Below are 57,671 nucleotides of genomic sequence, written 5' to 3' on the forward strand. Positions count from 1 at the left end.
GTTTTCGGTAACAACGTCCTCAAAGAGCTTTGAGCCTTCAACGTTACCGCCAGTGGAAACTGCCATATCTACAACAACTGCGCCCTTCTTCATGCGGTCAAGAACGTCCTTGCCGATAAGGCGGGGAGCCTTTCTACCGAATACCTTAGCGGTAGTGATGACGATATCTGAACGTTCGCAAACCTTAGCCTGAGCTTCCTGCTGTTTAGCTATCTGCTCGGGTGTGAGCTCCTTAGCGTAACCCTGATCGGTCTGTCCCATCTCACCCAGGTCTATCTTAACGAAAGATGCGCCCAGGGACTTTACCTGTTCTTCAACAACGGGACGTGTATCGAAAGCATCAACACGAGCACCGAGACGCTTTGCAGTAGCTATTGCCTGAAGACCTGCAACTCCGACACCGATGATGAACACTCTTGCGGGCTGGATAGTACCGGAAGGAGTAACCATCATGGGCAGGATCTTAGGCAGTTTTGCAGCTGCATTTACTACAGCAGTATAGCCTGCCAGTGAGGTCTGGGAGGACTGAACGTCCATTTTCTGTGCCAGGGTAGTTCTGGGGATCATTTCCAGAGAAACTGCCTGGATACCCGATTTTGCGAAATCGTTCAGCAATTCTTTCTCATTGAACGGATCGAGGTAACTGAGGTGGAGAGCACCTGAGGGTATACCCTGTATGCTTTCGGGCTTCATTATCCTCAAAATAATTTCGCTGCCCTCGTATCCTGCTTCGTTAGAGGATACAAGAACAGCGCCTGCCTTCTCGTAAGCCTCGTCATTGAAGCCGCTTTTTTCGCCCGCTCCGCGGGTAACTTTTACTTCGTAGCCCATGCTTATGAGCCGCTTGATGTCATCGGGGATCAGCGCCACGCGGGTTTCACGCGGGTCGGTCTCCCGGCAGACCAGTATTTTCTTCATGATAAAAACTCCTTTCGATAAAAAATCAAACTATTTTCAATATACCATATTTCCCCCGAAATGTAAAGATATCAGATACAGAATTTTTTCTGAAAAAACTATGTCGGGCGGTTCGGGAAAATCTGCCGTAAGTATATGCGGCTGAGGGTGACGAAAACAGAGTATTAATAATGTGTATTTTCGGGTGCTGTTTTGGCTAAATTCACAAAAATATTGTGCGCCTATTGTAAAATATGCGGGAGTGTGATATACTATTAAAGTGTATGTGTATGCCTTTGGCAACAGATAAACGGAGGATAGAAAATGAGTTTAAAACATAGATCTTTATGTTTGTTGCTTGCCGCTGTGATGTGTATCTCATTGGGCGGCTGCGGTGATAAAAGCGTCGGTGAGGGCAAGACGAAGATCAGCACTTCTACGACAGATAAAAAGTCCAATAAATCGGACATTGACGTTCCCGATGAGCCCGACCCCGATGCACTTGGCGAACAGCTTCAGAACATCGGCGTGGAGCTCGATTATTCGGAACAACTGGAACAGATAAGTCAGCAGACAGACGCTTTTCTCGAGGCGGTGAAAGCGGGCGATATCAATACATTGTGCGATTTTCTGGAACCGTCCAGCGCTTACTACAAGTTCTTTGACCGCCACAGAAAGTCAGAACAGCTTAGCAAGATAATGCAAACGGTTTTCGCCGATATGGTGTGGACACACTGGGCGGAGACAGATATGAACAATAAAAACTGGCTCCAGAGCACTTATTCCGAGCACGGTATGTATACCAGAAGCTACGTTTGTGCAGGCATCAAGGAGATGCTTTTCTATGATGAGTATTTTCTGCTGAATTTCAGCAAGGGCGATTCTGTCAATGCGAAATTCCGCATTGAAAACGAAGATGACTGCTATTCCTGGCTCACAAAAACTCTTGATATGATGCCGCTTTTGAAGAATAACTGGTCGTTTAAATGTACACCTCCCAGCGATGATGGCAAGGTGCTTTTCAATATCGACGAAGATTTTATATTTGATTACACAGCTCTGACTTCCCTGGATGAAGTCAAGGATGCAAATATGCCACAGACCTACGTGAACAATATCGTCACGGCGAGGGGGACTATCGAGGACGAGAATGCCACATTCGATAACAGCCCCGAGCTTCGTGAGAGCGTTGCGCAGATGATAAAGGAAAAGCGTTTTGAGGACGCATGGAAAGCTCTTAAAGACCTTGACGATGACGGTTTTTTCGCTGACAAGAAAACTTACAGCGATCTTGATAAGGACGCCAAAAAGCGTGTAAAGAAGTTCCTTGATGAACACACTTATTCAGTGGTATGTGACCATTCAACACAGGTCTATGATGCTTCAAGGCGCAGACATATCTTCACCCAGATATACTACGACGCTATCCCCGCAGAAAACGAGGAAGAGATAGCTGACTGGCTGGAGAAGAACAAAATCAAAGAGGGCGGAGAGGCTGTATTTTTCGACATAACCAACGATAACAGGCTGGCTACCGCTCTGGGCGGATATTTCGATATAATAGCTAAACTGGGATAATTTTCGGACAGGAGGTCATTGGTATGAAGCTTATAAAAATAAGCAAGGTAAACAGTCTTGTGGTAAATCTTCTGCACAGCGCTTCATATGCGATGGTCTGCAGTTATATAATTATGGTAGCGGTATGGCTGATAAATGACATGAGTATCTCGCTGATGAAGTGCTTCAACGTATGGGTTGTTGTGATGGTTGCGCTTTTCTGCCTGTTTGGGACTTTTTCGGCGTGGATTGATGTGATAAAGCATATCGAACTTGATGAACTGGCGAATCACAGGCTGACCAAAGGGTATGACGACGAATATTTCAGGAAGCTTTCGGATTTTACCCGTGCATCAAATTACGGCAGCGGAAAGCTTTTCATGGCTTCGATGTACCTTGAGGGCGGACGTTTCTCTGATTGCCGGGCAATGCTGAAAGAACTTGATTTTGCTAAGCTCAACGGCAAAGAGCAGGAAGAATACTTCAATATCTGCCTGTATTCCGCGGTGCTTGAGGGAAATACCGAGCTTGCTAATGATATCTACTTCAAGGCGCGACACTATTTTGACCGTGCGGTGATGGGAAAGCGAAGCGGGTTCATACTTCATACGCTTGGTATGCTCTGCCTTCTGAACGGCAGAACTGAGAATGCTTACAGGCTGTTCCAGTCGGCGATGCGGCAGAATGACGAAAGTCTGCAGTGCGAGTGCTGTATTGGACTTGGAAAAGTCTATCTGCAAAGCGGCGACAGGGCTTCTGCAAAGGATATGTGCTTTGCAGCGGCAGAACTTGTGGAAACAAGGGCGCAGGCGGTTCGCCTGAAAGAACTGATGATAGAGGTCGAGGAAGCTTACGGCAAGCGTCACACGGCTGATGATACTTTTAAGGAGACTACATAATGCTTACTAAATACGGTCATTTTATAACATTTCTTATTTCAATGGTGCCTATAGTCGAGCTGAGGGGCGCGATACCCTTCGGCGTGATGAAATGCGGTGTGCCATGGCAGCAGGCTGTTATCATCTCGATGATAGGCAATATGCTGCCTGTTCCCATAATATTCTTTTTTGCGAGAAAGGTGCTGGAATGGGGCAAGGATAAGCCTGTTATAGGCAAGTTTTTCTCATGGTGCCTTGAAAAAGGTCATCACGGCGGAGAAAAGCTGAAGGCAAAGGCAGGCAAGGGAATGTTCTGGGCGCTGCTGCTTTTCGTGGGGATACCACTTCCCGGTACGGGCGCATGGACAGGAACTCTCGCGGCAAGTATGCTTGACCTTGATTTCAAGAAAAGCGTTATCGCTGTGATCTGCGGTGTCCTGCTGGCGGCGACAATCATTACGTTGCTGACAGTAATGGGCTTTAATATGTTTATCACAAAATAACAGGGAGAATTTATGGACAGCAGACCAAAGGATATATCGCCGGAAGTCAGGGAGCATTTAAAGCTGATGAAAGCAAGACCGGGTATGTATATCGGCTGTGAGAGCTTAACAAGGCTGTGGCACTTTATCGATGGTATGAAGTTTTACAGTCAGGTGTTCGATATGGATACCGGGCGCGTTATCATCCCCGAGGGCTTTAACGATTTTGCGGCAGAGAGATACGGTGAAAACCTGAATGCTCATAATTCTTTCAGCATGGTGCTTAAAGAGGAAAAGGACGAAAGAGCGGCGCTTTTCAAGTGGTTCGGTCTGCTGGACGAATATCTTGTATCGCTGGGGTATGAGCCCCTGGGCGAACGTGAGAAAATATTTGAAGAATTTCGGAACAGGTGTCAGCAAGATACGGTTCCGTAAAAATATACAGAAGATCAGAGGGTGGAAGATATGGTTTACAAAGACAGGGACATCTCTCCTGAGGCAAGAAAGTTTTACAGGATGCTCAGAGAAAAACCTGCGCTGTTCCTTGGCTGCGAGTGCATAACTTTCCTGCGTACATATATGGACGGTATGCTCACAGCCGACAGGCTTTTCAACGGCACGAAGAACATAATAATACCCTACGGGTTCACGGATTTCGTAGAGTGGTATTACGGCGATAATACCTGTCAGGACTGCTTTGAATGTGTGCTGAAAGCCGAGGGGGACGAAAAAGCCGCTTTAGATAAGTGGTTCAGCCTGCTGGACGAGTACCTGAAAGGGCTTGGCTACGAGCCTATCGGTGTCACGAAAAAGGGGTAACAGCATCAGCAGTGCGCCGTGAAGTTTTATTTTATCGAAAAGTTAAAGGGGAAGTTTCTATGGAAATACCAAACGACATCGAACTCTCGCTGGTGAAGAAATTCAGGCAGGGCATATGGTCGAGATTTCTTAAAGGCATAAAGGATTATCAGCTGATACAGGAGGGCGACAAGATAGCTGTCTGTATCTCGGGCGGCAAGGATTCCATGATGATGGCGGTGTGTATGAAGCGCCTGCAAAGGTATTCAAAGGTGCCTTTCGATGTGGAGTATCTGGTTATGGATCCTGGATATGCTCCCGCAAACAGGCAGAAGATAATCGACAACGCCGCAAAGCTGGATATACCCATAAAGATATTTGAGACCAAGATATTCGATTCGGTGGTAAATGTCAAGCAGAACCCCTGCTATCTATGTGCGAGGATGAGGCGCGGATACCTTTATAAAAATGCTAAGGAACTGGGCTGCAACAAGATAGCCCTGGGTCATCATTTCGATGATGTTATCGAAACGATACTGATGGGTATGCTCTACGGTTCACAGGTGCAGACCATGATGCCCAAGATACACAGCGAAAATTTCGAGGGTATGCAGCTTATACGCCCTTTATATATGGTACGTGAAGAAGATATAATCAAGTGGAGCAAGTATAACGGCCTTGAATTCATCCAGTGCGCCTGCAGATTCACCGAGGAAAGGGAAGTCTACGAGGACGGCAGCAGCAATTCCAAGCGACAGGAAGTCAAGGAACTGCTGAAAAGACTTCGCGAGGTGAGCCCCGCCATAGATAAGAACATTTTCAGGAGCGTTGAGAATGTCAATCTGCAGACTATAATCAGCTATCACATAGGTGATGAATATCACCATTTTCTTGATGATTATGACAAGGGAAGAAGCGTCCGCGGAACTATCGCGGGCAGCGATGAATAATAAGCTATGGATAAGTCCGAAAGTTTAAGTTACTTTCGGACTTAATTTTTTTTGATGAAAATAAGGTTAAACAATTTTAATTAGCTGATGAAATTCAACAAATTTAAGAGATAATTAGCTTGAAAAATAAATTTCTCTTTACATCTCAATTTTAATGTGATATAATGATTAAAAGTAAATGGAAGAACAGCGAGTAAGTCATACAACTTATATAATTTAAGGGAGGGATTATTGTGTTATTTTTTAGGAAGAAGAATAAAAATGAACATTCGCCCCAGTATTATGTAGTAAACGACTGGTGCAAAGAACACGAGAGTGAGATAAATGAGATAAGGAATTATATCGCCATGGAGATCGCGCAGGGAAAAAGGCTCTCTTCGGCGCTTCTGGTAGAGGCCTGCGTGGAAAGGTCTATATCAATGCCTTTCCCATACAGAGATCTGCTGAAATACGGCAGGGTAAGACTGTTCTGAATAGGATAACAATGAAAACGGGAGGTCATACAGAATGACCTCCCGTCTTTTTATTGCATAGTATTTTAAGTGTGCAAGCGTTTATACTTACATTTTTTACCGATTTTGCCAAGCGCAAGCTGCTTATTGCGCCCGCAGATTTGCAGCCTTCGGGCTGCCGCGAAGTCATATAGCATACACCTCTTTTCGTAATGGGCTGCGGCGGCAGTGGTATCGGCTGCCCCGCGCAAGCTGTGGGATCACGGTATTTTATGCCGTATACCGTAAACACAGCTCAAGGATATAATGTGCGGTGAGAACGGTGTAGGATCATTCTGCGTCGGGTGATCGGTCCGACGGCAGCCGCCGTTTTCAGCCGCTTGGTTTCCTTTCAACGACAGTATAGCACGTATCCCGCGGTAATGCAAGGGATAAAGCTATATTTTAACCGCTTGTTGTCAAACTGGAAGACCTTGTTTTCATTTCGCAAGACTTTTATTATATTATTATCACAAATTTTCACAAACTCATTAGATTTCTGTTGAAAGAGGATAATTTTCAAGCTGAATGGATAAAATTGGATACATATTAATATAATACTGCTTTTTTGATATCGTAATCAGTCATATAAGTTAATTAATTGGTAATATATCGAACACAAAATTTTCATGCGAGAATAGTATAATAGGCTATGGAATTTTGACAGATGTATAAAAATTCGATTAATGTAAAAAATATGTATATTTGTAGGAATTTTGGATAGATGTAATATTTGAAGGATATTGGCAGGTTTATCGTATGAAAAAGCTATATATTTTCGATCTGGACGGCACGCTGGCGGATTCGCTGTGCGATCTGGCAGATTCGGTGAATATCGTGCTGGAAAAACATGGATTTTCTACACATGACACCGAAAAATACAAATACTTCGTCGGTAACGGTGCACTGAAACTGATAGAGCGCAGTCTGCCCGAAGATCAGCGGACACCCGAGGTCATAAAGGCGGTTCACGGTGAATATTCAAAGGTATATGCCGAGAGGATGCTGTGCAAGACTAAGCCCTATGACGGAATAAAGGAAGTTTTGGCAGAACTGAAAGCGCGGGGCTGTAAGCTGGCTGTAGCTTCAAACAAGCCCGATGACTGCACCGTCAGGGTGGTGGAAGCGCTCTTCGGCAAGGACGTTTTCGACAGCATACACGGCAAGCGCGAGGGCGTACCAACCAAGCCTTCACCGGATATCATGTATCAGATAATGGAAGAACTTGATGTTTCTGCCGATGAATGTATCCATTCGGGAGATTCAAACGTAGATGTAGCTACCGCACACAACGCAGGGATAGAGTGTATAGGCTGTATATGGGGGTTCCGTACTGAGGAAGAGCTTGTTTCCGCAGGGGCTGACCACATAGCCCGCGTCCCCGAAGATATACCTAAATATTAAAAAGACAATGGAGGCAATCGTATGTCCGATATGAACGATTTTTATAAACAGTTCGTCAATGAAGAGGTTGACGAGAAAGGCACGCTGAAAAAGTTCGAGCTGGTGCTGAAAGACGATTTCAACTTCGGTTATGACGTTATAGACGAGCTGGCAAGGCGTTATCCCGATAAAAAGATGCTGCACTGGGTAAATGACCACGGCGGTGAAAAGGAATTCACCTATGCGGAAATGAGCAAACTCTCCAACCAGTGCGCTAACATGATGCTGGCTCACGGCGTTAAAAAGGGCGATATGCTGCTGGCAGTGCTGAAAAGGCATTACGAGTTCTGGATACTGGCTTACGGTCTTATAAAGATAGGCTGTGTGCTTATCCCCGCAACCAGCCAGCTGATGCCCAAGGACTACATCTACCGCTTCAATGCGGCTGGTGTGAAGTACGTCTGCGCCACTTATTTTGATGAAGTTGCAGACCGTATCGACGAAGCCTGCAAGAAGTACGACGGCATAAAAGAGAGATTTATATGCCGCGGACAGAAAGAGGGCTGGACTGATTTCCTGGAGGAACTGTCCAAATATCCCGACACACTTGAAAAGCAGGACATCTCCAAGAACGACTATATGCTGGCATATTTCAGCTCAGGTACAACAGGTCAGCCCAAAATGGCTATCCATGCCAACGCTTATGCGGCAGGTTCAATAACTACTGCAAAGTACTGGCATCACGTTGATGAAACTTCGGTACACCTGACAGTTTCCGAATCGGGCTGGGCTAAATGTGCATGGGGCAAGATGTTCGGTCAGCTGATTTGCGGCGCTGAGGAATTTATCTACGATATGGACAGATTCCATCCCGACAAGATGCTGAAAGTTCTTCAGGACTACAATATAACTTCATTCTGCGCACCGCCTACCATGTACAGGTTCTTTATAAAGGAAGGTCTGGGCAACTACGACCTTTCGGGCATAAAGTACAGCTGTATCGCTGGTGAGGCTCTTAATGCGGAAGTTTTCAACCGCTGGAAGGAGTTCACGGGTCTGGAGCTGATGGAAGGTTTCGGACAGACCGAGAGCGTTGTTATAATTGCGAATTTCTACGGCATGAAGCCCAAGCCCGGCTCCATGGGCAAGCCTTCACCGCTGTACGATGTTGATATAATCCGCAAGGACGGCACAAGCTGTGATGTTGGCGAAACAGGTGAGATAATCATCAGGGCTGAAAGAGGCAAGCACCCCGCACTCTTCAAGGAGTACTATCACAATCCCGAGCTTACCGACAACGCATGGCGCGGCGGAATCTACCACACAGGCGACACCGCCTACCGCGACGAGGACGGATATTTCTGGTATGTGGGCAGAACTGACGACCTTATCAAGGCTTCTGGCTACCGCATAGGACCTTTCGAGATAGAGAGCATACTGATGGAACACCCCTCGGTAATGGAAGTTGCTGTAACAGCGGCTGACGACGAGATCCGCGGAAAGGTAGTTAAGGCGACTATCGTGCTTGCAAAGGGTTATACTGGCTCTCCCGAACTTGTCAAGGAACTTCAGACTTATGTAAAGAAGTCCACAGCGCCCTATAAGTACCCACGTATCATCGAATTCGTGGATGAACTCCCCAAGACCGACAGCGGTAAGATTCGCCGTGTCGAGATCAGGGACAACGACCACAGAAAATACGAGGAAGCTCACAATAACTGATAAACATAACGGACAGTGCCAAACGCGCTGTCCGTTTTTGCATTACTGCAAACAATGATTTATCCTACGGACTGCGGTGCCGATTGGGGGATAACCTTTCTTCAGAAAGGTTTCCCTCAGTAGCCACTGCAGTCCGTAGGATAAATTATTATCTACAGTCATGCAGAGCGGAATTTTGATTTGTGTAAAATGACGTGAAAATATTGAAAAAGTTCTTGCATTTTGTTGATAAATGTGTTATTATATTATTGTGTTATGTGCGGAGCGTTCCGCAGAAAGAATACATAAAGAGGGGCACATTATGAAACTCATTTCGGTAATATTCATGAACCTTTGGGGTTATGATATACTTATATTTATAGCGGCGCTGTTTACGGCGGTGGTTTATCGCCGTTTGAAGTATTCGGCTGATAAACTGTACAAAAAAATGCACTTGACAGTCTTTGTTCCCGATGGTGGAGCATCGCGGCGGGAGGCTGACAGGGACATATCAGGGCTTAGAGAGCAGGATATCGTGGCGATGAGGAACAACACAGGCAAGCTGTATTCGCTGTTTGTGAACCTTACGGGAATATTCCCGCTGCTGGGTATCCTGGGTACGGTAATATCACTGCTGAGCCTTGTGTCGGACAGCACTAATGTCACGGGCAATTTCTACGGTGCACTTACTTCGACTTTCTGGGGGCTGGTCTTCGCCATAATATTCAAGTTTCTTGACGGCATAGTTTCAGCTAAGATAGAGGACAACGAAAAGAGCGTTGAGTTATATCTCACCAGAAATTTCAGGACAGTGCAGGAAGATATCCCTGCCGAGCCAAAGCCTGCACCGCGGAAAGTCAGCACCATAAAGGAAAAGTCCGCGGTCATGGAGGAATACCATAGTAAAACTTCACCGAAAAAGGTTCTGAAATCTATGGGCGACCTTTTCGGGGTGACAGATGATGACGATGATATACCCGAGTATAAGGAAGAAACTGTGAAGAGCGGTTCGCCTAAAAAGGGCGTGGCTCTGCTGAGAGAGCTTTTCGATATTTCCGAGGGTGATGACTATGAGGAAAAATAAAGGCATCATCATCGAGCTGACCGCCTTGCTGGATGTTATCTTCATCATGCTTTTCTGGATGATGATAAATGTTCAGGAGGGAAGCACGAAAGTCCGCGAGGACGCTGACAGCCGTATCGCACAGGCGCAGGCTGAGGTTGCACAGGTCAGGGCGGAGACCGAGGATAAGCTGGAAAGCATGAGAGAACAGGCTGACAGCGAGATCAAAAAAGCGCAGGAGCGTGCGGAGCATCTTAACAGGGATGCCGCCGCAAATCAGCAGGCGCTGGAGAATTTCGGCAAGGGGCTGATGCTGACCATAAATCTCAGGTATTCCCCCGGAGGCGAGCTTATCGTCACCAACGGCGATAATGAGCTTGCCAGAACAGCTGTGACTTCGGAGAACGATGTGTATTCGGCGATAAGTCAGGCAATTACAAAAGCTGGTATCGCAAGTGAGGATGTTGTGCTCTGTGCTTTCGTATACGACGGAAGCCGTGCGCTTTTCCGTGATGTTTCGGAGATAAGTGATGCAGTGAACAGGCTTGGCAAAAGCTATAAGAATTTCTACTGCACCTTTATAAATACTGCCAGATAACAGGAGGTAATCAATATGAGCATAGAGAAAGAGGTTGAGAAGATGTACAGAGAAGACGCTGAAAAGCAAAAGAAGAATCAGAAGAAGAAAAAGAGCGGCAGGGCTGCCACATTTGTGGTGCTGATACTTATATTGATACTGGCTCTTCTGCTGGCAAAGCTGCTGGGTCTGTTTGACGGCAGCGGATTCGGTTTCGGCGGAAAGGGCAAGGAGACCGAGGACGGCAGCGGCACTCCCGACAGAGCTGTTGTGGTATCGGCTGATGAAGATGAAAGCTCAGTAGCTGAGATGAAGAAGGTCTATGAAAACATAAAGGTATCGGGCAGCACATACCTCTACAAGGGCAGCGAAGTAAGCCTTGATGACCTTAAAGACACATTCTCAATGGATAAGATGAACAAGGATGTTGTTGCACTCATCGAGGATGACAATGCTACCCAGAACACTATGGAAGATCTTACAAATGCCCTTACTGAAATGGGCAGAGAGTTCACCATTGAAACTCCTTCTGCTGGTGAATCTGCACCCGAATCTGCGGCAAAGTAATATATGCTCGGACTTACTCTTGAGGGTGGTGCCAGCAGGACGGTCTATTCCTGTGGAATACTGGATGCACTTCTGGAAAATGATATAATGGCTGACAGGATATTCGGCGTATCGGCAGGCTCGGCTTTCGGCGTGAGCTATGCTTCGCGTCAGCATGGCAGAAATTACAGGCTGGCTTCGGAATTCATGCCCACCCCTGAATATATGGGTGTGAAGCACCTCATAGATCCCCGCAACAAAAGCTATTATAATCTGGATTACGACTATGATACTATCCCGAACAAGCTACTGCCTTACGATTATGAAGCATTGGGCAGATACAAGGGTGAATTCTACGCTGTGGCGACCAATGTTGAAACGGGCAAGGCTGAATATCTTCGGGTGGACGAAAAGGACAGGAAATGGTACAAGCTTCGTGCAAGCTGTGCCATGCCCATGCTTTTCCCTGAGATAGAGATAGACGGCAAAAGGTATCTTGACGGAGGAGTTGCCGACTCCATACCCTATAAAAAGGCGATGGAGATGGGCTGTGATAAGAACATAGTGATACTCACCCGCCCGAGAGATTACCGCAAACATTCCGACAGTATGACAAAACTCTGCGCATTGAGATTTGCAAAATATTCCGCATTTGCCAAAGCTTTGACTACAAGGGCAGAGCGTTATAACAAATGCGTCGATGAGATAATGGAACTCTCAAAACAGGGCAAGATATTCGTATTCACGCCAAAGACCACCTTCGGCGTTGACCGTATCGAGGGTGACCCGCGCAAGCTGAAAAAGCTTTACGACCACGGCTACAAGCACGCAGTGTGGGCTATGGATAAGCTGAAAGCCTATCTCGAAAAGTGATGTGAAAGAAGGATAGCATTTTGTTTGAAAGCTTTGATCTTTCCGGTTTCTGGCGTGACAGTAAGTACGCCTTGTCGAAATACGTGGGTGAGATACCGACGGACGAATATGTAAAGTCGGTGGAAGATGAACTGGGCTACAAGCTGCCCGAGTCCTATAAATACCTTATAAAGCAGCACAACGGCGGTATTCCGAATAATACTGCTTTTCGCACGGATATCCCCACCTCATGGTCGAAAGACCACATCGCCATAGAGGGTATTTATGGCGTTGACAGAAAGCTTGAAAATTCAGTCTGCGGTGAGCTTGGCACAGAGTTCTGGATAGACGAATGGGATTATCCTGCCATAGGTGTAGTCATCTGCGATACCCCCACGGCAGGGCATGAGATGGTATTCCTTGATTACCGCGAATGCGGAAGTCAGGGTGAACCTAAGGTGGTCTATGTTGAACAGGAAAACGACTACAGGATAGTCCCGCTGTCAGACAGCTTTGAAGAATTTATAAAAGGTCTGGTCAGCGCGGATGATTTTGATCTTGAATAGAGATACTGTCCCGAAAACAGGACAGACCGAAAGAGGTAAAAAATGAAATGGAAAACTGCTCTGCTCGCGGCAGGATCAATGTTTGCGGGCATTAACGCTTTTCTTGGCAACAGACAGCTTGTTCTTGACAAGGAAGTTGTGTACAGCCGAAAGCTCCCCGAGTCCTTTGAGGGCTTGAAAGTCATGCTTTTAGCCGATCTTCATCATAAGAAGTTCGGTAAGGATCAGTGTTTTCTGCTGGATTCGGTTAAGGCGGCTTCCCCCGATATAATCATATTCGCGGGGGATCTTTACAGCAAGGACGAAAAGGAGCTTGGCGGTAAAGTAAAGTTCATCAAAGCGCTTAACGAGATAGCGACTGTATACTACGCTCCGGGAAATCACGAGATGCACCGTCCCGAGCTTTGCGACGCTATGTTCCACAAGCTGAAAAGCATGGGCATAAACGCCCTGAGAAACGAGATGGCGGTCATCTGCCGCGGACGTGACAGGATAAATATCTACGGGCTTCAGATGCCGCTGAAATACTTCATAAACAAGGACGGTTCCTACAAAGATCTGCCCGTGCCCGACGGCAATACCATAGCGAGATACCTGGGTCTTAGCGACCCCGATCACTGTGATCTGCTGATAGGGCATAATCCTCTGTTTTTTGAAGCCTACGAACAGTGGGGCGCTGATATCGTGTTCTCGGGACACGTTCACGGGGGCGTGATACGTCTGCCGATAATAGGCGGTCTGCTTTCACCTGAGCGCAGATTTCTGCCAAAGTATACCAAAGGTTTGTACAGGCTGGGAAAAGCTGTCATGGCGGTAACGGCGGGTCTTGGAAAATTCAGGATAAATGACCCCTCACAGATCATGCTTCTCACGCTGACGGGCAAAAAACAGCCCACCAAGCATATGAAAGGTCATGCCTGGGAGATTTGAACTGACAAAAATTAAGGGAAAGGCGAATGATGATGGATAAAACACAGCTTTCCGCAGCTTTTGCGGAATATTTCGACAAGCACACAGATGAGATACTTGCCGACCTAGCGGAGATAATAGGTATAGAGAGCATAGCTGACGAAAATGCCGATATCAAGCCATTTGGAGCGGGTTCTGCAAAGGCGCTGGCATGGGGCGAGGATAAGATGAAGTCACTGGGCATGGTGACTAAGAATTTTGATAACTATGCAGTCAGGGGCGATTATTCAGCAGATGAAGAGCCTGTGCTGGGAATACTGGCGCATCTCGATACTGTGCCTGTCAGCAGTAACTGGAGCTTTCCTCCTTTTGAACTCACACAGAAAGACGGTGTGCTTTATGGCAGAGGCACCATAGACGATAAAGGTCCTGCTACCGCGGTACTGTGGGCAGTAAAGGCGATACGTGAGATGGGTCTGCCCATGAAGAATTTCCGAGTAATATTCGGCGGAAACGAGGAAAACGGCTGCACCGATATGGAGTATTACGAAAACTGCGAGAAGTTCCCGCCAATGGTGTTTACTCCAGATGGTTCTTTCCCTGTGCTGAACTGTGAAAAGGGCATGGTGCATATGACTTTCTCTGCGCCCTTTGAGGACAGCGAGATAGTTTCGATAGATGCGGGCATGGCGATAAATGCTATCCCCGACAGATGTGCTGTAATATATGCTGACGGCAGAGATTCTCTTACTGTAGGACTTTCCGCACACGGTTCACGTCCCGAAAACGGCGATAATGCGGTGACTAAGTTCCTTGCGGGATATGAGGGTACAAATGCGCTGCTGCTTTGTCTGAAAAAGCTGTTCCCCCACGGTGAGTTTGACGGAAAGACCTGCGGACTGGGTTTTGAGGACAAGATATCGGGCAGGATGACCTGCGCCCTGACCGTGCTGAAAACTAAGGACGGCAGACTTTGCGGCGGTATCGATATCCGTTTCCCAATAGACCGCACTTATGCCGAGATAAGCGGCATAATCAAGGATGCTGTATGCGGCATCGGTTTCAAGATAGATACCTGCGAGGGCATGGAACCCCATTATGTTGATGAAAACAGCGATTTCGTTCAGGCACTGCTGAGGGTCTACGAAAGGGTCAAGGGTGAAAAGGGCAGCTGCATCGCTGAGGGCGGCATAACTTATGTACACAATACTCCCGGTGCTGTGGCTTTCGGCGCTGAATTCCCCTGGGAGAACAACAATATGCATGGCGATGATGAGCATATCTCCATGGAAACTTTCAAGCTGAACCTGAATATGTATGCCAATGCTATTGCAGAGATATGCATGAAAGACTAAAATAACCCGCCGCAGAGGATTCTCCCTCTGCGGCATTTTTGTTGTTATATCCACCAAAAGCAGATGTCATTCATTGTGCAGACAACTGTTTTTTTATTTAACTCGGACATATTTCTGCAAGAGTTGTACAAAAACGTACAACTTTTTCGCATTTTTACCTGATAGTGAAAAGTGTTTTTCGCATATTGCAGTTTTGATAAAATATCAGGAGGTAACATTATGACAGAACTTTATGAGATACTTAAAGCAGGAAAAGGTATGCCCGTAAAAAACCTGTACGTTGTGCTGATGGCTCTTGCATTGATCGGCGGGATAGTTATCGAAGAAAAGGCATTACAGCCTTCAAACTCGGGAAAGCGGATGAACGCCAATAAAAAAACGCCCGAAGTCATATCAGCTTCGGGCAGTGATCATTGTTCCGATAATGCCAGGCTCCTGCCCAGCTCCATGGCGATGAACTCGCCGTTTTCGCATATATCGTCGGTCAGCTCGCACATAAGCAGACCGAACAGCCTTCTGCCGCATATTACGGGGAATGACACAAAGCCATTGCATTTCATCGTCAGCTTGTTGCAGCCGAAGATATCCTCCACCCTGAATTTCTGCCTTTCCTCGGGCATAAGGTACAGGTCGCCCATGTGCATCATGCATTTGAGCAGTATATTCTTCGGGAGTAGGGTCTCTTCACCGAGGTCGTGGACTATAGGCTTTTCAAAGATGAAAAGCAGAGCATTGTCAAGACCCAGCTTGTCGAAATTGCGGTACATACTGCAGCCTGTTTTATCCATACACGATACGATGAATTCCTTTATCTGCTGTCGGACACGGTTCGTCTTTCGCTCGTGGCTGATGAGCTCTTTCGACTGATTCACGATAGCCCTGTCTTTCATGCGGGCGAACAGCCTGTTTATAAACACCGTAGCAGCAAGAGAACGGGCATTTTTGTTCATGATGTTCTGTATCTTCTCGATGCTGGTGGTAAGCTTCGTGGAATCGGTGTACCGCATGGCACCTTTTTCAAAGAACTTGTCTATCATCATGTTAAGTTTGCCAAAAGTTTCCACGTCCATGTATGAATGTTTGCAGGCTGTCAGCATTTTTGACATGAACTCAAAGAACAGTCTTTTGAGATCCACATTTTCTCTGTCGATGGATTCCAGCTTGTACCTGTAAAAGCAGTCGTTGAACATCTTATATATGAAAGCAGGTTCTGCTTTTGAAAGCTCGATAGGGTTGTATTCATAGGTCTCATATGGCATGGAAGCTCTGCCGTAAAGCCTTGTGGGTACAGTATCGGATCTCGCTTCTTCGCCGTTTATAATCGAAAGCAGAAGTTCTAACGCCCTGCCCCCAAGTGATGAACTGTCAGCGCCAACAGAGGATAGCGGCGGGTCAAGGTCGCTGGACATACGGGTATTGTCAAAGCCGAATACCATGATATCTCTGCCTATTATCTTGCCACGGGCTTTCAGCGTGGTGTACAGTCCCTTTGCGACAGCATCGTTGATACAGAATATCGCCTGCACATTGGGATTGCGATCCAGCAGTCTTTCGGCAGCCGCGAATGAATCCTCGCTCATATCCGTATTCTCGAACTGATCTTCGCTGTATTCCAGCCTGTAATCATGCAGGCATTTTATGAATATCTCTTTTCTGTCGCGGGCATCTTTGTTGTCATCTCTGCCCCCAAGCATACATATTTTGGTAAGACCTTCGATGTTCGCGATGAACTCGATGGCTTCACGTATGCCGTTTTCGTTGTTGTAATTCACCGTTACAGCATCTTTCAGGTCTGAAGCCACCAGAACTTTCGGGATATCTGCCAGCCTTTCAAGAAGTTCATCAACTATCCCGTGGGAATCCTTGTCGCGCTCGCTGACGCTGCCGAGATGGATTATCAGACCGTCTATGCTGCATATCTCGCTGAACCGCAGTATGTTGTTGTAGATCTCTCGGTACTTGTGCAGAGAGTTGTCTTCAATGCCGTAGTCGTACTTTACAGGCAGTACCACCAGCCTTATCTGCTTCTTTTCAGAAATGGCGTTCGCGACGCTTTTTACCAGTTCTTTTGAAAAATCGCTGTTGATATCTTCAAGTATCATACAGATGACTTTTTCAGTTTTTCTGATATTTTCCATCAGCTCACCCCTGTCATATCTCGGGACAAGGCTTTGAGAACAGATATCCCTGAGAATAATCTATGTTGTACTCCATAAGAAGATCCTGTATCTCCTGATTTTCCACAAACTCCGCGATAATGCGCATTTTGTGTTTGCTGAGTCTTTTCCAGCCCGCTATCAGTTCTATCAGATTTGCACACTGTTCGTCCTTTGTACAGTTTCTCACGATAGAACCGTCTATTTTAAGATAATCGCAGTGTATGCTGGCTATATGCTTCAGGTTCGAGAAACCGCTGCCGAAATCGTCGATGGATATCTGTCCACCAAGGTCGTGAATCTTGTCAACAAAAGCCACAAGGGTGTCGTAATCGTCGATATCCTCATTTTCAAGTATCTCAAAGACGAAGTTTTCGGGGTGCTTGACCGTGGTAAGAAAATCGTATATGTAATCGACTATCTCGCGGTTCTTGATATCCCTCATGCCGATGTTTATGCTTACGCACTTGTCTGTGACGTCCTTGAATCTGTCAAAGACCTTGGTTATCATCGTCTTTGAAAGGGAATCGTAAAGCAGACCGTATGACCTTGCAACGTCGAGAAAACTGCCGGGGTAGTATATCTTTCCGTTTTCGTCTTCAAGTCTCATCAGCGATTCGTAGTGGTGTACAGTATGGGTCTTGTTATCATGTATCCCCTGGAAATATGGTATTACCTTATCATGATTTATGGCATAGTTTATCACGTTTACCATGTGATAGCGCTCGCGTATGCTTTCCTCGTCAAGCATATCCGAACTTGCGTCCCTTACGCAGAACTGCATATTCTTGCTGGACATGGTAAGCCTTGCTGAATGGACAGCCTGCTCTATATTCTCGATGGTACAGCCGTCAAGAACGCTGAAAAGAGGCACTATGGCTATATAGTCCTCAGATGTTTCAAACAGATCCCGCTGCAGCTTTTCCATATCCCTTACAAAGTCCGGAAGGGCGTACATATATGAGGGCGCACCTATGGCAAGGTTCCAGTCCTTGATGTGGTATACCTTATATCCTCTTTGTTTAGCATAGCTCATGCATTTGGTTATGTAGTTCTTGTAGGTCAGGTCTATGATCGCCTTCGGGAACACACTGCTCATGGCATAGGTTTCAAATACGTTAATCATGCATATGCGGTCGTAGCCATTCAGCTTTATATCCATACTCATGGCTGCGGCGTTGGGCAGTTCTTCTGTATCCGAATACAGCATCTTCAGCTCGCAGTCCCGCACGAATGCTTTAAGGCTGTCCGCCGCTGAGAAAGCTTCGTTTGCATTCAGCTTGTTTTCGATATCGTATAGATAGTTCAGCATCTCTCTGTTATCAGCGATAAGCGAATCCGTATGTGAGAAAGCATAGGGGTTATACTCCTGAGTAGCAGGGGATTCGCCTATTACCGATACGACGAATGAGCAGTTAGCAAAAGTGTTCCTGCCGTTGACATGGGCTATCTCACCCTCGGTGATACAGCCGCACATATTTGAATTCTCATATGCCGAAAGCTCCCACTTTACGCAGTTTGAGTATATCATCGAACGGGCTATGCAGGAGTATCCGAACAAGGTCTCAGCTTTTTCAAAATTCTCTATCCTTCTGTAAAGCGAGCGGTTATCCGCGATAACTTTGCGGTCGTAAATAAATGCACGCCTCAGCTTTTTGCCCACAGTTACATTGTGGTTCGCGCATATCCGCTCCCGCTTTATGTTATAATCCTTTTCGGGATACATTTTCTGAAGCTTGCTTATGATAGGCTCACTGCTGTCGAAAATATCGTTCAGCGACTGATTCTCCGAAAAACGCACGAATATTGGTATATCGCTGACATCTGAATAAACATAGGGGAAAAGATTTGTAAGCTCCGGTCTGTCGGTAAGTTCGTCGCCTATGCCCAGACGGTACTCTCTTGCGGCGTCCTTGCCGTCCAGAGAAAGTATACAGGAGCAGAAAGTATCGGTTATCTCCCTTTCCTCGCCCAGCGCCTGAACGCCAGTGGCGTAGGAGCTGAAACTTTCTACTTCGGCACCGCTTATAGCCGCAACGATTATCGCCCTGTTCGACCAGCCCTTCTCATTGAAAACAAAGCCGGAATCAAGGAACTTTTTCAGGCTGACCTCGGAAGTGTTTGCAAGTCCGCCTATCATCTGCACTCCGGGGAAGTACTTGTTGCTCTTTTCCACAAAGTTATACACGCCCAGATACTTTCTTGTAAGGAAAGTCAGCATGAGCTTGGTATCATCACTTATTACAGCGTCCCTTACAGCCATGCACAGATCATCAGAAGTCACGGGCAGACCGTTCTCCTCAAATGTGGGAAGCATGGCTGTCCTTATGGTGCCTTTCGACATCTGTGTTACAGAGATTATACACTGGTTCTGTATCAGCTTGCCCCAGCATATGGTGGCAGAGGTACTTGTCCCGAAGATATGGGCTTCGGGTATCAGCTGGGATATGTACCTGGCAAGCTCCACCGCCTCATCTTCAAGATGTATAGCAGTGTGGATCCTTATGAGTATATCTCCGTTTTTAGGGTCCAGCATAAGCTGCTGGAATGTATCTGCAAGACGCGCTTTTGAAGCATACCTGAAATTCCATGTAAACATAAAAGTTCCCCTTGTTATTTATTCGCTATGATTTTATCATAAAGTATGTGTCTTGTCATGATGGTATCTTTCATGGGATGATCGCGGTATAATCGGTTCAGTCGCTGCTGTTGGCACGCTGTATCTCCTTGCCGTTCACGATGAATCTGCCGCTGCCGTTTATTATCCTGAAATTCTCCTCCTCCGCAAAGCAGTCGGTATCAAGATTGTTCCTTACGTCCCACTTTGCATCGCATCTGTTCATTCTTATGTAAGTATCATCGGAATACCCGCCAACTGCAAGAGAATCAGCGCCCGAAAGCATGAACTTCGTGATCGTGGATGACATCTCACACTTTGTGGTGCCCCGAAGTGCGCCTATTCCTGTCAGCGATATTCCGCCTATCTCCATGTTCAGGCTGGAGATATCCACCGATACCTGCGCATTTTCACCCCTTACCGAGCCCAGCCCCACTATCTCGGAGCCGTCGCCCTGCAGTTTCATGGTGCATTTTGATATGGATATCTTTGAACTGCCCGTCACAGAACCTATGGCTGCGCCGTCCTGTGTGGTGAAATCAACGATGATATTGCTGCTGTCTATCAGCACATTTGCATCCCCTGCAAGAGAACCTATGCAGACTGTTCTGCTGCCGTTGGTGCTGAGTATGTACTGTCCGCTGAACATACGTATCTTTCCGCCTTTGCCGCTGCCGATACATATGCCGGAATTTCCGTGCCCCTTTATCTCGATAGTGCCGCTCTGGGCGAATATCAGCTCACCCGCCGAACTGTCGGGGAGATTTCCTATGCCGCAGAATTCAGGGGAATTCAGGACTATTACCATATTGCCGTCACCCTCGATGGTGAGCTTTGATGTCATTGGCACTATTATGCCCGAATTCATCAACACGTTGTCGCCCGAAAGCACCAGTGTAACATCTGAGTTTTCGCCTACCTCCACCGCAGGACACTTCCTGTCGTTGGTCAGGGAGATATTTTCCAGTGTTATCCTGCCCTTGTAGCCGTTCTCGATATTTATATGCAGATTTGAATTCGCACCGGGAGAGCCGTATAATGTGATATCCTTGTATATCATCGCACCCTTGCCCACGACTATCTCGGCTATGCTCTCCTTGGTAAGTGCAGAAAGTGATACACGGTTGGTCTTGCCTGCGATATATCTTTGAATATTGCTGCCTGCAAGGAATTCGCTGCGGTAAGCCGCTATCTCTTTGCGTACGCTTTCGCTTACCTCCTCCATGAAATCAGGAGCGGGTTTGCCTGTGTAGAAGCCCTGAATAAGGTCAGCACCCAGTATTATCGCGACACGCAGTTCCTCGGAGGTCTCAACACCCTCAGCCAGCGCCAGTATGTCGTTATCGTGGCAGAAGTTGATTATCTCTTTAACGAAGTGCTGTTTCTGGGGTTTTATCTGTATCTCGCTGATGAGGGCTCTGTCTATCTTGACGAAGTTAGGCATATACCTCAGCAGATTGTTTACATTTGAATAGCCTGATCCGTAGTCGTCAACGGCTATCTTTATATTGTGACGCTGAAGGATGCTTTTCAGTCTTTCCAGCTCGTCATCTGCCAGCTGGGATTCCTCTGTCAGTTCTACAACAACGTTGTCCGAAAGCTTTTCCAGATAACCTTCAACTGTCCTTAGGTCCTCATCTTCGAGCATTATGCCCGGTATGCTGTTTATGAATATCTTTGCGCCGCCCAGCTTTTCAAGGTTATTTTCGACTATGTTCAGCACATTCATAAATGTGGCTCTCTCTATGTCTACCAGCCTGTGCTGCATATCGGCGTATCTGACTATCGTCAGCGGCGGCAGGTTTCTATCTGTGTTCGAGCGCATCAGTGCCTCATATGAGAATATTGAGCTGTCCTTTGTATCTACTATCGGCTGGAATTTGTAGGTGAAAAGATTGTTGTCCAGTATCTTTGTGACCAGCTTGTAATCAGCTTTTTCCTCGCTGTCGAGATTTTCATAAGCCGCATTGATCGCCGCAAATTTGGAGCTTTTGAGATTATTCAGCTGTTCCTGTATGCGGTTTGCTTCAAGATATCTTCTCAGTGCCTCTAGTCCGCGGGATACCAGCAGTATCCACTTGCGGTAGGTCTCATCGTAGCTTCTCGCTTTGTCGCCGTATTCCACTGCCGCGTAGCCGAAACAGGTGTTTTCCGAGAAAACAGGCGTGAAGAACACAGCCCTTGGCTTTTCACGCTCTTCAAAAAGGTCGGGGAGAAGCTTGCTGCTGTCAAAGGAAATATCAAGTCCTGCAATGCCGTCCTTGAAGCTTTTATTGAACCTGACTGCGTATATCATATTATCTGGGTAGCCGTCGTTGCCGAAATGCACATCGCTGCTCTTGCCCATATACCGCCACAGATCGCCAAGACAGAGGTGAAAATTCTCTGCGCCTATCTTGAAAGCGTGGGAGTATACCGTACCCGCAAAGCCTGCAAGGTCGGTCTGGGATATGAGGTCGTCAGCCATTGTGTTGTTTACCGAATCAAAGCCCTCCTGAGATATAACAGTGCCCCATTCGATTCTGCGGTTGCTGATCTTGGGGATATCGGAATGTGAGCAGCCGCAGCTTTCGCCCATGAAAAGATTTTTAGGCGCATAGAACGGGGGAGTCTCTCTGCCTGCGAATCTGTCCGCCATATACCCTGCCGAATACTCGCCGAGCTCCTCAGCGGGTATTACCGCCGATGTTATTGGCTTAGGAGAAGTCTGACCCTCGAAAATGGAATCGTAGCTGACTACTGCTATCTCTTCGGGTACAGCTATATCCCTTTCTTCAAATGCTTGACAAAGACCTATCGCCATGCAGTCGTTGGCGCATATCACTGCGTCTGGCAGCTTTTTGCCGCAATTTAGCAGACGGTCAGCGCAAAGCTCACCGCTGAGATACCAGAAGTCGCCGTATATTATCCTGTCCTCGGGCAGGGAAAGGCCGTGCTTTTTCAGAGAGTTTTGCACAGCATGCAGACGCTGCTGAGAGTGTTTGTGCCATTGTTTGCCGCACAGAAAAGCGATATCCTCAGCACCGTGTACTGTTACAAGATGGTCGATGAGAGCTTCGATGGATTCGCGGCAGTCGGTGTAAACGCTGGGAAAGTGTCTGCTTTGTGATTCTATCATCAGCACGGGCTTGTGGAAATTCTCGTACAGCCATTCATCAAGGTCTTCGGCTGCCCCCGCGGTCTGTATAGTATCTGCCAGCACCACTGCGCCGTCGAAAAGCTCGGGGCGCATCAGCGTGAATATATTTGTCTCGCCCTTTTCACGTATAGCTGTATCCTGATATTTATGGTACATCGAAAACACGCACACGTCCATATCAAGAGCAAAAGCATTTCTCAGGAAGCCTGTTATGAATCTGCTCTGGTAGCTTTCGTCTGCCTGTCCGACAAATAAAGCGATATGTTTCCTGTTGTTTGTCATTATAAAAACCTCTGTTCGGGCTTATTGTATGTATTTGATATAAATTATAGCACAAATCTCAAAACTTTTCAATATTATTTAAGAAAAAATCTCAGAAAATAGTTTTCTTTACCGAAATAACAAATCAGAAACAATTATAACGGCGTATATAGGCGCAAAAACTCTTCCGCCCTGAATGAACGAAAGAGTTTTGTATACATACTATAATAATGGAATATGGAGCATACGAGGATCGAACTCGTGACCTCCACACTGCCAGTGTGGCGCGCTCCCGGCTGCGCCAATGCCCCTTATCTTTAACTATAATGGACCTGAGGAGGGTCGAACTCCCGACCTCTGCGTTGCGAACGCAGCGCTCTCCCAATTGAGCTACAGGCCCATGACACTGATATTATAGCACAACGAATTTGCGATGTCAATAGGGTTTTCCACGATATGACAGCCTTTTCAGCCATTTGGCACAGTCAGGTATAATTTGGCGGATGATATGGAAAAAACAGGTAAAACAAAGCCGATATGCAAGTTGCGGATGCGAAACTTTCATTTTCTGCATTTTGCATAAAAATAGGGGCTTTCAGGGGTGATGAGGGAGACGTATGATACGAATACACCCTTGATAAAGGCGTTTTGCTTATGTAAGATGTGCTTTAAAACTCGGAAAATATCTGAAAAATCGGGTAGAAAATCTGTTTAAAAAGGTATCCTCGTGAAATTTTGCTATTGACGTTTGCGCAAAATTGTGATAAAATATTTAGCGTAAGATTTTTATCTGAAAGGACATGATATCAATGAGCAATATTCGTATAGGTATAGTCGGCTACGGCAATCTTGGCAGAGGCGTTGAGCTTGCCATAAGACAGAACCCCGATACCGAGCTTGCAGCAGTTTTCACCAGAAGAGATCCCTCTACCCTGAAGATACTCACAGCAGGCGTTGGTGTATATTCTGTAAATGATGTAGCTGATTTCAAGGAAAAGATAGATGTACTTATCCTCTGCGGCGGCAGTGCTACCGATCTGCCCGAGCAGACACCCAAGTTCGCTGAGCTGTTCAACACTATCGACAGCTTCGATACCCACGCTCGTATCCCCGAGCACTTCGCAAATGTTGACGCAGCTTCCAAGAAGGGCGGCAATATCAGCGTTATCTCCGTGGGCTGGGATCCCGGTATGTTCTCCGTACAGAGACTTTACGGCAGCTGCATACTCCCCGAAGGCAAGGACTACACATTCTGGGGCAAGGGCGTTTCTCAGGGACATTCCGACGCTATCAGACGTGTTGAGGGCGTAGCTGACGGCAAGCAGTACACCGTTCCCGTACAGGCTGCTATGGACGCTGTAAGAAACGGCGAAGATCCTGACCTGACCACAAGACAGAAGCACACAAGAGAGTGCTTCGTAGTTGCAAAGGAAGGCGCTGACAAGGCAAAGATCGAGAACGATATCAAGACTATGCCTAACTACTTCTCCGACTACGACACCACCGTAAACTTCATCTCTCAGGAAGAGCTGAACGCTAACCACAGCGGTATCCCCCACGGCGGTTTCGTATTCCGCAGCGGCAAGACAGGCGTTAACGGCGAGACCCGCCACATCATCGAGTACAGCCTGAAGCTGGGCTCCAACCCCGAGTTCACTTCCAGCATACTTGTAGCATATGCAAGAGCTGCTGTAAGAATGAAGAACGAGGGCATGACAGGCTGCAAGACCGTATTCGATATTGCTCCCGCATACCTCTCGCCCAAGAGCGGCGACGAGCTGAGAGCTTCGATGCTTTAATATCATATCGTTTTTTCAAGAGATCGCTTCGGCGGTCTCTTTTTTTTATTATCCATTTACCACACCACTTAAAATGCAGGATCGACAGGGATATAATATGCTGACGTTTTCTCATTATATTCCTTTAAGTGCAGTTAAATAAGCTGTGTCAGCGGGATAACCATGTTCTTTTTTTCTGCTGCCATGAAAATCGATTTTGATAAACGCGCTGTTATTTTGTACTTGCATACCGCGAGAGTATGTGCTATAATAAAAATTGTCTGACTATACTTTGACCACATTGTTAATATATAGGATCGAAAAGGATATATCACGGTGCCGTTTTTGACGGCGGCGTTTAAAAAGAAAACCGCCGAGTCCTTGTTATATTCCTTGAAATGCCGATAAGTGTGTCGGGATCGGTTGGATGATCTCCAAAATATACTTTACGGGAGGAGAAAAAATGGTAAAAAAATTATTGAAAGGAACAGTAACTGTGCTGTATGTTTATGTACTGCTGTTCGTAATAATAAACGGCACGCTGAAAACAGTCCCCGATACGGTGGGAACGCTGATGACCATTGTATCTGTCGGGTGGGGGATAGCTTTTCTGCTGTGGGCGAAGAAAAAGTTCTCGCAGCATGAGCAAAAGCTGGAAAAGTGCTTTGACTATGTATTTTTGCTATATCTTACTGCGATGTTCATTATACAGCTTATACCCGCGGGCACACTGAAATACACCCCTAAATGGGATCTGGATGCTGTGTTTGGCGGAGCACTGAGCTGGCTGAACAACGGAGATATGAAAGAATACTCTGATTACTTCCTGTGGTTCCCGAACAATTTTGGACTGCTGACGATATATAAGACCGTATTTACCGCGGTTAACGCGATATGGGGGGATAATGCCGACTATTATCTTGTAGCTGTGATAATGGGTAGTATCTCGCTGACGGTAATGAGATTCTCGGTAGTGAAAATATGTAAGAAACTGCTGGGTACGCCTGCGGCATACACGGCTATGCTGCTGATGACAATGAGTCCTGTGCTGTATTTTATGAGTGAGGCGTTTTATACGGATGTGCTGTCGATGTGGGCGGCCCCCCTGGCGATATCACTGTTCATATATGCACGTGAGGCGGAAAAGCCACTGAAGAAAGCACTGCTGTATTTTTCAGCAGCCGTATCGGCGGCAATGGGGGCAGAGATAAAATTCACGGTGCTGATAATCGTGATAGCTCTGGGACTTAGTCTGCTGATAAGGGGAGAATTTAAAGAACTTGGTATGTTTGCAGTTACGCAGCTGGCAGTATTTACTGTGGTGTTTGCGGGCTTTAATGCTTTGTATGATGCTAATTTCGACAAAGAGCTGGCAAATCAGATGAACACGCCGCTTACCCACTGGATGATGATGGGTGTATACGGTGACGGTAGGTACAACGCTGTCGACTATAAGTTTACGCGCTCTTTCAGCGATACAGATGAACGCGACCGTGAGATAAAGAAAGAGCTTATCAGAAGATACAAAGAGAGAGGCTTAGGCGGTTCACATGAGCTTCGCAGGAAAAAGACGGCGATAGATTTCGGTGACGGAACACTGGCGATATCGGATTTTCTTGATGATAATATAGAAAAACGCTCGGAGATACATGAGTTGATAACCTATGACGGCAAATACTACAGCAACTGGTTTGCAGCGTGCGGGATATTTCTGCTGATACTGCTGATATCCATGCTGGCGGCGGTCTCTTCGGAAAAAGAGCAGAGCCCTGAGCGCGAATGTGTAGGAACGGCGCTTAATATGTGTTTCATAGGGCTGTGGATATTCCTGATGATATGGGAAGCCAGTGGACGGTATTTTTCAAATTACTACGGGATACTGCTTTTGAGCGCGGTGTGGGGGATAGATTCATTTGATGTCTCACGATTTATCGGTAATAAAATTGCTGATGCTGAAAAGCAGGTGAATGTCGAAACTTAAATATCAGGTATAAAGCGAACGGCGCGTATTTTGTGCTGTTCGCTTTTTGGCTGCGATATGTTAGCATCATCGCGTTTTTTATATGTTACCCCCTTGTCTGTTTGAACTTTTTATTTTATTGAAATTGATCTACGTGTTATTGGTTTACGGTATCTTTACTTTTTGCAGGAAATATGTTATAATAATTAATGTATTTTTTGCCCGAAGCTATCGGGCTTCGGAAAGGGAGTGGGTATGTGCCGATAAACCGTAAACACCGTATAGAGCTCATATTCGGAATGTCAGCTGTTCTGGTGGCGGGCATGGCCAGTGCGGTGCTGGACAAGACTAATATCTCATACCACTGTCCTCTTTCGCTGCTTCTGCTTATGGTATACCTGATGTGGCTTTTTGCATCGCGGAGAAGATTCCCGCAGAAGGATATGAGGCGAATACTCACTGTCTCTGCGGTACTTATGATGCTCTGGAACATAGTTGATACCATTAACACCGAATTTATAACAGCGGGCTCGGATCTGAGCAGGCAGATCTGGTACTGGTATTATCTGCCTATGGTGATGCTGCCGATGCTGCTTATGATGGCGGCGTTCTATATAGGCAGGACAGACAGCTACGAGCTGCCTCGAAAATGGTTTATAACCTTTATCCCGGTGTTGGGGCTGGCGGTCGGTATTGGTACTAACGACCTGCATCAGCTGGCTTTTGAATTTGAAAACAGTTCTATGAAAAGATACCGATACGGCCCTCTTTACTACTGCGCGATAGGTATACTCGTGTTCTCCGTTGTAGGAATACTTTTCAAGACCCTGAGAAGCTGCTCCAAAAGGCAGTTCTCACGGAGCTTCATGCTGCCGGCTGCAATAACTGCACTTGGGGGAATTTATTTCATCAGTTACAGGAATACTGACGATCCGCTGCTTTTTCAGCGTATGTATGATTTCCCCGATTTCACATGCCTGTTCTTCGTGTGTTTCTGGGAGAGCCTTGTTATCACACATATGCTGCCCTCAAATGCCGATCATAAAGAGTTTTTCCGCGCTTCATCCATAAGTGCAGGGCTTGTGGATGATGATCTGGAGATATATCTGCGGGGCGAGAACAGCCCGATGCCAACAAAAGAACAGCTCATCGAAGCCTGCGAGCAGGAAGTGCTGAGCGGCAGCAAGGTGCTGAAAGCTCAGCCTGTTATGGGTGGATATTTCTACTGGTTTGAGGATATAAGCGAGCTGCAGAAGCTGAATATGCGCCTTGAAGAGACCCGAAGCTATCTGGAAGAGGAACATGTTATGCTGGATACGGCAAATAAGCTTGAAGAGAGCCGCCGTCGTACTGCGGAGCAGAACAAGCTATACGACAGCATATCAAAACGGCTCAATCCCGAATTTGAGAGCCTTTCAAAGCTGCTGAACGAACTTCCCGCAGATGAAGATGGCTTTCGTGCAGTAATGAAGCGGGCGGCGATAGACGGCGTTTTCATCAAGAGATGTTCAAATCTCCTGCTGCTTGCAGGCAGCGGCGACTATATAGACAGCGGTGAGCTGGGACTCTCGGTTGGAGAATCTCTGGGATATCTGGAGCTTTCCGATATCTGGGGACAGGCTGATATACCAAAAGGCAGGGAACTTCCCGCGGAAACGGTACTGTTCATGTACGAGCTTTTCATCGGGGCAGCAAAGAGTGCCATTGATGATATGCATGCGGTGATGGTGACCCTGAGTCTGGATGATGGAATCGATTTCCGCATTGAGCTTGACTGCGAATGTCAGCCTGTGAAGGCTGATGCTTTCAGCCGTGCACAAGAGTTGGGCGGAAGCATTGAAATAGTACACGAGGACGGCAGTACCTATGTGATCTTTAAGGCAAAGGAGGCGGCTGTTTCGTGACACTTGGAGATTCTAAAACGATTTCTCTGCTGGTTCTTGGTGTGGCAGCTTATATTCTGTGTATTCTTTTTCTTGCGGGAATGATAAGAGGACGCGTAGCCGGCCGCAGGCATAGGGGCATCATATTTTTACCTCCGCTGGCGGTATGTCTTCTGCTTTTGTTGAGCATAACAGAGGTCTACCGATTTGTGACAGGCGACATTGATCCTTCGGTACTTGAAGAGATCGCGGAGAACATCGGCACGCCGATATGTATTGTCGCCGAGCTCGTTATGACGATGTTATGGGGAGTGCTGTGGCTCAAGCAGGAGTTGAATATCATTGGCAGGCTCACACCGCAGTCGCTGGAAGACGGACTTAACAGTATGCCTGACGGAGTAGCATTTGCGACCTCAAAGGGTGTGCCGCTGCTGGTCAATAGTACAATGCAGAGAGTCTACCGCGAAGCAATGGGTTCACCCTATTTTGATATACGCGATTTTGAATACAGTATGCAAAACCAGACTCTCATCGTGGGCTGTTCTGCCGATACACATGGCAAGGGATACTATCTTCACCTTATTGACGGCAGTGTGTGGGATATACAGAAAAGGCTGATGATGATAGAAGGCAGAAAGGTCTGGGAGCTGCTGGCTTACGATGTCACCGAGAGATACCGCAAGAGCCTTGAGCTTGAAGAGCGCAATGAACATCTTGCAGAAGTCAACCGCAGCATAAGAAACTACACCCGCGAGATGAACGCTATCATACGCGAGGAAGAAGTTCTGGCAGCTAAGATACGCATACATGATGATGTGGGCAGAGCTCTGCTTGCGCTGAAAAGCTATCTGATACGCGGCGGAGACAGGGAAGCACTCATAGAGATGTGGCAGTTCACAGCGGGTCTGCTGAGGGGCGAGAACACCCCCGACGACAGCTCCGACCCCATAGGTGCATTAAAAGAAGCCGCAGATGCGGTGGGTGTCAAACTGATACTTAACGGCGAGATACCCAAGAAACTCCGCAAGCTTATAGCGATAGCGATACACGAATGTCTTACGAATACCGTAAAGCACGCTGACGGAAGTGAACTGACGGTGGATATAACAAATGAAGACGGCAAAGTGACAGCCGTCTTCACCAACGACGGCAAGCCTCCTGAGGGCGAGATAAGCGAGAGCGGAGGTCTGAAAAGCCTGCGCAGCGCGGTTGAACAGGAAAGGGGCGAGATGGAGATAGCATCAGATCCCGGGTTCATGCTGACCATAAGGGTCAGCGGAAAGGAATAAACTATGGAAAAGTATAGGGTAATGATAGTTGACGACCAGTCCATATCACGGCATCTTTTTGAGATGTACGTCAACAATTCACCGAAGTATGAGCTGGTATTCTCACTGAGCTCGGCATCGGCGGCAGATGTGTATATACTGCGGCATCAGGTTGACCTGATACTCATGGATATCCTTATGAATGACGGTTCTAACGGCCTTGAAGCCGCCGAGAAGATAAAAAAGCTCCGCCCCGATATAAAGATAATCGCTGTGACCTCCATGCCCGAGTATTCATGGCTTGAAAAGGCGAAGTCCATAGGCATCGAGAGCTTCTGGTACAAGGAAGCTGACGAGCAGACCATACTGGAAGTGATGGACAGGACGGTGGCAGGGGAGAGTGTCTACCCCGACAGCAGTCCCAGAGTGAAGCTGGGGCTGGCGGACAGTTCGGAGCTTACCGACAGGGAACTGGAGATACTGCGTATCGTCACCACAGGTGCCACAAATCAGCAGGTGGCGGAACAGCTGGGGATATCCGAGAATACGGTGAAGTCCCATGTGCGTTCGATGCTGGATAAGACGGGCTTCCGCAGCCGCACAGAGCTTGCCATAAAGGCAAGGGTGCTGGGAATAGCTATCAGCAGTGATGATGTGTGAGTAAAAAAAGCAAACCTGCGGAGAACTGCCATTAGAGAGCTTTTGGTCAAACCGAGCTCGGCACAAAATCCGCGTTCAAAACAAACTAAGCCGCGAAATAAAGCGCGCGGTCAAGCCTCGCGCCAGCAGGCTTGCGGGAAGCCACAGTCAGCAAAGCTGACTGTTAGAGGCAGAGCCCTTCGGTCAAGGCACAAAAGCGACGCGGCAACAAAGCCATAAATAGCACAGCAAACTAACGCCCCAAAAAGGCGCGGCAATAACAAAATCAAGAGCGTGGACAAATCTTGTGTTCACGCTCAAACTATCTGCGTAAATTATTGCCGCGCCCGAAATCAACGGCGGTACGCCACAGCCGACGCAGTCGCTGTTAGTTGATTTCTCGACCCGAGGAACGAGGGGCGAAAAATTGCAAACTAGCGCACACAGCAAACTCTCGACTATGCTTGTAAAGTCCTGATTTTTTGGACTGATAGCACTATCGGACAGATATCCATATCTGAATCCAACAGAGTGCGGCACTCTTATCCAATGTACTGCGGTGGACAAGGTCGCCCCTTGCGGGTCGAGCCATCGGATTCGCTTACGCTGTCCGATGGCAGGCGCGGCAATAACTTACGGACGTAAAAAGAGCGTGGAAAGTTGTTTTGTTCACGCTCTGTAATTTTGTTATTGCCGCGCATATTTGACAGGGCGGGGAGTTCGCTTTTCTCTTATAGTTCATTATGCATTTTGGCTTTCTGCCTTGGTGATTGAGGGCTCTGCCCTCAAACTCCCGCAAGCCTGCTGGCGCGAGGCTTGACCGCGCGCTTTGATTCTTTGGCAGTTTTACGCTTGTTTGCTATTGCGAAAAGCTTGACCAAAAGCTCACTATTGGTGGTTCTACGCCGGTTTACTGTTTGATTGCGTGCTTGTTTATCGCTTTTTGGTTTGTTTGTTAATCTCCGTTTGCAGCAATATGACCGAATTGCGCCGATAAAGTCGATACCAGTATTGACAAAACTCAAATGATGTGATATACTAAGGCTTGGTGGCTGCCTCGGCAGCCGTTTTGTGCGTTAATAATTACAGGTGATTGCGGCAGCGGAAAATTCTGCGCCGCGGGAAGGAAGGATATTGTGATGGAGCTTAAAAAAGTGATAACTGCTGTTCTCAGCATGGCAGTGATGACCGCTGCGCTTGCAGGCTGCGGTACAAAGGATAGCAGCAGCGGTGACAAGAAGAGCGGCAAAAGCGGTAATAAGACTTTCACCGTCGGTTTTGACGCTGAGTTCCCCCCTTACGGATATAAGGACGATAACGGCGAGTATGTAGGATTTGACCTTTCTCTCGCTGAGGAAGTATGTTCAAGAAACGGCTGGGAGCTGGTAAAGCAGCCCATCGACTGGGATTCAAAGGATATGGAGCTTTCTTCGGGCTCTATCGACTGCATATGGAACGGCTTCACCATCAACGGCAGAGAGGACGCTTACACCTGGACTACTCCTTACGTTGACAACTCTCAGGTAGTTGTTGTTAAGAATGATTCGGGCATTGACAAGCTTTCCGATCTTTCGGGCAAGGTAGTTATCGTTCAGGCTGACAGCTCTGCGCTGCACGCACTTACAGGCGATGATGCTACTGACGATAACAAGGCTTTGGCTGCTTCATTCGCTGATCTTCAGCAGGTAGGCGATTACAACTCCGCTTTCCTGAACCTTGATTCGGGCGCTGCCGAGGCTGTATGCCTTGACTACGGCGTTGCTGTATACGAGGTAGCTAACAGAGGAAGCAATTTCAAGATACTGGATGAAAAGATCTCCACCGAGCAGTACGGCGTTGGCTTCCTTAAGGGCAATACCGAGCTGAGAGATACCGTTCAGAATACTCTTGCAGAGATGTCAAAGGACGGCACACTGGATAAGATCGCCGATGAATGGGCAGACAAGGGCATCGACAAGCAGAGCCTCTGCTTTGACCCCGACGCAAAGGCTGAATGATGATATTTGCAGATGATACTTTGACGTTTGAAAAGCTGGCGGATATCGTTCAGCAGGTAATGACAGGCGTGGGAGCATCCCTTGGGATATTTTTCCTGACACTGCTGTTTTCACTGCCGCTGGGTATGCTGATAGCATTCGGCAGAATGTCCAGATTCAAGCCCCTCAGCCTGATAGTAAAGCTGTATATCTCCATAGTCAGGGGCACACCGCTTATGTTGCAATTGCTGGTGGTATTCTTTGGACCTTACTACCTGTTCCGTATACCGACCACGCCGGATTATCGATTTTACGCGGTAATAATAGGATTCTCGCTGAACTACGCGGCTTACTTCGCTGAGATATACCGTGCAGGCATACAGGCTGTGCCAAAGGGTCAGCACGAAGCTTGCGAGATACTGGGATATTCAAGGGCGCAGAAATTCTTCAAGGTGGTATTTCCACAGATGATGAAGAATATTCTTCCTGCAATTACCAACGAGGTCATCACCCTTGTAAAGGATACCTCACTTGCCTTTGCCATAGCTTACACCGAGATGTTCACTGTTGCAAAGCAGGTTGCTGCGGCTAAATCTACCATCATGCCCCTGTTTGTGGCAGGTCTGTTCTACTATGTGTTCAATTTCGTGGTGGCTTTCATAATGGAGCGCATCGAGAAGAAAATGAACTATTTCAGATAGGAGGAGCCCGATATGAAATTGCTTGAGATAAAAAATCTCCGCAAGAGCTTCGATGACCTTGAGGTGCTGAAAGATATCAGCCTTGATGTCAGCGAGGGTCAGGCAGTATCTATACTGGGTCCTTCGGGTTCCGGAAAATCCACGCTTTTAAGATGTATGTCGATGCTGGAGACCGTTGACGGCGGAAGCATGGCATACTGCGGCAAGCCCGCTGTTACGGACGGCAAGTACGTTTCAAAGGCTGAACTTAAAGAGATAAAGAGCTATTTTTCGCTGGTGTTCCAGAGCTTCAATCTGTTTCCGCACTATACGGTGATGAAGAACATCTGCGATGCGCCGATACACGTTATGAAGCGCGATAAAAAGGAAGTGACCGAGAACGCGCTGGCACTGCTTGAAAAGATGGGTCTGTCCGATAAAGCGGACTATTATCCCTATCAGCTCTCAGGCGGACAGCAGCAGCGTGTGGCGATAGCAAGGGCACTGAACATGAAGCCGAAAATGCTGTTCTTCGATGAACCCACCTCGGCACTTGACCCCGAGCTTACTGCTGAGATACTGAAAGTACTGAAAGAACTGGCAGAGGAGAAGATGACTATGGTGATAGTCACCCACGAGATAGCCTTTGCAAGGAGCATTTCCGACCATGTTATATTCATGGACGGCGGCGTTATCGTGGAGCAGGGCAAGCCTGCTGACGTTATCGATAACCCCTCAAACGAGAGGACACAGGCTTTCCTTAAAAAGCTTGAACAATGATGATCTACGGACTGTTTGCATGACAGTCCGTTTTTTTTGGTTCTGTTTATCTTATAGATAACAATATCAATATGCAGTATATGTGTGTATCTACAACAGAGTAACGAAAATCCTTTTCGCACACGCAAAAAGCCTGCGGGTGCGTTTTCATATATTTTGAATAAGTTCAAATGTTAATAAATCTGAGACGATAGGCTATCCTGCACTAAAAATATTACGAAATTTTTGTAAAAATCTTGCAGAAAGATTTAAAAAATCCTGCTGACCCCCTTGTAAAAAAATTGGATTTATGTTACAATAGCAGTAACGCATATGCGTTCGGAATACGATATGAAAATAATTTTAAGGAGAGAATGACAATGCAGTATGGTTATTTTGATCTGAAAAACAAGGAATATGTCATCACCCGTCCCGATACTCCCGCCCCCTGGGCAAACTACCTCGGTTCACCCGAGTACGGCGCTATCGTTTCAAACAACGGCGGCGGTTACAGCTTCGTAAAGAGCGGTGCTAACGGAAGAATCGCAAGATACCGTTTCAACTCTAACATCGGTCTCCCCGGCAGATATGTTTATATCAGGGACAACGATGCTAAGGATTACTGGTCTGCTACATGGCAGCCCGTAGGCAAGAGCCTTGATGAGTACAAGACCGAGTGCCACCACGGTACAGCTTATACTACTGTAATCTCCAAGTACAGCGGTATCAAGAGTGAGCTGACTTACTATGTACCCCTGAACAAGACATACGAGGTATGGAGAGTTAAGGTCACCAACGAGAGCGACAAGCCCAGAAACCTTTCTACATGGGGCTTTATCGAGTTCACTAACGAGAATAACTATGAGCAGGATCAGGTAAATCTCCAGTACACACTGTTCATCACACGTACCTCTTTTGAGGGCAACAAGATAGTTCAGCACATCAACGAGAACAGCGGCAAGGACGCAAGCGGTTCCAACCACAGAGAGAGATTTTTTGGTCTGGTAGGCGCTGATGTATCTGCTTACAACGGTAATTTCGATAACTTCATCGGCTCTTACAGAGATTACGGCAATCCTATCGCTGTTGAAAGCGGCAAGTGCGACAACGTGCTCAACTACAACTCCAATGCCTGCGGTGCTTTGCAGTCTGATTTCACACTGGCAGCAGGCGAGACCAAGGAGCTCATTTATATCCTCGGTCAGAAGGATCCTGCTACTGCTGAGAGCATCATGAGCGAGTACAAGGCTGCCGGCAAGGTCGATGCTGAGGTCAAGGAGCTTGTTGATTACTGGCACGGTCAGCTGAACAACTTCCAGGTTGAAACTCCTTCCGAGGAATTCAACAACATGGTAGACGTTTGGAACGCTTATCAGTGCTTCATCACATTCATCTGGTCGAGAGCTGCATCATTCATCTACTGCGGTCTGAGAAACGGCTACGGTTACAGAGATACCGTTCAGGATATCCAGGGTATCATCCACATAAATCCCGAGCTTGCTGCTGAGAAGATCAGATTCATGCTGTCAGCACAGGTATCCAACGGCGGCGGTCTGCCTCTGGTTAAGTTTGATCACAAGGCAGGTCACGAGACTTGTCCCGATGAGAACGATGAAAACAGCGTATACGCTAAGGAGACAGGTCACCCCTCTTACAGAGCTGACGATGCTCTCTGGCTGTTCCCGACTATCGTTAAGTATATCGGTGAAACAGGCAACAAGGCATTCCTGGATGAAGTTATCGTATATGCAGAAGAGGGCGGCGGAGAGGCTACCGTTTACGAGCACCTCAAGAACGCTATCCGCTTCTCACAGGAGAGACTTGGCGCACACAAGATGCCCGCAGGTCTCCACGCTGACTGGAATGACTGCCTGAGAATGGGCAAGCAGGGCGAATCCACATTCGTTGCATTCCAGCTGTACTACGCTATGAGCGTTATCAAGGGCTATGCTGAGGAGAGAAATGATACCGATTATATCGAGTACATCACCAAGGCACAGGCTGAGCTGGGCAAGGCACTGGCTGACTGCTGGGACGAGGACAGATTCATCAGAGGTATCCGCGACAACGGCGTTATCGTTGGTGCGAAGAAAGACCCCGAGGCTTCTATGTGGCTGAACCCCCAGAGCTGGTCGGTAATCTCCGGTTTTGCTTCCAAGGAGCAGGCTGAAAAGGCTCTCGATAAGGTACACGAGATACTGAACACACCTTACGGCGTAAAGCTGATGGATCCTCCTTATGTAGATCACTACTTCGATGGCGCACTGATGCACATATTCAACCCCGACACCAAGGAGAACGGCGGTATATTCAGCCAGACACAGGGCTGGATAATTCTGGCAGAATCCCTGATGGGTCACGGCAACAGAGCTTTCGAGTACTTCAAGGAGAGCGCTCCCGCAAGCATGAACGACAAGGCAGAGCAGAGAGTGCTTGAGCCATACGTACACGGTCAGTTCACCGAGAGCACACGTTCACCTTACGCAGGCAGAAGCCACGTTCACTGGCTGACAGGTACAGGCTCCACCGTAATGGTAGGCTGTGTTGAGGGTATCTGCGGTATGCGTCCTAACGCTGAGGGTCTGGTAATTAGCCCCTCTATCCCAAGTGAGTGGGACGGCTTCAAGATCGAGAAGAACTTCCGCGGCAAGCACCTGTCCATCGACATACAGAACCCCGACCACGTTGAGAGCGGTATCAAGCAGATAACCGTAAACGGCGAGGCAGTTGAGGGCAACTTCGTATGCGAATGCAAGATGACAGAGCAGACCAACATCACAGTTGTGATGGGCTGATAACTCAATAAGGCAATAATTAAGACCGTCCCGGGTGGGGCGGTCTTTTTGAGTGTTATATTCTGTTGAAGAATTGATACTTGGATTAGTCGTCAAAGAACGTGTCTTCTTCGATAGAGTAGATTGTTTTTAAATTTTCATTTATAAAATCATAATCAATCTCATGGTCTTTAAAAGAAAAAGCTTGTATTATAAAGTTTATGTTTTCGTCATCAGGATTTTCAATAAATGAGTAAAATAAATAATCAACGTTTTCTGCGGATGGACCATCTATTATATAACCCATTTCATATTCGGTTCTTCCTAAAATTGTATTTTGTTTAATTTCTGTTGGTATATATTTTGTTTCTTTTTCAGCATATTTCATATAACCTTCTATCTTGCTTTGCACGGTTGATTTAAAAGTTTCTTCGTCAAGTTTAGAGAATGGTGAAGGGATATAATATATTGTATAGGTTATACTCGAACCATCAGGTGCTTCATAGTAAAGGGTTGAAGTAGTATCATCTGCATCGACAACAACAAAATCACTTGGTAAATAATATACCAGACCGCCTTTACGAACGTATATGGTATCAGATTCATCATTGTCGGATATGCTTTCACTCGGGTCTTCGGAAAGATCCGAAACATTGGATTCAACAGCGGATTCAGTAGAATCGGTGGATTCGGTTTTTGATTCATCAGCAGAAGCTTTTGTTGTAGTTTCTGATTTTGAGCTGTTATCCGTGTCGCTTTCCTTTGCTTTACCGCAAGCAGTCATAGCTAAAGCCATTGAAGCCGCACACAGGATCGCAATGATTCTATTTGTCTTCATAGTTTACCTCCTAATATATAGTTTTGATAGTTAATCGTGCTTTACATTATACCATGGAGAAATGGAAATTACAATTGTAAACATCGACAAAAAACATAGTTCGGTTATTTCAGGAACAGTTGTTATTATATTGGAAAACCTTGATAAGGACGAAACGGACGAAAATCACGAAAATACCGAAAACAAGGGATAATGCCTGCAAAGGGCTTTTCCCGGGAAAATTATATATCTGCGGGACGGCTTGGGTCGTCCTTTTTTATTTGCGAATATTACGGTTTGGTGACATTTTACAAAAGATATGCGCCATGCACTTGCAATTTTTAGGAGAATGTGTTATAATATGAATGAAGATATGTTAAGGCGGTGAAAATATATGCTCGGTGAACTGGCAAAGCCCGTGATGTACCTCGCGGGGGTCGGACCGAAAAAAAGCGAGCTTTACGAAAAGCTGGGCGTTCACACGGTCTATGACCTGCTGTACCATTTCCCGAGATACTATATTGACATGAATGAACCGCAGGCTATCCGCGATGCGCCCCTCAACGAACAGATCGTTCTGAGAGGCCGGGTTGTGCGAAAGCTCCCCGAAGGTCACGTAAGGCGGGGACTGACGGTCTACAAGGCGATATTCACCGATGATACAGCCGACCTGACTATCGTTATCTACAACTCGGGGTTCATGTTCAAGGCGCTGGAAGTCGGGCACGAGTATTTTCTCGTGGGCAAGCTGACAGGCAACATGATAAGGCGCGAGATAAATTCTCCCCAGATATATCCCGCTGATGCCGAACTGGTACAGCCCGTATATCGGCTGACAGAGGGCATCACACAAAATCAGCTCAGGCTGAATATGCGTACTGCGCTGGAATCTCTTGGCGGGTTCATCTACGAACCTCTGCCGCCCGATGTGGTGCGTGAACAGGGGCTTTGCTCACTGAGCTACGCTTTGCAGAATATCCACTATCCCACGGATATGCACACCCTTGAACTGGCGAAAAACAGACTTGTCTTTGATGAACTGCTGACGCTGGCGCTGGGTATGCTGATGATGAAGAGCCGAAGCCGTGAAAAGGCAGGCTGTCCCATGGGGGCTGAGAGCATTGACGAGTATTACTCCGCTCTGCCCTTTGAGCTGACTGATGGTCAGAAAGGCGCGATAAACGACTGCATTTGCGATATGCAGAAGGAGTATCCCATGAACCGCCTTGTACAGGGCGATGTAGGCTCGGGTAAGACCGCTGTTGCGGCAGGCGCGGCGTACTTCGCTTATAAAAACGGTTTTCAGACGGCGCTGATGGCTCCTACTGAGATACTGGCGGGGCAGCACTATGAAACGCTGAAAGGTTTCCTTGAACCGCTTGGTGTCAAGGTGGTACTGCTGACAGGCTCTCTGACCCCTAAGAAAAAGGAAAAAGCCAAGGCAGATATCGCGGCTGGTGAATATCATGTTATTGTGGGAACTCACGCGCTGGTTCAGGCAAGCACCGAATTCAAGCGGCTTGGGCTGGTCATAACCGATGAACAGCACCGTTTCGGCGTTGAGCAGAGGGCTCTGCTGGCGGGTAAAGGGGATAATCCCCATAAGCTGGTAATGTCAGCGACGCCTATCCCGCGAACTCTGGCGCTGATGATATACGGCGACCTTGATATCTCGGTGCTGAAAGAGCTTCCCAAGGGCAGACAGCCCGTGGAGACCTACGCGGTCACGGGAAAGCTGAGAGAACGGGCTTTCGGGTACGTCAAGCAGTATATCGAAGAGGGAAGACAGGCTTACATCGTCTGCCCCATGATCGAGGAGAGCGACAGCGATCTTCGTGATGTCAAAAGCTACGCTAAGGAGATATCTGAGGGGATATTCAGCGGATATCGGGTGGGGCTTCTGCATGGCAGACTTTCAGCTGACAGCAAGGAAAAGGTCATGAAGAGGTTTAAATCTCATGAACTTGACATACTGGTTTCCACCACTGTTGTGGAGGTCGGCGTGGATGTTCCCAATGCGGCGGTTATGGTGATAGAAAATGCCGACAGGTTCGGACTATCACAGCTTCATCAGCTGAGGGGCCGTGTGGGCAGGGGAGAGCATAAATCCACCTGCATACTGATAACCGACAACCCCACAGAAGAGGTCGTTCAGCGGCTGAAGATACTTTCAAAAAGTCATAACGGCTTTGAGATATCTCAGGAAGATCTGAAACTCAGGGGACCCGGTGATTTCTTCGGAAGCAGACAGCATGGTCTGCCGAAAATGAAGATAGCGGATATGTCCCAGGATATGGAAGTTCTTGTAAAAGCCCAGGAAACAGCCAAGGAGATCCTCTGTAAAGACCCAAATCTTGACACCGGTGAAAACGCCGGCCTGAGAGAACTGGTGGAAGGGCTGTTTGAACAGGATATCGCCAATGACTGAATTTTGTATATTTTTCACAAAGAATTGTGTTGAAAATGTGATGCGTCAAGCATTGCAACTTTGCAGTAGGGAGGTGTAAAATGGGCAGCGAAGAATATGACTGGCTGCGATTCGTGGTCGGATATACAGCTGCAAGACTGGGTCTGCTGCTGGCACTTGTTGTGTTCGGTGCTTTCACCGGAGCGGTGCTTTTCCCATCACTGGTGACATTTCTTCCTTACTCAATGGTAGGTGTCAAGAACTTTTTTACCCAGCCCGATGTCAAGTCTGCGGTGGGTACAGTGGTGATATGTCTTTTCCTAATATGGGTGTTCTTCGATGACGGAAGAAAGCATACCGCTTATGAAGAATGGAGCTTGACCACCATACTTGCAGTGCTGATAATGGTGGGTATGTTTTACTTCATTCCCGCGATTTTTCGCGATTCTTTCCATGCTGAGGGCAAGGGCGATATCTTTTATATGGTACTGTATTATCCTGCGGGATGGGTCATAGATCTGTTCAGTGACAACTATCTTATCGGGATAATGTTCTCGATACTTGTCATGTTAGGAACTGCATTTGCGGCATATGTTATATCATATAAGACTTATGTGAAAAAGCACCCCGTTCTGCTGTCCTCGGGAAGACATTCTGCAGATATCGTTTCTGATGAAACTGTCGAAGAAGATGACACTGAAGAATGATTTTCATCTGATGTTTGGTTAGAAGAATAAACGAGTACAAAAAAACTCTCTACAAGATTTATAAATTTGTTAAAAAGTTAAATGATGTTTCTTTATAGTGAGAATTCACTAAAAATAACATTAGTATTTTGTGAATAAAATTGCAAAAAAATCGGTATTTTGACTTGTAAAAAAATCAAAAAAATGATATAATGATAAAAATATGTTTTGTAGTTTTTGCCTTGTTGTGTTTTGATGCACTGCTGAGTCAGACGGCATAAGCTGTGAAGCATTAAAATGGTGGAGGTGTATCTACAATATGAAGAATTATAGCTACGTCGCTAAGGATACCACGGGTAAAACCATAAAAGGTACCTACGAGGCTGACAGCGAGCAGGAACTGCTTGACAAGATCTATGAGCAGGGTCTGTTCTGTGTAAGCTATAGTGAAGCTTTGGGCGGAGGCAAAAAGACCGCTCACAAGTTCAACACAGCTGAGCTGGCGTACTGCTGCAGACAGCTGGCTGCAATGATGTCGTCGGGACTGACGATAGTAAAAGCCCTGGATATCCTTTATAAAGAGGAAGAAAAGAAGGGTCCGAAGGAAGTCTGGAAGCAGGTCTATGAGGACGTTCAGAGAGGCGAAAGCTTATCAAATGCACTCGAGGCAAAGCGTGGATGCTTCCCCGATTTCTTTATCTCAATGGTAGACGCGGGCGAGATCTCAGGTTCGCTTGATATCACCATGAAGAGACTGCAGGAATACTACGCAAACACTAACAAGCTGAACAATAAGATTAAGGGCGCTCTGGTTTATCCTATCGTTCTGGTCGTACTGGTCATCGGCGTCGTTATCCTGATGAGCGTAAAGATCCTGCCTATATTCAAGAGTATGATGCCTGAAGATAAGCTGAATGGTCTGCAGAAGGCGCTGTTCGGTTTCAGTGACTTCATCGTGGACAAATGGTATGCGTTGCTGATAGGTATCGTTGTACTGATAGGTGTTATCGTTTATGCACTGAAAGTCGAATCGGTAAAACTCAAATTCGACTACGCAAAGCTTAAAATGCCCCTTATCGGACCTCTGATGGTAAAGATCGCTGAGGGACGTTTCTCAAGAACACTTTCATCACTTTACTCCAGCGGTATACCGATGGTTGACTGTCTTGAAAGATCTTCAAGAATACTTAACAATACATATGTTGACAAGATGTTCCTTCAGGTTGTAGATGAAGTTAAACAGGGCTCTCCCGTATCTACAGCTCTTTCCAAGACAGAGATATTTGAGGGTATGTTCTGCTCCATCATATACGTTGGTGAAGAGTCCGGTGCGCTGGACGACATTCTTGAAAAGACTGCGGACTTCTACGAAGAAGAAGCAGACTCCGCAGTAACACGACTCGTAGGATTGATGGAACCTCTGATGATCATCATCCTCGGTGTTGGTATCGGTCTCGTACTTGCTGCTGTATTCCCTATGCTTTACGGTGGTATCTCGGAGATGGAAAAAGAATAATATGCTGCGGGGCGATAAGCCTCGCACATATCATTGCCGCTTGCGAAAGACGGCAAATAAATCATAAAAATTTTTATATTGAGGTGAAGGAATAAATGCTATCATTCGATTTTTCTGATAGGCAGATCAATATCGTAAAAGGTGATAACACAGCCAACAAGATCCGTATCGACAACTCGACATCCATCCAGGTTCCTGCGGATATGATCGTTAACGGCGAAGTTATCCAGCTGTCAGGTCTGTCAGAGCTTCTGCTCACAACACTGAGATCCGAGCAGATGATGGACAGAGACGCAGTTGTTACATTCTCGTCCAGCAACATTGTTTTCAAGGAGCTTATAGTTCCTAAGGCTAAGGGCAGCGAGTTCCTGCAGATGGTACAGAACCACATGAGCCAGGAAATGGGTATCTCAAATGAGTACGCTATCTCTTATACAGTAGTGGGTGAAGCAGGTGAGCAGAATCCCGGTTCACTGAAGGTACTGGCTACTGCCTGCCCCAGCTCCATCGTTGAGGGCTTCAAGAAGCTCTTCGCTGTAATGAACATAAACCTCAGATCTGTTAATATCGGCTGTAACTCAATCTCCAGAATCGTTCTGAGTGATAAGTCCAATGCCGAGAAGATGCCTCTTCTGGTTTGCCAGCTTGACAGCAACTTCCTGGGTCTGACACTGTTCGAGAACGGTCAGATGGCTTTTGCAAGATATGTACCGATCTCTCCTGATGAATACGACGCTGATGACTACGTTCTTGAAGCTCTGAACGAGAACATATTCAGAATGGAACAGTTCAACAAGGCAAGAGGCGGTTCGGGTCTGTCAAATGTTATACTTTACGGTTTCATTGAGGACTACAAGAAAATCGTTGATGCTCTGGACGGCCTGGAGATCAGGGCTTCCGTTCTGGGAACACCTACTCAGATAACAGGTTATGAGAATTTTGAGTTCACTGTATTCGCTAATGCTATCGGTGCTCTTTACAGAAGAAACAAGCAGACAGAGAGGATCAATCTCCTGGAAGTTGATCACTCCTCGAGCAAGGATTCTTCTGCAGGTCTGAGCTCTATGCTGACAACAGCAGGTATCCTGTCCGCTGCTTCTGCAATACTTATTGCAGCTGTTACCGGATTCATCTCCATGAGAGCAGGCAACATCGACAATCAGAAGGCTAAGGTCGATGACGAAATAGCTGTTCAGCAGGAGATCAAGGCTAAGAACCAGCTTCTGCATAACAGACTTGAGATCATAAACAAGTACAAGAACTACGTTCAGACAGTACAGCTGGATATCGATAGTCAGCCTGTATTGAAGCAGGATAAGTTTGATAAGATACAGGATGTACTTGAAAAGCACAAGGCTACACACGATGGCGCAAGTTTCGATCTTCTTTCCGGTACAATGATTATAAATAATATCACTGTTGAAAAGCAGGAAGAAGTTGAGAAGGTCATAAACGACCTGAATGCTCTTGATTTCGTTGCTTATGTCGGATATCAGGGCTACAAGGGTCTTGGCGAAGATGACGAGGACGTTGTTTTCGAGCTGACCGTTTATTTTGAGAAAGAAGGTGCTTAATCGATGAAGCTTAATTATCGTGATAGGATCGTACTTACCGCAGTTATCGTAATTCTGGTATGGGTAGCAGGTGTAATGCTTTTCATTAAGCCCGCAATCGAAAGACTTCAGGATTCTCAGGCTGCACTTGATGACGCAAAGGCTACTCTTTCAGATTTGAAAGAGAGAAATAAGGCAGATGAGAACCTCCCCGAGAGGATCAAGACTGCATATGCTGAAGCAACTGAGATGACTAAAACTTTCTATTCTATTCAGGAAAACCAGGCTGCTTCCCAGAAGGTCGATGATCTGCTGGATGAAAACGAGATCAAGAACCTGGATCTTTCTATTTCACAGTACACTCCTTTCACACTAAGACCGTATGAGTACGTGAGCAGCAAAGCTGTGACAGAGATGGATACAGAAGTTCAGAAATATATCAATGAGGATGGCAGTGATTCCACTGAAGCTATAACTCCCCAGAATGCTGATGCTGAAGCAGGTGAAAAGGGTGAGGCTGTAGCAGCTCCCGTTGTTATCGGTTGCTACGAGATCACATTATCCTACAAGGGCAAGATCGATGAAGTAGAGAAGTTCTGTGATAAAATGCAGAAGTCTGCCAAGGAAAAGACCATGGTAGTAAAGGCTATCGACTACAAGTTCTCTGCTGAAACTGACAAAGATGGCAATCCTGTAACCGAAGAAGTTGGTGAGGGTGATAAGAAGACCAAGAAGACTAAGATATCTGAGACAGATATCGAGGGTACAATGACTCTTACCATGATGGTTATCGAAAAGCTGCCTGAGCCTAATGTATAATTAATTAGTTTATAGCGTTTGGTGGGCGGAATTATCCGCCTGCCAAATCGTGCTATAAAAAATGATTAAAATTTTTATTTTGATCATTTCACAAAAAGTCGGGAAAAACCCAAAAGAACGAAAGGTGGTAATTATGAAAACTAAGTTCAAGTCCCAGCGCAAAGGCGCAGTCTTGGCAACAGTAACTGTGGTATCAGTTATGATGGTCGTTATTATAATGGCGGCTACAGAGTTGGTATCACATACTAATTCCAAGACAAACGAAGAGTACCGGAAAAAGCAGGCATACTACGTGGCCGCATCATGTTGCAGAGCATTTGTTGCAGAAACAACAGGCTTTGTAACTGATGCTACACATGACGATGCCCTGATCCAGGAAAAGATCACACAGCTGCAGAATGCAATTGGTGCAGGACCTGTTGAGGTTAAGATCACAAGTGACAGTCACGGAGGTACTGCCGTTGGCGATTCTCAGCCACGATGGAACAATGCTAAATGCGAACTCAGAGTTGAAGCGGTTAGAAAGGGTAACATCAACTCTTTGAAGGTAATTTCAACTGCTACTTATCTTGGCCAGGAGAAGACAGTTGTTGCTTACCTTAGTATCGATACTTTGAGAATGCACAAATTTACTCCTAAGGCACTTGAGATCATAGGTACAGACGGCGGTATCAACACACAGTTTGAAAATATCCAGGTATATGGTGCAACTGGTGCTACATCTATAGATTCTCATGACCAGAATACTGTTTACCAGTTCAACCACAACGAAAACAAACTGTATGGTTCTACGGATATAAACGGTTCTATGTCTGTTCAGAACAACAACCGTTTCTACAGCAACCCTTACTACTATCCCGGCGAAGATGAGTCAAAGGGCTGTGTAGTAAATGTTTCCAGAAATATGGTATTTGTTGCCAATACTCCTACATTTGACCCTAGTCAGGGTAAGTCATTGACTGATATGACGATCAATCCTAATCAGGAAGGCTCTGATTACAACTTTTTAAATGTTCGTCAGGCTCTGATCTTCTGCAGTAACAATGCTATGGTAGGAACGAAGGATGATTTTTCTGTTGATGCTCATGCAGGTTTTATCTATTTTGGTAAAGAACCTGATATGGGTGATGCACTGAAAATAGCTTGCGCCAGAAAAAGTGATGCTGATACATCAGTTGATGTAGATGGTTACTGGAGCAAGATCCAGGGTAGTGTTGCTTCTTTTGGTGATGCTAACGGCAATACCATTCATGGTAATGTTTTCACTCATAAAGTAAGCGGCGACGGCTCAAATATGTTCAATGGTGACCTTGTTGTAGCTAATGTAAAAGCAAATGTAACAGGTGATGTATATCTCGACGGAGATCTCTATGTTTATGGAACAAATGCTCCTCACCTTACAGATAATACTGTTCATCTTAAGCCCGGTCATTATGCATATAATTGTGCAAGAACATATGATGCTTCAGGCAATGTTATAACTCCTCCTGAGAGTGCAAGAGTAACATCTCTTCCCGGAGTAGGTAATATATCTTTCAATGATGACTGGTCATCTGTTCCCAGAGCTCAGCAGCCCGAATTTCCTCTGCTTTCTGAAACTCCTTACTATTATTACCCTGAGCATCTCCTGTGTCAGGAGGGCATTTCTACTATCAAGAATCAGTATGCTGCTATGTATAAAGTAGGTTCTGATGGAAAGAAAACAGTGCTTGATACTGATAATGTTAAGAATATCACAGATGATTCGTTCAAGAATAAAGACGACAGCGGCAATTATATTGAGGTTTACGGCGATGCAACAGGTACTGGTCCCGTATTCAAACCTGATTACATTGTAACTGAAGACTGCTACATCGATTACCTAGATAATGATAATATACTGATAGATGTTGATAAAGCAGGTCATGATATTGTTGTAGTACTGAAAAATGGTGGTCATTGTTCAAATAATAATGTTATACTTATAAATAACCCAACTGATCCCGAGGTAGCGGGTGAAGCTAAGTTCGTATACTTTGTAAGTGACTCAGGTGTAGGTACGACCAATAATGAATATGCTACTTCAAAAAAAGAATCGACGTATGATCACAGCACATTCGTTGCTAATCCTCATTTCAGCTTTAGCGGTGCGCACAATGTTGTAATGGATCTTGAGTCCTACTTCAAGAGCGATACTTACTCAAATGGTGATAAAGTTAGGTGCAGTGGCGGAAGCCTTAACCCGACTCCCGACCCCACCAAAGAGGGACATCAACTTCACTCAAACAACATATTCTTCCTGCTTACAGAAGGCAGCGAACTGTTCTGTGATGAATCTAATACGATCTTACAAGCGTGTGTTTATATGCCCAGAGCAACTTATCGTACAAGTAATCATGGCAGAAATATAAAGATCTCTCCTGATTTCACAAGTACAGATATGGAGTCAGTTGCTATAATAGGAAACCTTGTATGTAATCATTATGAAGTAGAGAAAGGTAACAGAAACGCCATCGTTTATCTCCCCTTCTCTCCTTGCTCGATGCTTTCGATTATCAAGGGTACCGGTGATGAACATGCGACATCGACCTATATGCTGCAGCGATATGCAGCTTCATAATGCAGGAGGGAGGATCTTATTATGAATACTAATAAAAAAGGTATGACCCTTGTTGAGTGCATTATTGCTATGGCAGTATTCGCTGTTGCCACCACAGGCTTTACAATGGCTGCAACTGCCTGCATGAAAGCCCAGGCAAAGACTGGCAGAAGGATGACAGCAACTAATACTCAAACCACGAACCTTGAGCATTTCTCAACATTTTCTCAGGTACTTGATCCTGAGTATTCCAATGTTAAACCAATGGAAGATGGTGTGAACAGGTTCAAAATGACTTTTGCTTTTCCTTCGGTCACTATCGAAAATGACCATGTTTATGGTTATAGCTCTAAACTTGATGAGGATTCACCTGATGGTGTTTTTGAGCTCTCGTTCTTCTCGGCTGCAGATCAGGTAGCCCTTGAGGATAATGAGTACTGGATAACACTTTACAACTACAGTGGTTCCCAGCAGACATGGGATATCAGCTGTGCTATCCCCGGTGATTCACAGGACTTTGAGTTCTTCGATAATGAAAAGAAAAATACCGTTCAGCAAACTTTGCCCAGACATATCTGGGCACCGAACGGCGGTTATATGAAGTTCGGTATCAGGCAGAGAATTGCCGGTGTCGGTGATCTTAACTCTTGTCTGAAAATAACGAGTGTTGAAACAGGCAATGAAATCACTGTTCCTGTAACAAACAAGAAGGTCAAAGAGGACGAAAATATGTGCTCCATATACTTCGATGGCTCTAGTTTCTTATCTCCTGCTGAGTTCGATGGTATGCCATCTGAATCTGAAGAATAAGGAGGTAGCGCTATGAAGAAGAATAACAAAAAAGGTTTTACACTGGTCGAGTTGGTCATTGTTGCTACGATCATGGTCATGATAATGGGTGCAATACTTAACTGGATCAGACCTATGAACAAATTCTATCAGAGAACGCAGTCTCTTTCCGATACAAATGATATCGGTTCGATGCTGATGGACTATGTAGATAATGAACTGAGATATGCTACTAACGTTGTTATATTGAAGGATTATCAGGGCGTTCCTAAGTTTAAGGGACAGTTCCTGACGGACAGCAGCGGAAATGCAGTATCTCATACCAAGTTTACAAATGCTTTGATACTTGATAACGACGATAAAGTTATAAGAGGCTCTCGTTTAGCAGATTATGTTGAAAATTCAACAGTATCCCGCAGAAAGCACGCTTATGGCGGTATACTCAAGGCAAACATTACAGAAGATGGTATCGACACAGATAGAATGGGCTACCTTGGCAGTGAGGCTCTTTACAATGACTATGGCTGTCAATTTAATGCTACCCTGAACAATCTTGAAAATGGAAGCAGCTGCGTTTCCATTGATATGGAGCTGACAAGACCAAGACGTGAAGGCCTTGACTATGTATTTGATAAGTTTGGTTTCAACCAGAAGCGTGATGTTGAGCTTGTTAACGTCAATCTGAAGGCAAAAGACCTTATGATAGCTCAGTTATACTCCGCATCAGGTGAAGAAGGAACCCTTTTGGATTACAATACTTTTGCAAAGGCTACCAACACCGGAACAAACGGTAATGCAGAAACGATGTATACCAGTGATTCTTTCACCTACATTCTTTATACAAAGGAACCTATCCAAAGTGAAAAGGTTACTGTATCTCTGTATGATGCTCCCGGTTCTACTACTAAGATAACAAGTATACAGCTTGAATCAGGCAGCTCAATTCCGGAGGGTACTATTAATTCTTGGATCAATATCGGTAAAGGAAAGACTACTGCTTGGGTAGCTTCCGGAAGCAGCTACACAAGAACTGCTTACTTAGCAATCAAAACTGATAGCGGAAAACCAATTGAAGAATACAAGGAGGAAAGTGTTCTCACAAACCTTGATTTCTACATTTGGACAGAACTTCAAATAAGAAATGATCCAACATTCGAATTAGTTTTTTACGACAGATTTGATCCCGGTCATGTTGAAGGGTCTGATCCATATACAATCTCGCAAGGCATATGGGATGATGACCATTATGTATCAGGTATCCCGGATGGAAACGGTGATGCAAATGGTGAGTATACTTTCGTTGGTTGGCTATTACGGGGAATTGATCCTGCATCTGTTGCTCCACCAATAGTTGATCCTGATAATCCTGAAGCTGCTGCTTCTGCAAATATGGCAGCTGGATGGTTTGTTAACGGTCAGGAGTACTCCACTTCGGCTGAATATGATGCTATCTATGAGCAGAAGCCTACAATAATGTTTTCATTTGAAACTGCTGATGAACTTGGCGGTGGTATCTACGATTTCTTTAAAGTAAGAAAAGATTATACTGCTGAAGACATTGGTAAAGATTCAAGGATCAAGACAATGACGGATTATGCAAAAGCTGATTGTCCTGAGGGCATGGCATTTAAGCAGTGGGATATTCTGGATCCCGATGATAGCAGTAATGTACTCGGTCAGCTTGGTACTTTAGAACTTTCAACGCTTGATGAGAGTAAAGCATACTTCGTTAAGGCAGTTTATAAGGATAACAGCCACCCGGGAATGTTTGAAGTAACTCTTATTGTTGAGAAACCTAATCTCTATCACAATGGACTGAATATCCAAAATAATGGTGAAGAAATATATTGTATTGTATGTCAAGCGGACGGTACAACACCTTTCTGTGATCCGATTACTGGTTGGAGCGGTGCATATATTTCAAGCTTTTCTAATACTGATAGTACAACCCTTAAGATCTATTCAAATAAACCAATCAAAGTTAGCTTTAATGGCAAACCTAATAGCGACGGATACGTAATTAGTAGTGATTGTACTTTGACGTATAATGATGATACTCAAACATTTTCAAAAAGTTAATTGATAATCGTTAAATTCACAAGCGGCTGATCTCAGCCGCTTGCTGAAAAGATTTCCGCAGGTCTTCCTGCGGGAACCTTTTGAGCAAAATGTGAAAAGCTCATAAAAAAGGGCAAAAAAATACCGCTGAATAATTCAGCGGATATTTTTGAGTTTATTAAAGGATATTCGCGATGACCATAGCAGTTTCTTCCAGTGTTTCGTCGAGACCTGTGAAATGTACATAGAAATCTGCGATGGCGTCACCGTAAAGGGCTGCAACTGCAATGCCTAATGCGAGGTAAGGTCCGAAAGCAAACACTGAACTGCCGTTTGTGTGTTTCAGTATTATTCCGACTATCGAGCCTGACACAAGAGCTATCAGCATGGCGATAAGGACATTCGGCACTCCGAGGAAAAGCCCCGCAGCTGCCATCAGGTACACATCTCCCATTCCCATGGCTTTTTCATGGCTCGCAAGAGAGATCACAAGCAGCGGTATGCTGATAACAAATGCACCGATGATCATTGATTTCAGGGTTATGTTGCTTTCATTACGGCAGAATATGTACTTCGGTATCGCAAGTGCACCAATGAAAACCACTACCCATGTGTTGATCAGCTGTGTGTCCCAGTCCATAAAGAATACCACTATCAAGGCTGATGTCATCAGCGAAACGATAGCTGCGTAAAGCGGATGGGATATAACATCAAAATGCAGGAAGATGATGAGGTAGCAGATCCCGTTGAGCAGTTCGACTACCGTGTATCTGGGCGAGATCTTAGCACCGCAGGCATGACATTTGCCGCGCAGCAGACACCAGCTTACAACAGGTATCAGATCACGTTTCCTGATGGGTGTGCCGCAGGTCATGCAGTGAGAATTGCTTTTTATCAAGCTCTCACCAAGTGGCAGACGGTAAATACACACGTTCAGAAAGCTGCCGATGCATATGCCAAAGATAAAAACGAACACGTATACTATAATAAGATAGAGTGTTTCGGTATTCACCTTTGATCTCCTCCTTTCTTTAAAAAATTGATATGCATTCGCATTTCATAAATATATTTTACCACAATTTTACGAGAATTACAAGAGGTATTAATAATTTAAGAATTTATTCAAAAATTTATTTTTCCGCATGAGTCGGAGATAGGAGCGTATCTATGAGAAACGGACCAATTGGACAATATCTTGTTGAAAAGAACCTGCTGAGTGAAGCAGATCTGAATGCAGTCCTTGAAAGACAGAAGACTGAAAAGGACAAAAAGTTCGGTGATATCGTAATCGAGATGAAACTTGTCAGCGATATAGATTTTGCTAAAACGCTGGCAGAAAGAATGAATATCGAGTTTATCGACCTTGACAATGCTGTTCTTAATGCTGATGTTGTCAAACTGATACCCGAGACCACAGCAAGAAAGTACACTGTTATTGCTGTTAAGAAGATAGGCAGACGTATGATGGTCGCTACAAACGACCCCATGAACTTCTACGTTTTCGAGGATCTGAGAGTTATCACAGGCTGTAATATCACAGCTCAGCTTGCTACAAAGGCTTCTATAAACAGAGCAATCGGTAAGATGTACTCCGAGGGCGCTGCCGCTAAGGTGGCTGAGGAGGCTAAGCAGGAGAAGGAAGAAGAGTCCGTAAGCCTGGATGAGATCGATCTCAGCTCCGACCGTGTTGATAATGCGCCTATCGTTAAGCTGGCTACCGCCATAGTTGAGCAGTCCTACCGTCAGGGCGCGACGGATATCCACATCGAGCCTTTCAAGGATCACACCAAGATCAGAGTCCGTATCAACAGTGACCTGGTTCCTCTTATGGAAGACCTCGACTCAAGACTTCATGTATCACTGGTAACAAGATTCAAGATCCTCTCGGGTATGAATATCGCCGAGAAGCGTATACCTCAGGACGGTCGTATGTCACAGGTCATCGACGGCACCACTGTTGACCTCCGTGTGTCCAATCTGCCAATGGTATACGGCGAGAAGGTCGTTCTCCGTATCCTCGCGGGCGACAGCTCGGTAAGACGTATACAGGATCTGGGTATGACAGACTATAACTACAAGAGATTCGTTTCTTGTCTGAAGGTTCCTCAGGGCGTGGTACTGGTTACAGGACCTACCGGTTCAGGTAAGTCTACCACACTGTACGCAGCCCTCGGTGAGATCGCGAAGCCTAACCTCAACGTTATCACCGTCGAAGACCCTGTCGAGAAGAAGATCGCCAATATCAATCAGTGTCAGATAAACGAGAAGGCAGGCATGACCTTTGCGGCTGCTCTGCGTTCTATCCTTCGTCAGGACCCTGATATCATAATGATCGGTGAGATGCGTGATACCGAGACAGCTGAGATCGGTATCAGAGCCGCTATCACAGGACACCTTGTGTTGTCCACACTTCATACCAACGACGCAGCTTCCACTGTTACAAGACTTGTGGATATGGGCGTTGACGCATACATGGTAGCTACTTCGCTTATCGGCGTTGTTGCACAGCGACTTGCCAAGGTCGTTTGCCCTAACTGCCGTGAGGGTTATATGTCCACAGATGAGGATAATGAACTGATGGGCATCACTGAGTCTGTACCTGTATACAAGCCTGTGGGCTGTTCCAAGTGTACAAGAGGTTACATTGGACGTACCGCTATCCATGAGATACTTCTGGCTACCCCGAAGATGAAAGAGATCATCGCCGCAGGTGCCAAGAGTGAGCAGATACAGGAACTCGCCAAGGAAGAGGGCTGCCGTCTGCTGCGTGATAACGTATCCGAACTTGTTCAGCAGGGCAGAACCACTATGGACGAGCTGGTACGTGTTACCTACGCCGTATAAATTAGTTAAGCTTAGATGGCTGTTGGGGTTTTGTGTCAGACTATACTATGCAGTTCAGGACGATAAACAGTCAGCTATAAATATATTGTTTGGAGGTATAAACAAATGGCAATTGATATTAACAAGATACTGGACGAATCCAGAGCACTGGGCTGCTCGGACTTGCACTTTACCGTTGGTATCCCCCCCATAGTTAGACAGGGTGGTAACCTTAGAAAGCTGTCAAGCTATCCCGATATGACCGAGATCGAAATTCTCAGAGTGTGTGAGGATATGTGTAACGACAGACAGAGACAGCAGATCAAGGATAAGATCGATACTGACTTTACATTTGTATCAAGCAGAGGTTTCCGTCACAGAGTTAACGTTTACCATCAGAGAGGCAATACGGCTATCGCTATCCGTCTGCTGAGAAACGATATCCCGACTCTTACCGATCTGGATCTGCCTCCCGTACTGGCTGAATTCGTAATGCGTCCCCGTGGCCTTGTGCTTGTAACTGGTCCTACCGGTTCAGGTAAGTCAACAACACTGGCTGCTATGATCGACCATGTTAATATCCATAAGTCTTCTCATATCATCACAGTTGAGGATCCTATCGAGTATCTGCACTCCCACAAGAGATGTATGATCAACCAGAGAGAGATCGGTCCCGATGTACCCAGCTTCTCCATGGCGCTGAGAGCTGCTCTCCGTGAGGACCCTGATATCATACTCGTCGGAGAAATGCGTGACTTCGAGACTATCGAAGCTGCCGTAACCGCCGCAGAAACAGGTCACCTGGTTATGTCCACACTTCATACCACTGACGCTGCTTCCACCATCGACCGTATCATCGACGTATTCCCTGCACACCAGCAGCACCAGATCAGAACTCAGCTGGCGTCCGTACTCGTTGGTATCTGTACTCAGACTCTCTGCCGTACTTTCGACGGTACAAGCCGTGTAGCTTGCTGTGAGATCCTGAACGCTACTGACTCCATCAAGGCTATGATCCGTGACGATAAGGTTCACCTCATCGGTTCCGCAATGCAGACAGGTAAGGCTGTGGGAATGCAGACAATGGATCAGGAGCTTGCAAAGCTGGTTAGAAACAGAACTATCTCCAAGGAAGTTGCACTTGAAAAGTGCGTAAACGCAAACGACCTGAACAGATACATCAATCAGAATATCTGATAATTCAAGGGCTGTACTTCGGTACAGCTCTTTTTTGATACTGCTCTATGTAGCGTAGATAATGGTCTGTTGGTATAGTCGATTGTTTTGATTTTGAAAATATCTTTGCAAGATTTCGCCCTTCGTTCCTCGGGGCGAGAAATCAACGAGCGTACCGCCGTTGATTTCGGCGCGGCAATAAATTATACGTCGAAAGAAAGAGCGTGGACATTTGATTTGTCCACGCTCTGGATTATTTGTTATTCCGCGCCTCTTTGTGGCGGGAGTTTGGTGTTCTATTGACAGTACTATTGTCATGGCGCTTTTGTGCCTTGACCGAGAGGCTCTGCCTCTAACAGTCAGCTTTGCTGACTGTGTGCTCATCCGCAAGCCTTTCGCGAAAGGCTTGAGCCAAAGCTCGCCTTTTGGCAGTGTACGTAGAATGGCATTCCCGCGCCCATGCCAACAATTATGAATTATGCATTATGAATTATGAATTAAAAAGACAGCTGGTCGGGGTCTTCGAGGTCTTTGGAAAGACAGCCTGCAACAGGGATAGTCTTGCTGCGAAACTTTGAAAGGGTCTCGGCTTCTTCATCGGAGACGATGTATGCCTTTTCCACCTTTGCGTTTTTTGCTTTCAGTGTCATCACCTGTACACCCTGAGTATTTCTGGTGGTCTTGGGCAGAAGAAGTGCGGTGTCGAAAAGCATCGCTCTGCCGTTGGTAGTCCTCAGCATCACCTGTGCGTTATCTGTGAGTTTCAGTATCGCCACAAGACCCGACTTGTCGCTGTACGCATTTGCAAGCTTTTTGCGGTTGGTCTTGGTTTCGTATGAATCAAGGGGAACTTTCGCTGCCTTACCGTTTTCGTATACAAACAGCAGATAGCCCGAATAGTCCATTGTCTCCACCATTGTGTGGAATGCTTCACCGCTGTCAAAGCCCAGAACTGCGGGAATATAATCACCGAGATCACTTGCCTTGGTGTTGCCGAAACGGCTTGCCCTTGACTTATATACGCTGGCTTTATCCGAGAAGAACAGCAGCTCTGCGCGGTTGGAGGACTCTGTTTCAGCCATCATGCGGTCGCCCTCTTTCAGCTTCTGATCGCTTGCCATACGCAGGGACTGCATGGTGCACTTCTTGAAATAGCCGCTTTCAGAAATGAACAGCTTGCAGGGGTAATCCTCGATCTCTTCCTCTTCCTCCACCTCTTCGATGTCGCTCTGGTAGAAGAACTGAGTTTTCCTCTCCTGACCGTAGTTCTTGATAACATCTTTCAGCTCGCTGACGATTATCTGCTTGATCTTCTTCTCACTGCCCAGAACTTCTTCCAGCTCTGCGATCTCCTTTTCAAGCTTTTCGGTCTCAGATGTGCGCTTGAGGATGTACTCGCGGTTCAGGTGACGCAGTTTGATCTCGGCAACGTAGTCAGCCTGTATCTCATCGATTCCGAAGCCTATCATCAGGTTGGGTACAACTTCGCTTTCTTCCTCGGTCTCGCGGATTATGCGGATAGCCTTGTCGATATCCAGCAGTATCTTGCCCAGACCTTTCAGCAGATGAAGTTTGTCTTTCTTCTTTTTGAGGTCGAACTCAACACGTCTGCGGACGCATTCCATACGGAATCTTGTCCATTCGTCCAGAATTTCGTACACACCCATGACCTTCGGATAGCCGTGTACAAGGATGTTGAAATTGCAGGAATAGGTGTCCTGAAGCGGTGTCAGCTTGTAAAGCTTCTGCATCAGCTTATCGGGGTCAACGCCCTTTTTGATATCGATACCTATCTGCAAGCCGTTGAGGTCTGTTTCGTCACGTATATAGGAGATCTCCTTGATCTTGCTTGCCTTTACCAGCGCGATTATCTTTTCGATTATCGCTTCGATGGTGGTGGTGGCAGGTATCTCGGTTATCTCTATGCAGCGCTCCTCTTTGTTGAAGCGGTACTTCGCTCTCAGTTTTACCGAGCCGCGGCCCGTGCGGTATATCTTATCAAGCTCTTCTTCGTCATAAAGCAGATATCCGCCGCCCGGGAAGTCGGGACCTTTCAGGGTATCAAGTGCATTAGCTTCGCTGTTTTTGATAAGTGCTATTGCAGTTTCGCAGACCTCTGTCAGGTTGAAAGGACATACCGATGAAGCCATAGATACGCCGATTCCCACGTTGGCATTAACGAGTATCGTCGGGAATGTGGCAGGGAAGAGGGTGGGCTCTGTCATGGTGTTGTCGTAGTTGGGGACAAAGTCAACGGTCTCCTTGTCGATATCCCTGAAAAGCTCCTCGCATATAGGTTCAAGCTTAGCCTCGGTGTATCGCGAAGCCGCATAAGCCATATCCCTTGAATAGGATTTGCCGAAGTTGCCCTTCGACTGCACATAGGGGTGCAGAAGTGCTTCGTTGCCGCGGGAGAGTCTTACGAGGGTCTCGTATATAGCCGCGTCGCCGTGGGGGTTCAGCTTCATGGTAGCGCCTACGATATTGGCGCATTTGGTCAGCTTGCCCTTTATCAGTCCCATGAGGTACATGGTGTACAGAAGCTTTCTGTGAGATGGCTTGAAGCCGTCTATCTCGGGGAAAGCACGGGATACTATAACGCTCATGGCGTAGGGCATATAATTCTTTTCAAGAGTCTGGGTTATCTTCTGTTCAGCCACAAGTCCCGCGCCCTCGATATAAGCATCTATCTTAGGTGCAGCGGCCTTTTTCGGCTCTGCTTTCTTCTTAGCCATGTATAACAACTATCCTTTCAAAGAATGTATTATCAGAATGTCAATCATATCAAATAACTCACTTCAAATCGCGGCACAAAATGATTTGCCAAATGGAAACTCAGCCGCGATGAACTTTTATCAAACTACCGACAAGCCCAACAAAACTTTGTTGCCCACCAATAATTATGAATTATGAATTGTGAATTATGAATTAAGAAATGTCTGCCATTTCAAGGTATTCAGCGCCGTTGTTGGTGATGAATTCCTTACGTCCTGCAAGGTCATCGCCCAGCAGCATATTGAACATCCACTGGGTCATCTCGATATCATCGGGGTTGACCTTGATAAGACGGCGTGTTTCGGGGTTCATGGTGGTAAGGCTCATCATGTCGGCTTCGTTCTCACCGAGACCCTTCGAGCGCTGTATAGTAAAGCTCTTGTTGCCTATCATTTTCAGTATCTTGTCCTTTTCGGGCTCGTCATAGGCGAAGTAGGTCTTGTCCTTGGTGGTTATCTCAAACAGGGGAGATTCCGCGATATACACATAGCCCTGCTCGATGAGGGTAGGTGTCAGGCGGTAAAGCATGGTGAGTATCAGCGTTCTTATCTGGAAACCGTCAACGTCCGCATCGGTACATATAACTATCTTGTTCCAGCGGAGGTTATCAAGGTTGAAAGCGGAAAGATCCTTTTTCTTGCCTGTGTTTACTTCCACGCCGCAGCCCAGTACCTTTATCAGGTCGGTGATTATCTCATTCTTGAATATCTTGTCGTAGTCCGCTTTAAGGCAGTTGAGTATCTTACCTCTTACAGGTATTACAGCCTGGAATTCAGCAT

43 protein-coding genes and 2 tRNA genes (1 of these 45 running past the window's edge) are annotated in these 57,671 nt (G+C 46.3%); 35 read left to right on the forward strand and 10 right to left on the reverse strand.

Annotation, left to right across the window (positions count from 1 at the left end; all coding sequences use genetic code 11):
- Positions 1-918: NAD(P) transhydrogenase subunit alpha (locus tag BMY75_RS14720; RefSeq protein ID WP_074830147.1), on the reverse strand; the 918-nt coding region annotated here is incomplete at its 3' end.
- A gap of 303 nt (positions 919-1,221) precedes the next feature.
- On the opposite strand from BMY75_RS14720, the gene BMY75_RS14725 reads away from it, so the two are divergent.
- The 16 genes from BMY75_RS14725 (at position 1,222) to BMY75_RS14800 (ending at position 15,005) form a co-directional block, all read left to right on the forward strand.
- Complete coding sequence (locus tag BMY75_RS14725; protein ID WP_139199844.1) at positions 1,222-2,475, forward strand: hypothetical protein; 1,254 nt, start codon at positions 1,222-1,224, stop codon at positions 2,473-2,475.
- A gap of 23 nt (positions 2,476-2,498) precedes the next feature.
- The gene (locus BMY75_RS14730; RefSeq protein ID WP_074835244.1) at positions 2,499-3,353 is read left to right on the forward strand and encodes a tetratricopeptide repeat protein; all 855 of its coding nucleotides are present in this window, start codon (positions 2,499-2,501) and stop codon (positions 3,351-3,353) included.
- Positions 3,353-3,835, forward strand: a complete 483-nt coding sequence (locus tag BMY75_RS14735) for a COG2426 family protein (protein ID WP_074835246.1) — start codon at positions 3,353-3,355, stop codon at positions 3,833-3,835. The genes BMY75_RS14730 and BMY75_RS14735 overlap by 1 nt, the downstream gene beginning before the upstream one ends.
- Positions 3,836-3,847: 12 nt before the next feature.
- The gene (locus BMY75_RS14740) at positions 3,848-4,249 is read left to right on the forward strand and encodes a hypothetical protein (protein WP_074835249.1); all 402 of its coding nucleotides are present in this window, start codon (positions 3,848-3,850) and stop codon (positions 4,247-4,249) included.
- 30 nt (positions 4,250-4,279) lie between these two features.
- Positions 4,280-4,633, forward strand: a complete 354-nt coding sequence (locus BMY75_RS14745) for a hypothetical protein (protein WP_074835252.1) — start codon at positions 4,280-4,282, stop codon at positions 4,631-4,633.
- A gap of 59 nt (positions 4,634-4,692) precedes the next feature.
- Positions 4,693-5,562 carry a tRNA lysidine(34) synthetase gene (locus BMY75_RS14750; protein ID WP_074835255.1) on the forward strand — a complete coding sequence of 290 codons (870 nt, stop codon included), beginning with the start codon at positions 4,693-4,695 and terminating at the stop codon, positions 5,560-5,562.
- A gap of 233 nt (positions 5,563-5,795) precedes the next feature.
- The gene (locus tag BMY75_RS14755; RefSeq protein ID WP_074835258.1) at positions 5,796-6,035 is read left to right on the forward strand and encodes a hypothetical protein; all 240 of its coding nucleotides are present in this window, start codon (positions 5,796-5,798) and stop codon (positions 6,033-6,035) included.
- 777 nt (positions 6,036-6,812) lie between these two features.
- Positions 6,813-7,457, forward strand: a complete 645-nt coding sequence (locus BMY75_RS14760; RefSeq protein ID WP_074835262.1) for an HAD family hydrolase — start codon at positions 6,813-6,815, stop codon at positions 7,455-7,457.
- A 21-nt stretch (positions 7,458-7,478) separates the two neighbouring features.
- Positions 7,479-9,158, forward strand: coding sequence for an AMP-binding protein (locus tag BMY75_RS14765; protein ID WP_074835265.1), 1,680 nt, complete (start codon positions 7,479-7,481; stop codon positions 9,156-9,158).
- Positions 9,159-9,459: 301 nt separating this feature from the next.
- Positions 9,460-10,221: a MotA/TolQ/ExbB proton channel family protein gene (locus BMY75_RS14770; RefSeq protein WP_074835269.1), complete on the forward strand. Its 762-nt coding sequence runs from the start codon at positions 9,460-9,462 to the stop codon at positions 10,219-10,221.
- Positions 10,208-10,798: a hypothetical protein gene (locus BMY75_RS14775; protein WP_074835272.1), complete on the forward strand. Its 591-nt coding sequence runs from the start codon at positions 10,208-10,210 to the stop codon at positions 10,796-10,798. The genes BMY75_RS14770 and BMY75_RS14775 overlap by 14 nt, the downstream gene beginning before the upstream one ends.
- A 15-nt stretch (positions 10,799-10,813) precedes the next feature.
- Entirely contained in the window at positions 10,814-11,344 is a 531-nt protein-coding gene (locus BMY75_RS14780; RefSeq protein WP_074835275.1) for a hypothetical protein, read from the forward strand.
- A gap of 3 nt (positions 11,345-11,347) precedes the next feature.
- A complete protein-coding gene (locus tag BMY75_RS14785) occupies positions 11,348-12,196 on the forward strand; it encodes a patatin-like phospholipase family protein (protein ID WP_074835278.1) in 849 nt (282 codons plus the stop codon).
- Positions 12,197-12,216: 20 nt separating this feature from the next.
- Positions 12,217-12,741: an SMI1/KNR4 family protein gene (locus BMY75_RS14790; RefSeq protein WP_074835281.1), complete on the forward strand. Its 525-nt coding sequence runs from the start codon at positions 12,217-12,219 to the stop codon at positions 12,739-12,741.
- 42 nt (positions 12,742-12,783) lie between these two features.
- Positions 12,784-13,671, forward strand: coding sequence for a metallophosphoesterase (locus BMY75_RS14795; protein WP_074835283.1), 888 nt, complete (start codon positions 12,784-12,786; stop codon positions 13,669-13,671).
- A gap of 26 nt (positions 13,672-13,697) precedes the next feature.
- Complete coding sequence (locus BMY75_RS14800; RefSeq protein ID WP_242940251.1) at positions 13,698-15,005, forward strand: M20/M25/M40 family metallo-hydrolase; 1,308 nt, start codon at positions 13,698-13,700, stop codon at positions 15,003-15,005.
- 410 nt (positions 15,006-15,415) lie between these two features.
- On the opposite strand, the gene BMY75_RS14805 is transcribed toward BMY75_RS14800, so the two are convergent.
- The 5 genes from BMY75_RS14805 to BMY75_RS14825 form a co-directional block, all read right to left on the reverse strand.
- Positions 15,416-17,143: a LacI family DNA-binding transcriptional regulator gene (locus tag BMY75_RS14805; RefSeq protein WP_074835289.1), complete on the reverse strand. Its 1,728-nt coding sequence runs from the start codon at positions 17,141-17,143 to the stop codon at positions 15,416-15,418.
- Positions 17,144-17,156: 13 nt separating this feature from the next.
- A complete protein-coding gene (locus BMY75_RS14810) occupies positions 17,157-19,760 on the reverse strand; it encodes an EAL domain-containing protein (RefSeq protein WP_074835291.1) in 2,604 nt (867 codons plus the stop codon).
- Positions 19,761-19,857: 97 nt separating this feature from the next.
- Positions 19,858-23,199, reverse strand: coding sequence for an EAL domain-containing protein (locus tag BMY75_RS14815; protein WP_074835294.1), 3,342 nt, complete (start codon positions 23,197-23,199; stop codon positions 19,858-19,860).
- Between the two features lie 217 nt (positions 23,200-23,416).
- Positions 23,417-23,489, reverse strand: a tRNA-Ala gene (locus tag BMY75_RS14820).
- Positions 23,490-23,505: 16 nt separating this feature from the next.
- Positions 23,506-23,578, reverse strand: a tRNA-Ala gene (locus BMY75_RS14825).
- Between the two features lie 409 nt (positions 23,579-23,987).
- Between BMY75_RS14825 and BMY75_RS14830 the strand changes: the two genes are divergently transcribed.
- The 9 genes from BMY75_RS14830 to BMY75_RS14870 all read left to right on the forward strand — a co-directional run bounded on the left by BMY75_RS14830 (position 23,988) and on the right by BMY75_RS14870 (position 36,916).
- Positions 23,988-24,977: a diaminopimelate dehydrogenase gene (locus BMY75_RS14830; RefSeq protein ID WP_074835297.1), complete on the forward strand. Its 990-nt coding sequence runs from the start codon at positions 23,988-23,990 to the stop codon at positions 24,975-24,977.
- A gap of 442 nt (positions 24,978-25,419) precedes the next feature.
- Complete coding sequence (locus tag BMY75_RS14835; RefSeq protein ID WP_074835300.1) at positions 25,420-26,937, forward strand: glycosyltransferase family 39 protein; 1,518 nt, start codon at positions 25,420-25,422, stop codon at positions 26,935-26,937.
- 188 nt (positions 26,938-27,125) lie between these two features.
- On the forward strand, positions 27,126-28,820 hold the full coding sequence (locus tag BMY75_RS14840; RefSeq protein WP_242940252.1) for a histidine kinase N-terminal 7TM domain-containing protein: 1,695 nt from the start codon (positions 27,126-27,128) through the stop codon (positions 28,818-28,820).
- On the forward strand, positions 28,817-30,088 hold the full coding sequence (locus BMY75_RS14845; RefSeq protein ID WP_074835305.1) for a sensor histidine kinase: 1,272 nt from the start codon (positions 28,817-28,819) through the stop codon (positions 30,086-30,088). The genes BMY75_RS14840 and BMY75_RS14845 overlap by 4 nt, the downstream gene beginning before the upstream one ends.
- A 3-nt stretch (positions 30,089-30,091) precedes the next feature.
- Positions 30,092-30,727, forward strand: coding sequence for a response regulator transcription factor (locus BMY75_RS14850; protein ID WP_074835308.1), 636 nt, complete (start codon positions 30,092-30,094; stop codon positions 30,725-30,727).
- A 1,118-nt stretch (positions 30,728-31,845) separates the two neighbouring features.
- Positions 31,846-32,703, forward strand: coding sequence for an amino acid ABC transporter substrate-binding protein (locus tag BMY75_RS14855; protein ID WP_074835311.1), 858 nt, complete (start codon positions 31,846-31,848; stop codon positions 32,701-32,703).
- Positions 32,700-33,383: an amino acid ABC transporter permease gene (locus BMY75_RS14860; RefSeq protein ID WP_081350581.1), complete on the forward strand. Its 684-nt coding sequence runs from the start codon at positions 32,700-32,702 to the stop codon at positions 33,381-33,383. The genes BMY75_RS14855 and BMY75_RS14860 overlap by 4 nt, the downstream gene beginning before the upstream one ends.
- Before the next feature lie 12 nt (positions 33,384-33,395).
- Positions 33,396-34,142, forward strand: coding sequence for an amino acid ABC transporter ATP-binding protein (locus BMY75_RS14865; RefSeq protein ID WP_074835317.1), 747 nt, complete (start codon positions 33,396-33,398; stop codon positions 34,140-34,142).
- 359 nt (positions 34,143-34,501) lie between these two features.
- Complete coding sequence (locus BMY75_RS14870) at positions 34,502-36,916, forward strand: glycoside hydrolase family 94 protein (RefSeq protein ID WP_074835319.1); 2,415 nt, start codon at positions 34,502-34,504, stop codon at positions 36,914-36,916.
- Positions 36,917-37,001: 85 nt separating this feature from the next.
- On the opposite strand, the gene BMY75_RS14875 is transcribed toward BMY75_RS14870, so the two are convergent.
- On the reverse strand, positions 37,002-37,733 hold the full coding sequence (locus BMY75_RS14875; RefSeq protein ID WP_074835322.1) for a hypothetical protein: 732 nt from the start codon (positions 37,731-37,733) through the stop codon (positions 37,002-37,004).
- A gap of 373 nt (positions 37,734-38,106) precedes the next feature.
- On the opposite strand from BMY75_RS14875, the gene recG reads away from it, so the two are divergent.
- The 8 genes from recG (at position 38,107) to BMY75_RS14915 (ending at position 50,139) form a co-directional block, all read left to right on the forward strand.
- Complete coding sequence (recG, locus tag BMY75_RS14880; RefSeq protein WP_074835324.1) at positions 38,107-40,140, forward strand: ATP-dependent DNA helicase RecG; 2,034 nt, start codon at positions 38,107-38,109, stop codon at positions 40,138-40,140.
- Between the two features lie 80 nt (positions 40,141-40,220).
- Positions 40,221-40,826, forward strand: coding sequence for a hypothetical protein (locus BMY75_RS14885; protein WP_074835327.1), 606 nt, complete (start codon positions 40,221-40,223; stop codon positions 40,824-40,826).
- Positions 40,827-41,124: 298 nt separating this feature from the next.
- Positions 41,125-42,321, forward strand: a complete 1,197-nt coding sequence (locus BMY75_RS14890; protein ID WP_074835330.1) for a type II secretion system F family protein — start codon at positions 41,125-41,127, stop codon at positions 42,319-42,321.
- Positions 42,322-42,416: 95 nt separating this feature from the next.
- A complete protein-coding gene (pilM, locus tag BMY75_RS14895; RefSeq protein WP_074835333.1) occupies positions 42,417-43,895 on the forward strand; it encodes a pilus assembly protein PilM in 1,479 nt (492 codons plus the stop codon).
- Positions 43,896-43,898: 3 nt separating this feature from the next.
- A complete protein-coding gene (locus tag BMY75_RS14900; RefSeq protein ID WP_074835336.1) occupies positions 43,899-44,693 on the forward strand; it encodes a hypothetical protein in 795 nt (264 codons plus the stop codon).
- Between the two features lie 133 nt (positions 44,694-44,826).
- Entirely contained in the window at positions 44,827-47,292 is a 2,466-nt protein-coding gene (locus tag BMY75_RS14905; protein ID WP_074835338.1) for a hypothetical protein, read from the forward strand.
- Between the two features lie 21 nt (positions 47,293-47,313).
- The gene (locus tag BMY75_RS14910) at positions 47,314-48,081 is read left to right on the forward strand and encodes a type IV pilus modification PilV family protein (RefSeq protein ID WP_074835340.1); all 768 of its coding nucleotides are present in this window, start codon (positions 47,314-47,316) and stop codon (positions 48,079-48,081) included.
- Between the two features lie 12 nt (positions 48,082-48,093).
- A complete protein-coding gene (locus tag BMY75_RS14915; protein ID WP_074835343.1) occupies positions 48,094-50,139 on the forward strand; it encodes a type II secretion system protein in 2,046 nt (681 codons plus the stop codon).
- 157 nt (positions 50,140-50,296) lie between these two features.
- On the opposite strand, the gene BMY75_RS14920 is transcribed toward BMY75_RS14915, so the two are convergent.
- Positions 50,297-51,130 carry a prepilin peptidase gene (locus BMY75_RS14920; RefSeq protein ID WP_074835346.1) on the reverse strand — a complete coding sequence of 278 codons (834 nt, stop codon included), beginning with the start codon at positions 51,128-51,130 and terminating at the stop codon, positions 50,297-50,299.
- A 155-nt stretch (positions 51,131-51,285) separates the two neighbouring features.
- On the opposite strand from BMY75_RS14920, the gene BMY75_RS14925 reads away from it, so the two are divergent.
- Both BMY75_RS14925 and BMY75_RS14930 read left to right on the forward strand, forming a co-directional pair.
- On the forward strand, positions 51,286-52,962 hold the full coding sequence (locus BMY75_RS14925) for a GspE/PulE family protein (protein ID WP_074835349.1): 1,677 nt from the start codon (positions 51,286-51,288) through the stop codon (positions 52,960-52,962).
- Positions 52,963-53,067: 105 nt separating this feature from the next.
- Entirely contained in the window at positions 53,068-54,138 is a 1,071-nt protein-coding gene (locus tag BMY75_RS14930; RefSeq protein WP_074835352.1) for a type IV pilus twitching motility protein PilT, read from the forward strand.
- Between the two features lie 476 nt (positions 54,139-54,614).
- Here BMY75_RS14930 and BMY75_RS14935 read toward each other — a convergent pair whose 3' ends face one another.
- Together BMY75_RS14935 and BMY75_RS14940 are read right to left on the reverse strand one after the other, a co-directional pair.
- The gene (locus BMY75_RS14935; RefSeq protein WP_074835355.1) at positions 54,615-56,852 is read right to left on the reverse strand and encodes a DNA gyrase/topoisomerase IV subunit A; all 2,238 of its coding nucleotides are present in this window, start codon (positions 56,850-56,852) and stop codon (positions 54,615-54,617) included.
- Positions 56,853-57,045: 193 nt separating this feature from the next.
- On the reverse strand, positions 57,046-57,671 hold the final stretch of the coding sequence (locus tag BMY75_RS14940) for a DNA gyrase/topoisomerase IV subunit B (protein WP_074835357.1). 1,360 nt of this gene lie beyond the right edge of the window; 626 of the gene's 1,986 nt are visible here — the last part of the coding sequence; its start codon lies beyond the right edge, outside the window; its stop codon occupies positions 57,046-57,048.

Origin of the sequence: Hominimerdicola alba (genome assembly GCF_900109655.1) — a bacterium.
Classification (GTDB): domain Bacteria; phylum Bacillota; class Clostridia; order Oscillospirales; family Ruminococcaceae; genus Hominimerdicola; species Hominimerdicola alba_B.

What these genes read in the sequence shown, in the direction of transcription:
- BMY75_RS14775 (WP_074835272.1), top strand. Translation starts at nt 10,208, where the DNA reads ATGAGGAAAAATAAAGGCATCATCATCGAGCTGACCGCCTTGCTGGAT.
- BMY75_RS14865 (WP_074835317.1), top strand. Translation starts at nt 33,396, where the DNA reads ATGAAATTGCTTGAGATAAAAAATCTCCGCAAGAGCTTCGATGACCTT.
- recG (WP_074835324.1), top strand. Translation starts at nt 38,107, where the DNA reads ATGCTCGGTGAACTGGCAAAGCCCGTGATGTACCTCGCGGGGGTCGGA.
- BMY75_RS14900 (WP_074835336.1), top strand. Translation starts at nt 43,899, where the DNA reads ATGAAGCTTAATTATCGTGATAGGATCGTACTTACCGCAGTTATCGTA.
- BMY75_RS14810 (WP_074835291.1), bottom strand. Translation starts at nt 19,760, where the DNA reads ATGTTTACATGGAATTTCAGGTATGCTTCAAAAGCGCGTCTTGCAGAT.
- BMY75_RS14730 (WP_074835244.1), top strand. Translation starts at nt 2,499, where the DNA reads ATGAAGCTTATAAAAATAAGCAAGGTAAACAGTCTTGTGGTAAATCTT.
- BMY75_RS14795 (WP_074835283.1), top strand. Translation starts at nt 12,784, where the DNA reads ATGAAATGGAAAACTGCTCTGCTCGCGGCAGGATCAATGTTTGCGGGC.
- BMY75_RS14725 (WP_139199844.1), top strand. Translation starts at nt 1,222, where the DNA reads ATGAGTTTAAAACATAGATCTTTATGTTTGTTGCTTGCCGCTGTGATG.
- BMY75_RS14745 (WP_074835252.1), top strand. Translation starts at nt 4,280, where the DNA reads ATGGTTTACAAAGACAGGGACATCTCTCCTGAGGCAAGAAAGTTTTAC.
- BMY75_RS14735 (WP_074835246.1), top strand. Translation starts at nt 3,353, where the DNA reads ATGCTTACTAAATACGGTCATTTTATAACATTTCTTATTTCAATGGTG.
- BMY75_RS14815 (WP_074835294.1), bottom strand. Translation starts at nt 23,199, where the DNA reads ATGACAAACAACAGGAAACATATCGCTTTATTTGTCGGACAGGCAGAC.
- BMY75_RS14800 (WP_242940251.1), top strand. Translation starts at nt 13,698, where the DNA reads ATGATGATGGATAAAACACAGCTTTCCGCAGCTTTTGCGGAATATTTC.
- BMY75_RS14890 (WP_074835330.1), top strand. Translation starts at nt 41,125, where the DNA reads ATGAAGAATTATAGCTACGTCGCTAAGGATACCACGGGTAAAACCATA.
- BMY75_RS14835 (WP_074835300.1), top strand. Translation starts at nt 25,420, where the DNA reads ATGGTAAAAAAATTATTGAAAGGAACAGTAACTGTGCTGTATGTTTAT.
- BMY75_RS14860 (WP_081350581.1), top strand. Translation starts at nt 32,700, where the DNA reads ATGATGATATTTGCAGATGATACTTTGACGTTTGAAAAGCTGGCGGAT.
- pilM (WP_074835333.1), top strand. Translation starts at nt 42,417, where the DNA reads ATGCTATCATTCGATTTTTCTGATAGGCAGATCAATATCGTAAAAGGT.
- BMY75_RS14915 (WP_074835343.1), top strand. Translation starts at nt 48,094, where the DNA reads ATGAAGAAGAATAACAAAAAAGGTTTTACACTGGTCGAGTTGGTCATT.
- BMY75_RS14780 (WP_074835275.1), top strand. Translation starts at nt 10,814, where the DNA reads ATGAGCATAGAGAAAGAGGTTGAGAAGATGTACAGAGAAGACGCTGAA.
- BMY75_RS14805 (WP_074835289.1), bottom strand. Translation starts at nt 17,143, where the DNA reads ATGGAAAATATCAGAAAAACTGAAAAAGTCATCTGTATGATACTTGAA.
- BMY75_RS14760 (WP_074835262.1), top strand. Translation starts at nt 6,813, where the DNA reads ATGAAAAAGCTATATATTTTCGATCTGGACGGCACGCTGGCGGATTCG.
- BMY75_RS14870 (WP_074835319.1), top strand. Translation starts at nt 34,502, where the DNA reads ATGCAGTATGGTTATTTTGATCTGAAAAACAAGGAATATGTCATCACC.
- BMY75_RS14875 (WP_074835322.1), bottom strand. Translation starts at nt 37,733, where the DNA reads ATGAAGACAAATAGAATCATTGCGATCCTGTGTGCGGCTTCAATGGCT.
- BMY75_RS14935 (WP_074835355.1), bottom strand. Translation starts at nt 56,852, where the DNA reads ATGGCTAAGAAGAAAGCAGAGCCGAAAAAGGCCGCTGCACCTAAGATA.
- BMY75_RS14785 (WP_074835278.1), top strand. Translation starts at nt 11,348, where the DNA reads ATGCTCGGACTTACTCTTGAGGGTGGTGCCAGCAGGACGGTCTATTCC.
- BMY75_RS14925 (WP_074835349.1), top strand. Translation starts at nt 51,286, where the DNA reads ATGAGAAACGGACCAATTGGACAATATCTTGTTGAAAAGAACCTGCTG.
- BMY75_RS14740 (WP_074835249.1), top strand. Translation starts at nt 3,848, where the DNA reads ATGGACAGCAGACCAAAGGATATATCGCCGGAAGTCAGGGAGCATTTA.
- BMY75_RS14765 (WP_074835265.1), top strand. Translation starts at nt 7,479, where the DNA reads ATGTCCGATATGAACGATTTTTATAAACAGTTCGTCAATGAAGAGGTT.
- BMY75_RS14855 (WP_074835311.1), top strand. Translation starts at nt 31,846, where the DNA reads ATGGAGCTTAAAAAAGTGATAACTGCTGTTCTCAGCATGGCAGTGATG.
- BMY75_RS14885 (WP_074835327.1), top strand. Translation starts at nt 40,221, where the DNA reads ATGGGCAGCGAAGAATATGACTGGCTGCGATTCGTGGTCGGATATACA.
- BMY75_RS14905 (WP_074835338.1), top strand. Translation starts at nt 44,827, where the DNA reads ATGAAAACTAAGTTCAAGTCCCAGCGCAAAGGCGCAGTCTTGGCAACA.
- BMY75_RS14830 (WP_074835297.1), top strand. Translation starts at nt 23,988, where the DNA reads ATGAGCAATATTCGTATAGGTATAGTCGGCTACGGCAATCTTGGCAGA.
- BMY75_RS14840 (WP_242940252.1), top strand. Translation starts at nt 27,126, where the DNA reads ATGTATTTTTTGCCCGAAGCTATCGGGCTTCGGAAAGGGAGTGGGTAT.
- BMY75_RS14850 (WP_074835308.1), top strand. Translation starts at nt 30,092, where the DNA reads ATGGAAAAGTATAGGGTAATGATAGTTGACGACCAGTCCATATCACGG.
- BMY75_RS14770 (WP_074835269.1), top strand. Translation starts at nt 9,460, where the DNA reads ATGAAACTCATTTCGGTAATATTCATGAACCTTTGGGGTTATGATATA.
- BMY75_RS14750 (WP_074835255.1), top strand. Translation starts at nt 4,693, where the DNA reads ATGGAAATACCAAACGACATCGAACTCTCGCTGGTGAAGAAATTCAGG.
- BMY75_RS14930 (WP_074835352.1), top strand. Translation starts at nt 53,068, where the DNA reads ATGGCAATTGATATTAACAAGATACTGGACGAATCCAGAGCACTGGGC.
- BMY75_RS14910 (WP_074835340.1), top strand. Translation starts at nt 47,314, where the DNA reads ATGAATACTAATAAAAAAGGTATGACCCTTGTTGAGTGCATTATTGCT.